This is a genomic window from Nostoc parmelioides FACHB-3921 (assembly GCF_014696625.1).
Lineage (GTDB): Bacteria > Cyanobacteriota > Cyanobacteriia > Cyanobacteriales > Nostocaceae > Trichormus > Trichormus parmelioides.
The window spans coordinates 1-57,671 of record NZ_JACJQL010000013.1 but is presented as its reverse complement, the minus strand read 5'-3'; the positions used below and the strand labels follow the sequence as shown (position 1 = coordinate 57,671).

The 57,671-nt window shown below is 42.0% G+C and carries 54 protein-coding genes and 2 pseudogenes (1 of these 56 running past the window's edge); 26 read left to right on the top strand and 30 right to left on the bottom strand.

Features of this window, described 5'->3' with window-relative positions:
* Positions 1 to 111: the start of an HD domain-containing phosphohydrolase gene (locus H6G14_RS11475; RefSeq protein ID WP_190567542.1), read on the bottom strand. Its footprint begins 1,134 nt before the window's first position; 111 of the gene's 1,245 nt are visible here — the first part of the coding sequence; the start codon lies at positions 109 to 111; its stop codon lies beyond the left edge, outside the window.
* A 631-nt stretch (positions 112 to 742) separates the two neighbouring features.
* Positions 743 to 1,639 (bottom strand): tRNA (5-methylaminomethyl-2-thiouridine)(34)-methyltransferase MnmD, encoded by an 897-nt coding sequence (locus tag H6G14_RS11470; protein WP_190567541.1) that lies wholly within the window; start codon positions 1,637 to 1,639, stop codon positions 743 to 745.
* A gap of 98 nt (positions 1,640 to 1,737) precedes the next feature.
* Between H6G14_RS11470 and H6G14_RS11465 the strand changes: the two genes are divergently transcribed.
* Positions 1,738 to 2,556, top strand: a complete 819-nt coding sequence (locus H6G14_RS11465; protein ID WP_190567540.1) for a sulfurtransferase — start codon at positions 1,738 to 1,740, stop codon at positions 2,554 to 2,556.
* Positions 2,557 to 2,605: 49 nt separating this feature from the next.
* Here the strand turns inward: H6G14_RS11465 and H6G14_RS11460 are convergent, their stop codons facing one another.
* Complete coding sequence (locus tag H6G14_RS11460) at positions 2,606 to 3,961, bottom strand: hypothetical protein (RefSeq protein WP_190567539.1); 1,356 nt, start codon at positions 3,959 to 3,961, stop codon at positions 2,606 to 2,608.
* Between the two features lie 243 nt (positions 3,962 to 4,204).
* Here H6G14_RS11460 and H6G14_RS11455 point away from each other — a divergent pair, with 243 nt between their 5' ends.
* A complete protein-coding gene (locus tag H6G14_RS11455) occupies positions 4,205 to 5,206 on the top strand; it encodes a FecR domain-containing protein (RefSeq protein ID WP_242053408.1) in 1,002 nt (333 codons plus the stop codon).
* A gap of 33 nt (positions 5,207 to 5,239) precedes the next feature.
* Positions 5,240 to 5,362, top strand: a pseudogene (locus H6G14_RS11450) (zinc ribbon domain-containing protein); the annotation flags it as partial.
* Between the two features lie 19 nt (positions 5,363 to 5,381).
* Here the strand turns inward: H6G14_RS11450 and H6G14_RS11445 are convergent.
* Positions 5,382 to 7,253 carry a hypothetical protein gene (locus tag H6G14_RS11445; protein WP_190567537.1) on the bottom strand — a complete coding sequence of 624 codons (1,872 nt, stop codon included), beginning with the start codon at positions 7,251 to 7,253 and terminating at the stop codon, positions 5,382 to 5,384.
* Between the two features lie 699 nt (positions 7,254 to 7,952).
* Here H6G14_RS11445 and H6G14_RS11440 point away from each other — a divergent pair.
* Both H6G14_RS11440 and H6G14_RS11435 read left to right on the top strand, forming a co-directional pair.
* A complete protein-coding gene (locus tag H6G14_RS11440) occupies positions 7,953 to 9,179 on the top strand; it encodes a succinate--CoA ligase subunit beta (RefSeq protein WP_190567536.1) in 1,227 nt (408 codons plus the stop codon).
* 101 nt (positions 9,180 to 9,280) lie between these two features.
* A complete protein-coding gene (locus tag H6G14_RS11435) occupies positions 9,281 to 10,162 on the top strand; it encodes a succinate--CoA ligase subunit alpha (protein ID WP_190567535.1) in 882 nt (293 codons plus the stop codon).
* Here H6G14_RS11435 and H6G14_RS11430 read toward each other — a convergent pair.
* From H6G14_RS11430 to H6G14_RS11420, 3 genes are all read right to left on the bottom strand, one after another.
* Positions 10,159 to 11,040, bottom strand: coding sequence for an aspartoacylase (locus H6G14_RS11430; protein ID WP_190567534.1), 882 nt, complete (start codon positions 11,038 to 11,040; stop codon positions 10,159 to 10,161). The genes H6G14_RS11435 and H6G14_RS11430 overlap by 4 nt on opposite strands.
* A gap of 257 nt (positions 11,041 to 11,297) precedes the next feature.
* Positions 11,298 to 13,361: a S9 family peptidase gene (locus H6G14_RS11425; RefSeq protein ID WP_190567533.1), complete on the bottom strand. Its 2,064-nt coding sequence runs from the start codon at positions 13,359 to 13,361 to the stop codon at positions 11,298 to 11,300.
* Between the two features lie 40 nt (positions 13,362 to 13,401).
* Complete coding sequence (locus H6G14_RS11420) at positions 13,402 to 14,160, bottom strand: hypothetical protein (RefSeq protein WP_190567532.1); 759 nt, start codon at positions 14,158 to 14,160, stop codon at positions 13,402 to 13,404.
* Positions 14,161 to 14,432: 272 nt separating this feature from the next.
* Between H6G14_RS11420 and hemE the strand changes: the two genes are divergently transcribed.
* Together hemE and H6G14_RS11410 are read left to right on the top strand one after the other, a co-directional pair.
* Positions 14,433 to 15,485: a uroporphyrinogen decarboxylase gene (gene hemE / locus H6G14_RS11415; protein ID WP_190567531.1), complete on the top strand. Its 1,053-nt coding sequence runs from the start codon at positions 14,433 to 14,435 to the stop codon at positions 15,483 to 15,485.
* A gap of 264 nt (positions 15,486 to 15,749) precedes the next feature.
* Positions 15,750 to 16,709 carry an NAD-dependent epimerase/dehydratase family protein gene (locus H6G14_RS11410; protein WP_190567530.1) on the top strand — a complete coding sequence of 320 codons (960 nt, stop codon included), beginning with the start codon at positions 15,750 to 15,752 and terminating at the stop codon, positions 16,707 to 16,709.
* An 8-nt stretch (positions 16,710 to 16,717) separates the two neighbouring features.
* Here the strand turns inward: H6G14_RS11410 and H6G14_RS11405 are convergent, their stop codons facing one another.
* The 4 genes from H6G14_RS11405 to H6G14_RS11390 form a co-directional block, all read right to left on the bottom strand.
* Entirely contained in the window at positions 16,718 to 17,296 is a 579-nt protein-coding gene (locus tag H6G14_RS11405; RefSeq protein WP_190567529.1) for a Uma2 family endonuclease, read from the bottom strand.
* Between the two features lie 82 nt (positions 17,297 to 17,378).
* A complete protein-coding gene (locus tag H6G14_RS11400; protein WP_190567528.1) occupies positions 17,379 to 18,227 on the bottom strand; it encodes a sulfite exporter TauE/SafE family protein in 849 nt (282 codons plus the stop codon).
* 2 nt (positions 18,228 to 18,229) lie between these two features.
* Positions 18,230 to 18,763, bottom strand: coding sequence for a rhodanese-like domain-containing protein (locus H6G14_RS11395; RefSeq protein ID WP_190567527.1), 534 nt, complete (start codon positions 18,761 to 18,763; stop codon positions 18,230 to 18,232).
* A gap of 46 nt (positions 18,764 to 18,809) precedes the next feature.
* Positions 18,810 to 19,511 (bottom strand): MBL fold metallo-hydrolase, encoded by a 702-nt coding sequence (locus H6G14_RS11390; RefSeq protein ID WP_190567526.1) that lies wholly within the window; start codon positions 19,509 to 19,511, stop codon positions 18,810 to 18,812.
* 120 nt (positions 19,512 to 19,631) lie between these two features.
* Between H6G14_RS11390 and H6G14_RS11385 the strand changes: the two genes are divergently transcribed.
* Both H6G14_RS11385 and H6G14_RS11380 read left to right on the top strand, forming a co-directional pair.
* Positions 19,632 to 20,006, top strand: coding sequence for an ArsR/SmtB family transcription factor (locus tag H6G14_RS11385; RefSeq protein WP_190567525.1), 375 nt, complete (start codon positions 19,632 to 19,634; stop codon positions 20,004 to 20,006).
* Between the two features lie 225 nt (positions 20,007 to 20,231).
* Positions 20,232 to 21,833 carry a B12-binding domain-containing radical SAM protein gene (locus H6G14_RS11380; RefSeq protein ID WP_190567524.1) on the top strand — a complete coding sequence of 534 codons (1,602 nt, stop codon included), beginning with the start codon at positions 20,232 to 20,234 and terminating at the stop codon, positions 21,831 to 21,833.
* A 103-nt stretch (positions 21,834 to 21,936) separates the two neighbouring features.
* On the opposite strand, the gene msrB is transcribed toward H6G14_RS11380, so the two are convergent.
* Entirely contained in the window at positions 21,937 to 22,431 is a 495-nt protein-coding gene (msrB, locus tag H6G14_RS11375) for a peptide-methionine (R)-S-oxide reductase MsrB (protein ID WP_190567523.1), read from the bottom strand.
* A gap of 259 nt (positions 22,432 to 22,690) precedes the next feature.
* The gene (locus H6G14_RS11370) at positions 22,691 to 23,884 is read right to left on the bottom strand and encodes a site-2 protease family protein (RefSeq protein WP_190567522.1); all 1,194 of its coding nucleotides are present in this window, start codon (positions 23,882 to 23,884) and stop codon (positions 22,691 to 22,693) included.
* Positions 23,885 to 24,392: 508 nt separating this feature from the next.
* Between H6G14_RS11370 and H6G14_RS11365 the strand changes: the two genes are divergently transcribed.
* The gene (locus H6G14_RS11365) at positions 24,393 to 24,887 is read left to right on the top strand and encodes an NUDIX hydrolase (RefSeq protein ID WP_190567521.1); all 495 of its coding nucleotides are present in this window, start codon (positions 24,393 to 24,395) and stop codon (positions 24,885 to 24,887) included.
* A 102-nt stretch (positions 24,888 to 24,989) separates the two neighbouring features.
* A complete protein-coding gene (locus H6G14_RS11360) occupies positions 24,990 to 25,805 on the top strand; it encodes an alpha/beta fold hydrolase (RefSeq protein WP_190567520.1) in 816 nt (271 codons plus the stop codon).
* Here H6G14_RS11360 and H6G14_RS11355 read toward each other — a convergent pair.
* Positions 25,786 to 26,673 (bottom strand): pantothenate kinase, encoded by an 888-nt coding sequence (locus tag H6G14_RS11355; RefSeq protein ID WP_190567519.1) that lies wholly within the window; start codon positions 26,671 to 26,673, stop codon positions 25,786 to 25,788. The two genes, H6G14_RS11360 and H6G14_RS11355, sit on opposite strands and share 20 nt — an antisense overlap.
* 109 nt (positions 26,674 to 26,782) lie before the next feature.
* Between H6G14_RS11355 and H6G14_RS11350 the strand changes: the two genes are divergently transcribed.
* From H6G14_RS11350 to H6G14_RS11335, 4 genes are all read left to right on the top strand, one after another.
* A complete protein-coding gene (locus tag H6G14_RS11350) occupies positions 26,783 to 28,507 on the top strand; it encodes a diflavin flavoprotein (RefSeq protein ID WP_190567518.1) in 1,725 nt (574 codons plus the stop codon).
* Complete coding sequence (locus tag H6G14_RS11345; RefSeq protein WP_190567517.1) at positions 28,507 to 29,292, top strand: Rpn family recombination-promoting nuclease/putative transposase; 786 nt, start codon at positions 28,507 to 28,509, stop codon at positions 29,290 to 29,292. Before H6G14_RS11350 ends, H6G14_RS11345 begins: the two co-directional genes overlap by 1 nt.
* Before the next feature lie 163 nt (positions 29,293 to 29,455).
* Positions 29,456 to 29,887, top strand: coding sequence for a hypothetical protein (locus H6G14_RS11340; RefSeq protein ID WP_190567516.1), 432 nt, complete (start codon positions 29,456 to 29,458; stop codon positions 29,885 to 29,887).
* Positions 29,888 to 29,992: 105 nt separating this feature from the next.
* Positions 29,993 to 32,578 carry an NACHT domain-containing protein gene (locus tag H6G14_RS11335; RefSeq protein ID WP_190567515.1) on the top strand — a complete coding sequence of 862 codons (2,586 nt, stop codon included), beginning with the start codon at positions 29,993 to 29,995 and terminating at the stop codon, positions 32,576 to 32,578.
* 268 nt (positions 32,579 to 32,846) lie between these two features.
* On the opposite strand, the pseudogene H6G14_RS11330 reads toward H6G14_RS11335, so the two are convergent.
* Both H6G14_RS11330 and H6G14_RS11325 read right to left on the bottom strand, forming a co-directional pair.
* A pseudogene (locus tag H6G14_RS11330) lies at positions 32,847 to 33,077 on the bottom strand (DUF433 domain-containing protein).
* 18 nt (positions 33,078 to 33,095) lie between these two features.
* On the bottom strand, positions 33,096 to 33,764 hold the full coding sequence (locus H6G14_RS11325) for a Uma2 family endonuclease (RefSeq protein ID WP_190567513.1): 669 nt from the start codon (positions 33,762 to 33,764) through the stop codon (positions 33,096 to 33,098).
* Between the two features lie 331 nt (positions 33,765 to 34,095).
* Here H6G14_RS11325 and H6G14_RS11320 point away from each other — a divergent pair, with 331 nt between their 5' ends.
* Complete coding sequence (locus H6G14_RS11320; RefSeq protein ID WP_190567512.1) at positions 34,096 to 35,808, top strand: diflavin flavoprotein; 1,713 nt, start codon at positions 34,096 to 34,098, stop codon at positions 35,806 to 35,808.
* A 139-nt stretch (positions 35,809 to 35,947) separates the two neighbouring features.
* Here the strand turns inward: H6G14_RS11320 and H6G14_RS11315 are convergent, their stop codons facing one another.
* Positions 35,948 to 36,688, bottom strand: a complete 741-nt coding sequence (locus H6G14_RS11315; RefSeq protein WP_190567511.1) for a hypothetical protein — start codon at positions 36,686 to 36,688, stop codon at positions 35,948 to 35,950.
* Positions 36,689 to 37,219: 531 nt separating this feature from the next.
* Between H6G14_RS11315 and H6G14_RS11310 the strand changes: the two genes are divergently transcribed.
* Positions 37,220 to 37,384 (top strand): hypothetical protein, encoded by a 165-nt coding sequence (locus tag H6G14_RS11310; RefSeq protein ID WP_010998029.1) that lies wholly within the window; start codon positions 37,220 to 37,222, stop codon positions 37,382 to 37,384.
* A gap of 141 nt (positions 37,385 to 37,525) precedes the next feature.
* On the opposite strand, the gene argH is transcribed toward H6G14_RS11310, so the two are convergent.
* The 6 genes from argH to trmD form a co-directional block, all read right to left on the bottom strand.
* Complete coding sequence (argH, locus tag H6G14_RS11305) at positions 37,526 to 38,911, bottom strand: argininosuccinate lyase (RefSeq protein WP_190567510.1); 1,386 nt, start codon at positions 38,909 to 38,911, stop codon at positions 37,526 to 37,528.
* A gap of 162 nt (positions 38,912 to 39,073) precedes the next feature.
* Positions 39,074 to 39,280 carry a hypothetical protein gene (locus tag H6G14_RS11300; RefSeq protein WP_190567509.1) on the bottom strand — a complete coding sequence of 69 codons (207 nt, stop codon included), beginning with the start codon at positions 39,278 to 39,280 and terminating at the stop codon, positions 39,074 to 39,076.
* A 98-nt stretch (positions 39,281 to 39,378) separates the two neighbouring features.
* The gene (gene larB, locus H6G14_RS11295) at positions 39,379 to 40,167 is read right to left on the bottom strand and encodes a nickel pincer cofactor biosynthesis protein LarB (protein ID WP_190567508.1); all 789 of its coding nucleotides are present in this window, start codon (positions 40,165 to 40,167) and stop codon (positions 39,379 to 39,381) included.
* A 46-nt stretch (positions 40,168 to 40,213) separates the two neighbouring features.
* On the bottom strand, positions 40,214 to 42,001 hold the full coding sequence (locus H6G14_RS11290; protein WP_190567507.1) for an ABC transporter substrate-binding protein: 1,788 nt from the start codon (positions 41,999 to 42,001) through the stop codon (positions 40,214 to 40,216).
* A gap of 81 nt (positions 42,002 to 42,082) precedes the next feature.
* A complete protein-coding gene (gene ispF / locus H6G14_RS11285) occupies positions 42,083 to 42,580 on the bottom strand; it encodes a 2-C-methyl-D-erythritol 2,4-cyclodiphosphate synthase (protein WP_190567506.1) in 498 nt (165 codons plus the stop codon).
* Positions 42,581 to 42,597: 17 nt separating this feature from the next.
* On the bottom strand, positions 42,598 to 43,338 hold the full coding sequence (gene trmD, locus H6G14_RS11280) for a tRNA (guanosine(37)-N1)-methyltransferase TrmD (RefSeq protein WP_190567505.1): 741 nt from the start codon (positions 43,336 to 43,338) through the stop codon (positions 42,598 to 42,600).
* A 257-nt stretch (positions 43,339 to 43,595) separates the two neighbouring features.
* Between trmD and H6G14_RS11275 the strand changes: the two genes are divergently transcribed.
* The 3 genes from H6G14_RS11275 (at position 43,596) to cphA (ending at position 47,688) form a co-directional block, all read left to right on the top strand.
* Positions 43,596 to 43,814, top strand: coding sequence for a hypothetical protein (locus H6G14_RS11275; protein ID WP_190567504.1), 219 nt, complete (start codon positions 43,596 to 43,598; stop codon positions 43,812 to 43,814).
* Between the two features lie 132 nt (positions 43,815 to 43,946).
* Positions 43,947 to 44,810, top strand: a complete 864-nt coding sequence (locus H6G14_RS11270) for a cyanophycinase (RefSeq protein ID WP_044521962.1) — start codon at positions 43,947 to 43,949, stop codon at positions 44,808 to 44,810.
* Positions 44,811 to 44,982: 172 nt separating this feature from the next.
* Entirely contained in the window at positions 44,983 to 47,688 is a 2,706-nt protein-coding gene (gene cphA / locus H6G14_RS11265) for a cyanophycin synthetase (protein ID WP_190567597.1), read from the top strand.
* Between the two features lie 70 nt (positions 47,689 to 47,758).
* Here the strand turns inward: cphA and tatA are convergent, their stop codons facing one another.
* Together tatA and H6G14_RS11255 are read right to left on the bottom strand one after the other, a co-directional pair.
* Entirely contained in the window at positions 47,759 to 47,932 is a 174-nt protein-coding gene (tatA, locus tag H6G14_RS11260) for a twin-arginine translocase TatA/TatE family subunit (RefSeq protein ID WP_190567503.1), read from the bottom strand.
* Between the two features lie 235 nt (positions 47,933 to 48,167).
* Positions 48,168 to 49,559: a serine/threonine protein kinase gene (locus H6G14_RS11255; protein WP_190567502.1), complete on the bottom strand. Its 1,392-nt coding sequence runs from the start codon at positions 49,557 to 49,559 to the stop codon at positions 48,168 to 48,170.
* A gap of 76 nt (positions 49,560 to 49,635) precedes the next feature.
* Here H6G14_RS11255 and cbiT point away from each other — a divergent pair, with 76 nt between their 5' ends.
* Together cbiT and H6G14_RS11245 are read left to right on the top strand one after the other, a co-directional pair.
* The gene (gene cbiT, locus H6G14_RS11250; protein WP_190567501.1) at positions 49,636 to 50,238 is read left to right on the top strand and encodes a precorrin-6Y C5,15-methyltransferase subunit CbiT; all 603 of its coding nucleotides are present in this window, start codon (positions 49,636 to 49,638) and stop codon (positions 50,236 to 50,238) included.
* Between the two features lie 267 nt (positions 50,239 to 50,505).
* On the top strand, positions 50,506 to 51,390 hold the full coding sequence (locus tag H6G14_RS11245) for a phosphatidate cytidylyltransferase (RefSeq protein ID WP_190567500.1): 885 nt from the start codon (positions 50,506 to 50,508) through the stop codon (positions 51,388 to 51,390).
* A gap of 74 nt (positions 51,391 to 51,464) precedes the next feature.
* Here the strand turns inward: H6G14_RS11245 and H6G14_RS11240 are convergent, their stop codons facing one another.
* Complete coding sequence (locus H6G14_RS11240; RefSeq protein WP_190567499.1) at positions 51,465 to 52,178, bottom strand: LmeA family phospholipid-binding protein; 714 nt, start codon at positions 52,176 to 52,178, stop codon at positions 51,465 to 51,467.
* Between the two features lie 275 nt (positions 52,179 to 52,453).
* On the opposite strand from H6G14_RS11240, the gene H6G14_RS11235 reads away from it, so the two are divergent.
* Together H6G14_RS11235 and H6G14_RS11230 are read left to right on the top strand one after the other, a co-directional pair.
* Positions 52,454 to 53,242, top strand: coding sequence for a pseudouridine synthase (locus H6G14_RS11235; RefSeq protein WP_190567498.1), 789 nt, complete (start codon positions 52,454 to 52,456; stop codon positions 53,240 to 53,242).
* A gap of 85 nt (positions 53,243 to 53,327) precedes the next feature.
* Entirely contained in the window at positions 53,328 to 54,128 is an 801-nt protein-coding gene (locus H6G14_RS11230; protein WP_190567497.1) for a helix-turn-helix domain-containing protein, read from the top strand.
* A 150-nt stretch (positions 54,129 to 54,278) separates the two neighbouring features.
* Here H6G14_RS11230 and H6G14_RS11225 read toward each other — a convergent pair whose 3' ends face one another.
* From H6G14_RS11225 to H6G14_RS11210, 4 genes are all read right to left on the bottom strand, one after another.
* On the bottom strand, positions 54,279 to 54,503 hold the full coding sequence (locus H6G14_RS11225; protein ID WP_190567496.1) for a type II toxin-antitoxin system HicA family toxin: 225 nt from the start codon (positions 54,501 to 54,503) through the stop codon (positions 54,279 to 54,281).
* Positions 54,504 to 54,506: 3 nt separating this feature from the next.
* Positions 54,507 to 54,716: a type II toxin-antitoxin system HicB family antitoxin gene (locus tag H6G14_RS11220; RefSeq protein ID WP_190567495.1), complete on the bottom strand. Its 210-nt coding sequence runs from the start codon at positions 54,714 to 54,716 to the stop codon at positions 54,507 to 54,509.
* 165 nt (positions 54,717 to 54,881) lie between these two features.
* Entirely contained in the window at positions 54,882 to 56,390 is a 1,509-nt protein-coding gene (malQ, locus tag H6G14_RS11215; RefSeq protein WP_190567494.1) for a 4-alpha-glucanotransferase, read from the bottom strand.
* Positions 56,391 to 56,398: 8 nt separating this feature from the next.
* Complete coding sequence (locus H6G14_RS11210; protein ID WP_190567493.1) at positions 56,399 to 56,566, bottom strand: hypothetical protein; 168 nt, start codon at positions 56,564 to 56,566, stop codon at positions 56,399 to 56,401.
* Between the two features lie 13 nt (positions 56,567 to 56,579).
* Between H6G14_RS11210 and H6G14_RS11205 the strand changes: the two genes are divergently transcribed.
* Both H6G14_RS11205 and H6G14_RS11200 read left to right on the top strand, forming a co-directional pair.
* Positions 56,580 to 57,011 carry an NUDIX domain-containing protein gene (locus tag H6G14_RS11205; protein ID WP_190567492.1) on the top strand — a complete coding sequence of 144 codons (432 nt, stop codon included), beginning with the start codon at positions 56,580 to 56,582 and terminating at the stop codon, positions 57,009 to 57,011.
* An 88-nt stretch (positions 57,012 to 57,099) separates the two neighbouring features.
* Complete coding sequence (locus tag H6G14_RS11200) at positions 57,100 to 57,498, top strand: RidA family protein (protein WP_190567491.1); 399 nt, start codon at positions 57,100 to 57,102, stop codon at positions 57,496 to 57,498.
* Positions 57,499 to 57,671: the final 173 nt, after the last annotated feature.

Below are 57,671 nucleotides of genomic sequence, written 5' to 3'. Positions count from 1 at the left end.
TTTTAATCCGGAAAAGCGATTTGAATTAATACCATTTAATTTGTTTGGGGGGTCTGACCCACTAACATTATGTTCAGTAGAGGTTGTATTATCACCACTCCTTTTAATCACAGAAGTACCCCAATCGTTTAAAAAATTAATAGCGTCCTACTTCAAACCAAACTGCGTAGCTGAATATATCCAGCCGACTTTTCAAAAGTTTTATGTTCTATGTAAAGCTGACTGTTTAAGTTAACACACCTGAATTTCTTGCGATGTCAAACAGCAAAAATTGTACTGAAAATAATTCTTCTACTAACTTCCCTATTTCTGACTCTAGTATGATGAATTCTCGCAAATGTTAAATCAGGTTTTTTACTGATATTTATTAACATAATAGCGCCAGAAAAAATCATAATTGTTCAATCCATATACAGGTTGGGAGGTTTGAGTTTCTTTGCTTCTATTTAGCTGGCACAAAGTCGGTATTTATTTTCTTTCAGAGCATTAAGTAAATCATTACATAATTTCAATTTACAGGTAATATTGTATATTACAATACATAAATTATACAAACTTAATATGCACACTTCAATTTATTTAGGAAAATTTAGAAATCTTGTTTGAATTTTTACATTTGTTTTCAGTAAATATTTTTAAACTACAATTAATTCAGTATTAATACTGAATCACCCCTCCTGAATATATTAGAGGCAACTGGGCATAATTTCCGGGAATTTACTCAGAATTTATAGCTGAGGACTCATACCGATCGTGGTAAACACCGTTTCCGCCAACGTGATGTAGGTTCTAGGGAACTTGCTTGTTGTTCTTGTTGTCGGCGCGTCACTATTACATGAGCAGGATCATTAAGTTTTGGATCACGGTAAGGAATTGCTGCACGAGTTAAAAGGTGTTCCTCCTCTGCTTGAGAAAGGGGAGGAAGTACTGAGTGGATATTGCGTTCAAAGCTTTTAAGATGTGCTGCAACAGTACCAGGCGATCGCCTACCGACTGGTGGAGTTGAACCTATATGCAATCCTGCCATTAACAGTGCTGTACGTACCGCCGCCGCACAAGAATAAGTTGCTAACAAGCCACTCTCGTGTAAACACAGTGCTACTTGTTGAATAAATTCCACACTCCATAATTGCGGACACTGCGGAGGTGAAAAGGGGTCTAAAAAAATAGCATCAGCTTGAAAATTTACATGATTTACTTCACGAATAGCGTTTCTAGCATCACCAATGATCAGTTTTGCCTGGAGACGATCTGTTTGCACCTGTTGTTCAAAAGCTAACCTAGTCAAAATATCGGTGTATGGGTAGTTCCAGTTATCGAATAACTGATGCTCAATAGCTGCTTGGGGTACGGAGAGATTTAGTTCTAAACCAATTAATTCAACAGAACAACTGGGATTCACTTCCCAAATCGTCTCCAAGGCTGCGGCTGTGTTGTATCCTAGTCCATAACAAATATCTAATAAGCGTAAAACTGGTTGGTGAGCAGCCATAGCCAACCGAGTGGGACTGACAAACTTGAAAAAACTTTCCTGTTTGGCTCCGAAATGGCTGTGAAAAGCCTCATTAAATTCTTGGGAGAAAAAGGTAAAAGAACCGTCTCCTGTGGACTGGGGTATAAATTTTTGCAATTCCGACATGAGCAAATAAACATCAATATTTATAGTTTAGATAAAGCAGGAGACCATACTTCAGCACTACTGAGTAAACAGGATATTTTTTAGTGGAAAAGTCTCTTATGACGGATACTCAATTGGTTGCTTCATCGAATTGGCTTTTACAAAACCTTCACAATATCGACGTTGTGATTGTTGACTGTCGCTTTTCTCTAGCCGACCCACAGCTAGGAAAACAGCAGTACCAAACAAGTCATATAGAAGGAGCCTATTACCTCGACTTAAATTTGGATCTTTCAAGTCCTGTGGGTGAGCATGGTGGTAGACATCCTTTACCTAACCCGGATGAGTTAGCGCAGAAGTTAGCAAGTATGGGGATAGAGTTTCAAAAAACTTTGGTTGTTGCTTATGATGACTCCCGCTTTGCTTTTGCTTCTCGTCTGTGGTGGTTATTGCGCTATTTAGGACACGAGCAAGTTGCAGTGCTAAATGGGGGTTTTAGCCAATGGGAACAAGCTGGCTATCCTATTACTGATGTTATTCCTCAAGTTAAAACAGCTAACTTTGTGCCACAAATACAAACACAACTGTTAGTAGATATTAATACTGTCAAAACTCGTAAAGATTTACCAACGGTCGTTTTGGTCGATTCAAGAGAGAGCGATCGCTATCGAGGTGAACGAGAGCCAATTGATAAGGTTGCAGGTCATATTCCCGGCGCAGTCAATTATCCTTGGATGGAAGTTACAGATACTAGTGGCTACTCAATTCCCCTAACAGAACATCAACAAAGATGGCAAAATCTGGCGACAGCCGAAGAAATTTTAGTTTACTGTGGTTCGGGTGTAACAGCTTGTGTGAACCTTCTCTCGTTAGAACTGGCTGGTATCCATACAGGTAAGCTGTACGCAGGTAGTTGGAGTGATTGGATTAGTTATTAGTCATTGGTGTATAACCTTTGAATTGTTGACTATTGACTATTGACCAAATCTAAAATTCCCCAATTTTCAAATGATAATTAATATTCAAAAACCAGCTTTCAAAATCAATGTTACCTGCTGTAGAATCGCCAAAACTAAAGCCAGTCTGAAGATTCAAGCTACTAGAATCGGATACACGGTAAATGATGCTGCCATATAAGCGATGATATTGATCGGTGCGATGGGCTACACCCTGGCGATCGCGTTCTGTAAAATCTGATAAGTTTAACTGATAGTTCAACCCAACTTGTAAAGGCTTTTGCAGGGAATAACTTAAAGATAACCAGAAGGAATTCATGATCCGACTACGATCATCTGGGTCAGCTAACTTCCAACTCAGTTCGTAAAAGCTATCTAGCGTGAGTTTGTCGGTGATAGGATCTCTTCTTCCTAAAGATAAATACAAAGAGTTTTCATTGAGAAAGCGATTCCCGGCTCGGAAGACATCGCTATTTTTAGCGTAAAAAAACTGTTGATTACTCCAACCAATTTCACCATACATCCGTTTGGACAACTGTTGATAAATCCCCAGGTTAAATACTAATTGGTTGTAATTGTATTTTGGTTGATCCACATAACGAATCAAATTACCATCAATCGATCCACTTAAATAAGTACTCTTTCCCAAGGGAAAATATGCTGAAGCGAGTCTCAATCCATAAAAAAACAACCCATCTTCTATGGGTGAAGTATCAGACGAAAAAGTATTATCTGTATGAAAATAGCCTACATAAGCTTGTAACGAACCTATGGGTTTAAACTTATCTCTAGGTTGTTCTATCGGAGGTAGTGGCGGTTGTTCAATCGGTGCTGGTAATGCTCTCTCTCTCACCCTTAATCCTAATTCCCGGTAACTTTCCCCTTCCGAACTTGGCTGTTTTACCTCCCGTAACCTTTGTCTCAGTCTCTCTAACCTTTCGCGGTAATTTACTGGGGGTGAATTGAATAAAGGTTCCATTGGTTTTTGGTTAGGTTGAGGAACAAACCCAGGTTGTCCTTCTAATTGTGGAGATTCATTATTTCGCTGACTAATACTATGATTAAGAGGTAAGAAATCAGGTTTATCAGTGGGAATAACTTCAGGAGTTAGTGATTTTGCGGCTATGATATCTAATAGGCTCTGTCGTCTGGATACCCTATCAAACCCATCTAACTGAGACAACTGCGAGTTAGTGCTAGTTTGGCATATCGTTGAATTTCCGTTTTCAATATAAAAATCTTTTTCTTCGTTGTTTATCTGATTCTGACAATATAATCTATCAGACTGTTTAACCTTTGCTGCATCTGCTTTGATGCAAAAGCCGCTTCCGCTAATAGAAGCAACCAAAATCGTTAGTAAAAAATGTTGCCAGCCTTGAAGATACATCTTAATGAATCGATGTAAAGATGAATCTTAATATTATACTTAAATGTACACAACCTCATATTACATTTTAGTAGACAAAAATGAGATATTTTATAGTCAAAACGAACTAGAATATAAAATTAACAAAATAATAATTAAAAAATTTAAATTGGTTTTGCCGGGTTAGTTTCAGTTAAATTTTTTAAATTCAAAATTATGCGCTTGAACCTTATCCCATTATTTTCCCTTGGATTGTGCGGGGTGATGGTATTGATTTCACCGCCTCAAGTGAATGCCAATACGCCCTTAACTCGTGCTGAGGTTCAGAGCATTCGTAATTTTGTCCAATTAATTCAAAGAGCATCTAGAAATAAACGTCCAGCACAGAAATTGGATGCAATTATTCCAGGGGATGGGCTATCAACTGGTCGAGCTTCTTTAGCAGACTTGCGTTTCAACGACGGTTCTCTGGCAAGGGTGGGAGAACAAGCCGTATTTCAATTTATGCCCAGGACACGGAATTTTCGATTGTCTAATGGAACAGTATTACTGCTAATTCCACCAGGAAGAGGACAAACACGTATTCAAACACCAAGCGCAACAGCCGCCATTCGTGGTTCGGCGCTATTCATTCGTTATGACCAAAAAACGGATACGACGATTATTGGCGCGCTAACAAATAGTGGGATAGCAGTGTCTAATAAAGACACATCTCAAACTCAACCGCTAAAAGCAGGACAACTGTTAGTTCTTGTCAAAGGTGAAATTCAGAGTTTATATGATTTTGATCTACAAAATTTTTATGAAACAAGTGATCTGGCTGAAGGTTTAGATTTAACTGGCAAAAACTCTTCAGCAACACCAGACCCAGCTATTGCGGGTGTCAGAGCAGAAATTATGGCCGCGTTGGCAACACAGTCACCTCTTATTGGTAAAGGGGTGATGGAAAACCCAGCTTTTTTAGAACTAAGTACTACTTCCTCTGAGGTAATAGATGAAGATACTGACGAAGATGATTTCATAACACATGATTTTCCGGTCAATTCGTTAGTAGATATAGGAGAAGTTTTGTTTCAGAATGGTCAGCAATTAGGTAACAATGGCGATATAAACATACAACCAGACCCGCCACAGCCAGATCCACCACCACCAGACCCACCACCACCACCACCACCACCAGACCCACCACCACCACCGCCAGACCCACCACCGCCACCACCACCAGACCCACCACCGCCAGACACACCACCGCCACCGCCACCCTAAAAAGTTGGGGAAGATATAGAACTTATGTACTATGATGCCGGGTGGTGACAGTTTGTAACAATACTTTCAAACAAAGCCGAAAATGCTGGTTTGAAAGTAATAACTGTCAATCCAAAAGGTACTAGCCAAGAATGTTTTAACTGCGGTTCCAAGGTATAGCTGTTGCCACCAGTTACTATTCCCCTGGTGTCCGCATATAAATTACTTGATCTTGGACATTGTAAATAAACAGAGGCAGGTTGGCATTTTCGCTGATTACTGTTAAAGCTTCTTGTAAGGTTTGCCAATGATTAGCAACCCCAACCGCAGCCTCAGAATCTTGAGTGTTGTTTTCGGAAATAGTACTTTGTAGTACTTGTTCATATTCAGGGGTAATTTTGACGATGATTCCTTTATCGTCTACGGTAAAGTTACAAATTCTAATTTCACTAGAGCAAGTTTTATTTAAGTCAGCACGGGTTTGCTGCCAACTATTATTTAAAATTAGTTTTTCTTGCGCCTGTTGCAGGGAAGTTGAGTATGGTGTAATTAAACTCTGAGCTTGAGTGTAATACAAGCTATTGTTAGAAATTTGTTTAGCTGCCTGTAAAGCTTGTTGCCAATAAATAACAGCTGCTTGCCATTCTTGTTTTTGCTCATAAGCTTTAGCTTGGCTGGCTATACTAAGGAGTTGTTGGTAGCTTTTAGCTGCTAGTTGTTCGATAGTAACGCGATCGCGCGCTCTTGCCAGTTTAGGTTTATATTCTAGTAATAGTTGCTGCGCCTCTTGAGATGCTGGACTCGACTGAGGGATAACATTCAAAGCATTAATTACTACTTGCCAAGTGGACTGCACCTTTTGCCAATCTTTCAAAGATTTGGCTGTTGTTTCCCACTTATTAGCCACACTGGCCACGCCCTTAGCGTCTGCTAACTTTTTCACCCACTTTTCTTGAGCGAGTAATTGCTGATTGATAGTTTGCAAATGAATCCGATATTTCAGCAATTTTGGCTGTACCAGTCTATATAGTTCATGATTAGGGTTAATTACTTCCAGGGGCGTTATTGCTTGTCGCCACAGTTGTTGTCTAGCTTGTAGTTCACCTTGACTCGTAGCAGGAGTTTGCATTTTTTGCTCTGCAACTGAAGCTGTCTGCAAAGCTTTGTTGACTTGGCTAATTTTTTCGGAACGTCCAGACAGATTAGTTTTGAGTTCTGCTGCTTGCTGGTAATAAGATGACCAAGCAGGGATTACGCCTAAGGCTGTGCTAGTTGTTTCTAGCTGTTGTTGTAATGCTGTCAAGTCCTTTTCTGACCTGGCACGACTGATTAATTGTCGAAATTGAGTGTTGAGTTGCTGGGCAGCTTGGAATTCTTGACACACAGACATTACACAAGGACGAGTTATTAGGTAAGCACCACCACTACCTAAAAGAGAAATTCCCACCACAGCCCCTAACAAAATCTTTTTTAACGGGCGCTGAGATGAGTTTGTTAATAAATCTGGTGTACCAGCTAGGGGGTCAAATACTGCTTCTTCGTCTTCAACGGTATCTGTTGTAGTGGAATAACTCAAAGGTAATGCTAACGATGAAAACGATGCTGCATCCTCGTCTTCTTGATCTTCATCATCTTGTGAAATGATGGGGCTTTCTACCTGTCGGTATCCCTTCATAGTCAGGGAACGTTTAGCGTAAGGGAGTTTTTCCCCGACAATTCGCAGAAAACATTGGACTGGCTGATCCTGATAAGGTGGTAATGATTGCAGAGCTTCTTCAAGTACTGCAAAAATTTCGTGCGTATCAACTTTTACACCAACTGGATGTTGAGCTAGGATCATTAGCTGATCTTTGTTGACCGCACACCTAATCTGGAAAAATTCACCAGAGGGGACTTCGGCAAGAAATTGTTCTTGCAAAGTTTTGCTTAATAGCTGTAAATCTTCCTGCTGGACTGCTACTCTCATAGAGCCTTCCTGCTGGTCTTCTATACTATTTTCTGTATCGGTGAGAACCGAAAAAGAAGGGTGTTCGTTTGTTGAATACAGATGCACAGTGTAACCAACCATAACCGTAATATCTGATAGACCAACTTTTTAACACAACTTCTGAGTTTTCACCAAAAGAAAAATAATCCTCCAGGACTGAACGCTATTAGTGTTTCAGAATGTTGATTATTAAATTTTACAATCTGAGTTGTAGTAGAAATTACAATTCAAAAATGGGAATAATAAATTTTCTGGGAATTAAAACCGCGTATCAGGAGGAGGAATCTTATTGATAATTCTCTACTCCCTATTTTCAAGCTGATTTGATTGTGCAACTGTATATTTACTGATAGGATTAATTACTCCAGCTAGACACAAGCTTATAGTATGTTGAGCAAGTTTTGTTCGCGTTAGCGTCTTTGTAGGAGAAAGTCATAGCTTGTTTGCCTGTAGGAGTATGGAGGCATAAGCCTTTCTATAGAGTACCTCTGACGTGAAAGTAGGCACTAAGCAATAGGGAGGGGTTCAAGTTTATTACCTTCCAGAAAACAGGTCTAGAGCCTTTTGAGCGTTTGATGTTAGTAAAAATAATTTTAAAATAACGTTTTAGGAGTTAATGCCAAAAATTAATTTGCTCCATAAAGGGAATTCGATAAAATTGATACGTAAAAAATCAGTTTTAATAGTAAGACAAGACTTGATTATGTGATGAAGGTGCGGTAAAAAATGGAAAATAGCACCAGAGAAATTTTCTAAACGTATAAATTAAGGTGCATGGCAATGGATTTATTGGAGTACCAAGTTAAAGAATGGTTTGGGGAAATAGGCATTCCTGTATTGCCATCCCAAAGAATTGACCATCCTACAGATTTAAAACGCTTAAAAATTCGCTACCCAATTGTACTGAAATCACAGGTTCATGCGGGGGAGAGGGAAAAAGTCGGTGGTGTAAGAATGGTAGAAACCACAATCGACGCGATCGCCGCAGCTCAAACTATCTTTAATCTATCAATATGGGGCGAATTACCAGAAGTTTTATTAGCAGAGTCTAAGTACAATTCTCACCAAGAATTTTATTTGGCTGTAGTTTTAGATACTGCTGTTTGTCGTCCAGTACTTTTAGGTTCCACAGAAGCGGATATTGATTTAGAATTAGCTGATCAAAAAATGCAGTATGTGGTGGTCGAGCAAGAATTTTCGCCTTTTTATGCTCGTCGGTTGGCTTTAAAAATGGGTCTGCAAGGTACGCTGATGCAGTCAGTCAGCACAGTGTTAGAAAAAATGTATCAGCTATTCGTGCAGAAAGACCTGGATTTAGTAGAAATAAATCCTCTGGGTGTCAATCTTGCTGGTGAGGTAATGGCTCTCAATGGTAAAGTCAGAGTCAACGAACGGGCTATCGGGCGACATCCAGAAATTGCCGCAATGGCAGCCAAAATAGTGCCTCGTCATTATGATAAAAGTCTTAGTAATGGGCGTGACTGGAATAATTTAGAAAAACAACGCAGAATCGGTATTTTAGGTAATGGTACTGGTTCTATCTTGGCGACCTATGATTTAGTGGTTAGCGGCGGCGGTAAACCAGGAATTTGTCTAAATCTACGCCATGCGGCAATTACTGATCTGTCACCAACTAAATTTGGCGATCGCCTCACCAAAGGTCTGAATACTTTGGCTGCTGACAAAAATACTCAGGTGATCTTGATTAACCTACTAGGAAGTATTCCGCAACCAGAAGAGGCAGCACAAGCGATCGCTCAATTTATACAACAAAACAAAGGTGAATATCCGCCATCGATTGCCAAGTCTAATGGTAAAAACCTTAGTCAACATCAATCACCACAATTAGTCATCCGGTTAGCCGGTTCGGAGTTGAATGCAGCTAAGGAGGTTTTAGCGGCTTTACAAACCCATGAAGAGGGACTGATATTAGTAGAAGATTTAGACGAAGCAGTAGCAACCGCAGTCCGTTTGACTAAATCACACGCTTACAAAAAAGTTTCGTGAGTAGTGGAGTGCTGAGTTCCTAATCAACAGTTTATGAATAATTAATTCTTTCCTCTGTTCTCTTATCCTCTGCCTTTTCCCAATCCCTAATCTCCGATTTTATGAACTTAACGCCAGATAGCAAAGTTATTATTCAAGGCTTCCATGAATTCATTTCCGAGAGTAATATTGCCCAGATGAAAGCCTATGGTACAAATTTGGTAGCTGGTGTTCAGCCTGGATGTGGTGGACAGGAACTTTATCATCTGCCAGTTTTTGATTTGGTTGAGGAGGTAGTAGGGCAATTTGGCAGCATTGACACCACAATTATCTGTGTACACCCTTATCAAGTACTAGATGCGGCCTTAGAAGCGATCGCCTCCCATATTAGACAAATTATTATTATTTCTGCTGGTGTGCCACCTTTGGATATGGTGGAATTACTCCGCAAAGCTGAAGCTGGTGAAACCCTGGTAGTCGGCCCCAACAGTCCCGGAATCATTGTCCCAGGAAAAATCCTCTTGGGTACTCAACCAAGTGAATTTTACACACCTGGAGTAGTAGGTATTGTTAGCCGTAGCAGCACTTTGACTTATGAAGTGGCGCGAGAATTAACTCAAGCCGGCTGGGGACAATCAATTAGTGTGAGTATTGGTAGTGATGCGATTGTCGGTTCATCGTTTCTGCAATGGTTACAAATTCTCGATGAGGATGACACGACTGAGGCGATCGTTTTAGTCGGACAACCAGGTGGGGGTAGTGAAGAAGCAGCCGCACGATACATTACCGAAGCAATCGATAAACCAGTAATTGCTTATATTGCCGGCAGACAAGCACCACCGGGAAAAACTTGGCGACAAACGGGGACTTTAGCTACTGTTGTCGGTCGTCCACCTAATTTTGGCACTGCTCAAAGTAAAATTACAGCTTTTGAAGCAGCCGAAGTTCCTGTTGCAGAACGTCCTTCTTTGATTCCTCAATTATTAAAAAAGGCAATTCATTAATCACAATTTATGAGTTGCTTTTCGGTGAACAGCATGGCGATTCCTTTCTCATAATAGGCGGCTTCATTGATAAATATGGGGTAAACTGTCGATGTACCTTCGTAGGCGATCTCTTTACCATCTAAGGTTAAGAACAAAGGATCACCAGGATTTAGAGGTTCATAATCTCGAAATTGAATATCTGGATGAATCATCCCTTGAATGTCACCGTTTTCATTTCTGGGGTAATCAACAGTACCCGTAAATTTATACAGAGCTAATATGTTATTTATATTAGGAATATTGCCCTGATTATATTTTTCTAAATAATCCAAAATCGTATATATTAATTGTTCAGTTTTTTGGAATAATTCAGCATTCAATACACCTTGAGCTACAGCCCCTACCTCAATCACAAAACCTAGTTTATTAAGAGAGCGTAGAAAATTACTACCCTTTTCGGGGATAGTATAGCAAACCTTTACTAAAGGATTAATTTCACTTAAATAAGCACATAGTTTTAATAAAAATGGATCTTGATTACCTAAAATAATACTCAAGCCCATATTTGCAGTTGTACTGTGTAAATCAATAACTACATCTACTTTGGGTTTATTCTCTGCTCCTAAAACTCCGGCTATTTGTTTCGCCCTGATGTCTTCATAACTAGCAAGAGTTGGATTTTGCAAGCTTTCAGTTAAAAAGCAACGATTTAAATCTTTTTCGATGTAGCGCTTACCAGCCTCGAAAGCTTTGGGATTACCTAGTATTGTTAAAGTTTCAAAGCTAGGTTTTTGGATTACCTCAGGAAATTGCTGAAACTTTTTAACCAGGAATGCGCCTGTAAATTCATTCCCGTGAGTACCACCAATAATAGCAACACGATTGATTTTATTCATATATGGGTTATATCAATTCAAAATTCAAAATTCAAAATTAAGAAAACAAAAATTGCTAGAAAATTCTAGTACCGCTAGCCATAATTCAGAATAAATACAGCATAAGCATTTTGTTAATTTGGAATATATGCTTCTCTCAAATAGAAGTTGCAGCCATACAGACAAAACCCGCGCAGGCGGGTTTAAAAAGCTTGATTTTTTTGTTAGTCCACCTGCGTAGACTGAGTTTGTGTCATAGCCCTTGTTCTCAGCCCCATCTACAACCCCAAACGATCCAAAATAAAAGCATACTCAAAAGCAAGTTCCCGTAGGCTTTCATAACGTCCAGATGCGCCACTATGACCCGCATCCATATTAGTTTTCAACAACAGAACATGATCATCTGTTTTGAGTTCTCGCAGTTTGGCTGTCCATTTGGCTGGTTCCCAATATTTAACGCGAGAATCATTTAAGCCAGCAGTAATTAATAAATGGGGATAATTTTTGGCTGCGACATTATCATAGGGTGAATAAGATTTCATATACTCATAGTAGACTTGATCGTTAGGATTACCCCATTCTTCCCACTCCATTGCTGATAGGGGCAAAGATGTATCTAAAATTGTTGTCACTACATCTACAAAAGGTACATCGGCAACTACAACTTTAAACAATTCGGGACGCAAATTAATCACCGCTCCCATCAATAAACCACCTGCACTACCGCCTGTGATGGCTAGGCGATCGCTTGTTGTCCAACCTTCGTTGATTAAATACTCAGCACAGGTGATAAAATCTGTAAAGGTGTTCTTTTTCTGCAAAAATTTGCCATCTTCATACCACTTGCGCCCCATTTCTTCACCACCACGAATGTGGGCAATAGCAAACACTACTCCCCGGTCTAGCAATGCTAGTCTAGCTGATGAGAAAGATGCCGGGTAAGATACACCATAGGCTCCATAACCAGTAAGCAGTAAAGGATTTTTGCCATCTTTTTCCATACCTTTTTTGTAAACAATTGATATGGGAATTTGTGTACCATCTTCAGCAGTAGCAAGTAACCACTCACTCTGATATTGATTTTTGTCATAGTCCCCCAGAACTTCTGTCTGTTTTTTTAACTCCTGTTCGTGGGTTTCCATATCATAATCAAACACAGATGGCGGTGTAATTAAAGAAGTGTAATTAAACCGCAAAATATTAGTATTAAATTCGGGGTTGTTCCCTTCATAAAACTGGTAAGTTGGTTCTGGGAAAATAATATTACTTTCACTACCTGTAGATATATTTTGTACCCTAGCAGTTTGTAAGCCATCTTTTCTTTCATAGATGACTAAGTGATTAATAAACAGGCTCACTCCAGATAACAGCACATCTTCACGGTGGGGAATAACAGTTTGCCAATTCTCCTTGGATGGCATAGTTAGGGGAGTTTTCACTAACTTAAAGTTTGTAGCAGCTTCGTTTGTGACTATATAAAAGTAATCACTATGATGCTCAACGTCATATTCTACTCCAGGTTCCCGTGGATAAATTATCTGAAAGTTACTCTCAGGATTATTGGCATCTAAATAGTGAACTTCTGTAGTGATGCTGCTTTGCAAAGTCATCAATATATATGCTTGACTGCGGGTCTTACCTACATATAAAGCATAAGCATGATCTGGTTCGTGGTAGATTAATTGATCTTGTGTGGGTTGTGTTCCTAAAGTGTGCTTAAAAAGCTGATAAGGACGATTTGCGGCATCGATTTTTGTATAAAATGATGTTTGATTATCGTTACACCAACAAAAAGAAAAATAAGTGTCAGCAATAGTTTCTGGATATAACTGATGTGTTGTTAAGTCAAGAAATAAAAGCGTATATTGCTCGGAACCACTGGTGTCATAGGAATAAGCGAGCATTTGATGATTGGGGCTAATCGCAAATATTCCTAATTCAAAAAAATCATGTCCGGCGGCTAATTCATTTTCGTCTAAAAGTACTTCTTCTGGAGCATCTAAATTTCCTTTTTTTCGACAATGAATTCTATAATCTTTCCCGGCTTCAGTTCGAGAATAATAATAATAATTATCCTTGCGATATGGTACAGATAAATCAGTTTCTTTGATCCGCGAGAGCATTTCATTATAAAGAGTTTTTTGCAGCGTTTCTGTGTGCTGCATCATGACTTTTGTATATGAATTTTCTGCTTCTAGATATGCCACTACCTTTGGGTTATCTATATCACGCATCCAAAAGTAATTGTCTACTCGGCGATCGCTATGCAATTCTAAAACTTGGGGCTGTTTATCCGCAATGGGTGGCGTGATTTGATTTTGCGAAATCTTATCCTGATTCATAATATATGCAACCTGTACTCTAGATCCAGCAAATAGCCACTTAGGATGAGCTAGTAATTCCGATTTTCCGATGTGAGTTTTTTCTTAAACTACATAAGCCAATTGCCGGGATAATTCCTAGAATAATAGCGGTAAATCCTTGTTGACTCCAATACAATATAGGAGTTCGGTAATTTTCGGGAAATAAATTTTGCCCCAAAGAAAGCAACCAAACCAACAAACTGATACACAAAAAAGAAATGGAAGGGAAAAAAGTCCACCACCAGGATTTAGCTGTATAGCGTCGTAGAACTAACCATTGAAACAATCCCAGCCAAATTCCGGAAAAAATGTATAAAAATGTTGACAAAAAAGCCAAGATAACGGTTATTTCTAAGGTTAAACTTTCCTGGAGGGAAGTTGCAATAGATGAAATATAATGAGCCCAACCACTCGCCACACTATGGGCAATCAACCAACCTATGCTGGTAGCCATTAGCCACAAGCGCCCAGAAATATAACGGCGAATAACTAAAGCTTGATCGGCAGCAAAAACTACAGCAAACACAACATTACTTAGTAATTTTACCCAAAAACTCCAGGTTTCTGGTGCAGAAGCAAAAGCATTCGGTAAGCTTTCCCAGAGAATTTTTTCTAAAGCGATACTGGCAATACCACCTACAACCCAGCCCATAATAGTCATCAAGGTAAATTGCAGAAAGAATATCCGACGTTGGGAACGTGGTATCAATAACTTACTTACGTAAGCATTAGTGTTAGCTGATGCAACACGAGGTGAGCTATGGAAATTGGTTGGCATATTAAGTTTAGTAAAGCTATGAAAAAAGGCAGAAGCTAAAAGACAGAGGACAGAATTTGACTAAAGATGTTTATAACTCAACTACTGAATTTCCCTTTTATTCAGCGTTTTCAAGTTATTTTGACTTGAGCAAACAAGCAATACTAAACCGCAAATTTATTTCCCACCTCCTGCTTCCTGCCTCCTGCGCCCTACCTCCCTTTGATAAAGCGTAATCCCAGAATGATAAGCTAAACAGTGACATAAAAAAGTGACTTAGGATGAAGTGTTAAATGGGTGTTACTTCAACGGCTCCTCACCTTTTGCGGGCTGCTCGTGGTGAAATTGTAGATCGTCCCCCTGTATGGATGATGCGCCAAGCAGGACGATACATGAAAGCATATCGGGATTTAAGGGAAAAGTATCCTTCATTTCGCGATCGCTCTGAAATTCCAGAGGTAGCGATTGAAGTTTCCCTGCAACCTTGGAAAGCTTTCCAGCCAGACGGAGTAATTTTATTTTCCGATATTGTCACCCCCTTGCCAGGCTTAGGGATTGAAATGGACATTGCGGAAGGTAAAGGCCCCATCATTCATGCGCCCATTCGCACTCAAGCACAAATTGAACAACTGCGTCCCTTAGAACCAGAAGCAGCTTTACCGTTCATTAAAACCATATTGCAGGCTTTACGCCAAGAAGTAGGCAATCAATCAACGGTATTGGGCTTTGTCGGCGCGCCTTGGACGCTAGCCGCCTATGCGGTGGAGGGTAAAGGTTCCAAAACCTACTCCATCATCAAAAATCTGGCATTCTCCGAGCCAGCGATTCTGCATCAACTGTTAACTAAATTAGCAGATGCGATCGCCATTTATGCTCGTTACCAAATCGACTCCGGCGCACAAGTAGTACAGATGTTCGACTCTTGGGCAGGACAACTCAGCCCCCAAGATTATGACACCTTTGCCCTACCCTATCAGCAACGAGTATTCCAGCAAATCAAGCAAACCCATCCTGATACACCCTTGATTTTGCTAGTGAGTGGTAGCGCCGGCGTACTAGAACGCATGGGACAATCTGGTGCTGATATTGTCACCGTCGATTGGACAGTAGATATGGCTGATGCTAGAGCCAGATTAGGCAAACAGATGAAAGTACAGGGCAATCTTGACCCTGGCGTACTTTATGCCTCTAAACAGTTTATCCGCGATCGCATCATCGATACCGTTCGCAAAGCTGGTAACTGGGGTCATATTCTCAACCTCGGACACGGTGTACTACCAGACACACCAGAAGAAAACGTCGCCTTCTTCTTTGAAACAGCCAAGCAATTAAATGTTTTGGTGTAGTCAGTTGTCAGTTGTGAGCCAGTGCGGTCTTGGGGGTTTCCCCCATGAGCAACTGGCGAACCCGAAGGGTCAGTTGTCAGTTGTCGGTTGACAGTTGACAAACTCTCTTATTTCCCCTCTGCGCCACCCTTCTCTACGAGAGGCTACGCCAACGGGAACGCTTTCAATGAACTGCGTCTCTGCGTGAACAAATCACACTTAGGAACTTACCATATTTATTAGTTGTCAATTTATCACTACAACTAATAACCAAACTTTTAACACATGACCAAAAAAAGAATTTTTGTGACAGGTGCTAGTGGATGTATAGGTCACTATATTAGCGAAACCTTAATTCAAGAAACAGATTACGAACTATATTTACTAGTCAGAAACCCCAGTAAATTACAAGTAGATACTCATGTTCGTCCGGGTGTCACCATCTTACAGGGTGATATGCAAAATATTAGTCAATTTGCTGATTTATTGTCCACAATTGATATAGCTGTCCTCACTGCAACAGCTTGGGGTGGTGAGCAAACCTTTGATATTAATGTATCTAAAACTATAGAGTTACTTAACTTATTAGATCCAGACCTTTGTCAACAAGTTATTTATTTTTCTACAGCAAGCGTCTTAGATAGTCATAATCAACCACTCAAAGAAGCAGGGGAAATCGGCACAGATTATATCCGGTCTAAATATGAATGCTTACATAAAATATCAGAATTAGGTATTGCCTCCAAAATCACCACAGTTTTCCCCACATTAGTCTTAGGTGGTGATGCTAAAAAACCTTATTCTCATCTCACATCAGGTATCCCCGAAGTTACAAAATACGTTAATTTAATTCGCTTCTTGCAAGCCGATGGTAGTTTCCACTTCATCCACGGCAAAGATATTGCCAGCGTAGTTAAATATTTAATAGTCAATCCTCCTCAAGAAAATACATCACGTAGATTAGTATTAGGTCAAAAGCGTTTAACAGCTAACCAAGCAATAGAACAACTTTGCACCTATCTAGGCAAAAAAATTTCCTTCCGTATTCCCCTATCTTTATCATTGGCAAATCTCATCATAGCCGTCTTTCGCATTCAGATGGCAGATTGGGATAGATTCTGTATGAACTATCGTCATTTCACCTATGAAACCGTGATTAACCCCGATAGCTTTGGCTTGCCAAATTACTGTGCAACGATGAGTGATGTTTTAAAAATTAGCGGTGTTGATAGTTCTAGCCAGTAGTTCTCAATCTATGCAAAAATTGGCTGTAAATTTAAAATAAAACCAGGTAGAACATTTTCCCCAGATAAACTTGTAGGAGATTGTAATACCTGTGGTGCTTGATGAGGACGATAAATTATCACTAGCTTTTCTTTGGGGTTAATTAACCAACCAAGCTGTAAACCATTTGCTAAATATTCCAACATTTTGGCTTGAGTATCTTCTACATCGTCAGTTTCTGAAACCAACTCCACGGCAAAATCTGGACACAAAGGAAGATATTTTTTTCTTTGTTGTGATGTGAGAATATCCCATCTTTCCATCTTGACCCAAGAAGCATCAGGAGAACGAGTTGCACCATTGGGAAGTTTAAAACCTGTAGAAGAATCAAAAGCTTTGCCTAGATTATTCTGACTGTTCCACAGCCATAGTTGACCCAACAAATCAAAATTACGGTTTCCTGTTTCCCCCCCAGTGGGTGACATGATGACTAATTCCCCTTCCGCAGTTAATTCCAAACGCAACTCTTGATTTACAGCCACAATCTGTTCAAATTCTTCATCCGTAAATTTGAGATGAGACGGTAACTGTAATGTTAAAGCAGTCATAATTCATTCCACCCTACTAAAATTCGGCGTTGCGGCAAACCCAGATGCAGTCAAAAAGGAAAGTTTAGCCTCTACCTCTACTTTAAAAAGTATCGTTAATAAATGCCTGCTTTTGTAAGCTAACTTTTGCCGATGCAGCCGACTTTGGTGAACATACGCCACGGTTTTGAAATAATACAAATGCTGCTACTGCTAGGAGAAAATAGCCAAAACTCTTTTGCAATTTAGCCGCAGGAACAAACCTAGTCAAATACGCACCAAGCAAAGTCCCAGCACTAGCAGCGAGTATAAAACTAAATATGAGGTTCCAGTCTAGGGTGATGTGTCCCAGATAACCAAGAAATCCAGCGATCGCATTCATAGCGATAATGAATAAAGATGTGCCAATTGCTGTCTTCATCGGTAATTTAGCGAGTAACACCAAAGCTGGAATAATCGCAAACCCACCACCAACACCAACTAACCCTGTCAAACCACCAACAATAATTCCCTCACTCATCAACCACAACCAGCAACGTTTACAGACTGGCGGCGGATAAGGTAAATCATCATGAGTTGTTTTACTCCCCATACTGTGCTGAATCATGATGATACTAGCCACCAGCATCAACAGCGCAAACAGCAACATCTGTATAGCATCGGTAATAAATGGCAATGTCGCCAACCTAGCACCAAAGAAAGCCCCTAACATTGTCGCCGCACCAAAAATATAGGCGGTTTTCCACCGGATATTTCCTGCACGCCAGTGAGAGATACTTCCTAATAAACTAACTGTACCAACAATTACTAAAGTCATAGCGATCGCATTTTTTGGGGCAATTCCCATGACATATACCAACACAGGTAAAGCCAGCACCGAACCACCCCCACCTAGTAACCCCAAACTAATGCCAATACCAACGGCGAGAAGATGACCAATTATCCAAGTCATATTTACGCCATCCGACGGTTATAAGGTAGTTTCGCCAGTAAATTTCCCATTGCACAGGTATTTGTCACCCCAGCAAACACCAACCCAGCACCAACAAACCCACTCAAAATTAAGAACCAAGGTGAGACAAACGCACCTAATACTGTTCCTAGAAAGACTAAGGAACCTGCAACAATTTGTACTTGTCGCATCAAGCTAATGGGTGCGCTGAGGTTAATTTTTGTGGGTAAACCTGCTGCTTTCCAGGTGGGTAGCCCGCCTTGGAGTTGATAAACGTTGCTAACACCCGCATCTATCAATTTCTGCACAGCTTGATTGGAACGATTTCCTGAACGACAATATAAAACGATGTTTTCACTTTGTGGTGTTACTTGGTCAGCCGTGAAATTAGATAAAGGAAGTAGCTTTGCACCAGGAATATGTTCGGCTGCATACTCCGCCGCTTCGCGCACATCAATTAATAGAACTGTATTTTCTTCCATCCATTGCTGAAGTGTGATTGCATCGATTGCCGTCAAGTTTTTAGTGTTTGTCATCTTTTTTAATTCCTGGTCAACAATACTAATCTCTAAACCCTGATACTCAAGAAGAAGTAATCGCTACATCTCCGCAGCGTTGGTTTGCTGGCACAGCTTCCATAATTTTTTGTGGGTTTGGCAGATTTAAATTACCCATCAACTCGATAAATTCTGAACGACTGCGCCCAACCAATCGCAGATTAAACCTTTTTTCTTCGCCAATTGTGGACACTGTTTGTCCGTGATAATCGTGACCTGGATAAACGAGTGTCGTCTCAGGAAGCGTCCAGAGGTTTTTGGTAATACTGTCGTAAAGTGCAGCAGCACTACCACTTTGAAAATCTGTGCGTCCACAGCCACGAATCAGCAGGGAATCTCCCGTAAGTAAGTGGGTTTTATTGACCAAATAAGCCAAGTGACTATCCGTGTGTCCAGGTGTGGCAATAGCTTCAATGACAACTGACCCGAATTGCAGCACGTCACCAGGCTGCATTTTTTTGTTAGCACAGGTGGCATTTGCACCAAAAGGCACAATGTTCTCACATCCTATTTTTTCACGCAGTTTCCCCGCACCCGTGATGTGGTCAGCGTGGATATGTGTCTCTAAACAGTAGCCAAGTGTCAAATCCAGTTCTGTCAATAACTTCTGGTCACGTTCGACTTGTTCAAGCACTGGGTCAACCAATGCCGCAGTTTTAGTTTCCAAGTCTGCAATCAAATAGGTGTAAGTGCTGGTCTCTGGGTCAAAAAGTTGCCGGAATAACATAGCTTTTGATGAGTAACGTCTCGCTTTTCTACTATACTACTATATAGTAATATAATATTTATGTTTTATAATGCTTTAAGATAAATTGTCAAGAAAAACTATACTGAATCGCTCTTAAGTATGCTCGAATCGTCACCAACTACACTTGCACCAGTAGCTGAGTATTTCAAGGTATTGTCTGAAGTAAGTCGCTTACAAGTATTGTGTGCGCTTAAATCTGGTGCAAAAAATGTGACTGAAATTATAGAAATTACGCAACTCAAACAAGCTAATGTTTCCAAACACCTACAAATTTTGGCGCAGACTGGTATTATCAAACGCCAACCCCAAGGGGTGAGTGTCTTTTATGAAATTGCTGACCCCATAATTTTTGAATTGTGTGAGTTGGTTTGTCAGCGATTGGCACTGCAATTATCAGAAAAATCGCAGCAACTCAAACAACTAGAAAATAGTGCATTAGGGATAAAAGATGGAGTGACCGCACAGCGTGGCTGATACTTAATACATATCATGCTTTTTTAGTCAAGTATGCCTAACTAGAATTTTGCCATCTTCATGGAACACCACCCTGTGAGATCAAGTCCAATACGTAGTGTATTGTTTGAATAATTGCCAAGCAAAAGCATTAACGGTAAACTGAAGCCAATTTAGAAAACAAGTTAATAAGTAATTATTTTTGTTAGCGTGGGATCACAATCACAGCGTGAGGATTGATACAAGATGCGAATTCTACTAGTTTATCCAGTATTTCCAAAAACTTTTTGGTCATACGAAAAAATTCTAGCCTTAGTCGATCGCAAGGTGTTGTTACCACCCTTAGGTTTAGTAACAGTGGCAGCGATTCTGCCCCAGGAATGGGAATTTAAGCTGGTAGACCGCAATATCCGTCCAGTCACCGAAGAAGAATGGGCTTGGGCTGATATCGTCATATTCTCAGCGATGATTGTCCAGAAACAAGATTTACTTGAGCAAATTCAAGAAGCAAAACGGCGGGGTAAGTTAGTCGCCGTAGGTGGCCCCTATCCCACCTCTACACCTTATGATGTGCAGAACGTCGGGGCTGATTTTCTCATTCTTGATGAAGGGGAAATCACCCTACCCATGTTTGTGGAAGCAGTGCAACGGGGAGAAACTTCTGGGACTTTCCGCACCGCAGAAAAGCCAGATGTCACAAGCACACCCGTACCCCGCTTTGATTTACTAGAATTGGATGCCTATGACATGATGTCGGTGCAGTTTTCGCGCGGGTGTCCGTTCCAGTGCGAATTTTGTGACATCATTGTTCTCTACGGGCGTAAACCACGCACCAAAACCCCAGCACAGTTATTGGCAGAGTTAGATTACCTCTACGAATTAGGTTGGCGGCGTGGTGTGTTCATGGTAGATGACAACTTTATCGGTAACAAGCGCAATGTGAAATTGTTGCTGAAAGAGTTGAAAGTCTGGATGGCTGAACATCAATATCCCTTCAAATTTGATACAGAGGCTTCCGTTGACCTAGCGCAAGACCAAGAAATGCTAGATTTAATGGTCGAGTCTGGCTTCTCTGCTGTCTTCTTGGGAATTGAAACACCGGATGAAGATAGCTTACAATTAACCAAAAAATTCCAAAATACCCGCAGTTCCCTAACAGATGCAGTGCAAACCATCATTAAAGCTGGATTGCGCCCAATGGCTGGGTTTATCATCGGTTTTGATGGTGAAAAAGCAGGTGCAGGCGATCGCATTGTTCGTTTTGCTGAACAAGCCGGTATCCCCTCCACCACATTTGCTATGTTGCAAGCCTTACCCAACACAGCATTATGGCATCGCCTGAAGAAGGAAGGACGACTACGGGAAAATAAAGAAAGTAACATCAACCAAACAACGTTGATGAACTTTATCCCCACCCGTCCCCTAGAAGATATTGCCAGGGAATATATTGAAGCCTTTTGTACTTTATACGACCCAGTAAAATACTTAGATCGCACCTATCGTTGTTTCCTCATGTTGGGTGCGCCACGTTACAAAACACCATTCAAAATGCCAGAGTTGGTAGTCATTAAAGCCTTGTTAATTGTCATTTGGCGACAAGGTGTCAAACGAGAAACCCGTTGGAAATTCTGGCATCACTTGTTTAGCATCCTCAAGCATAATCCTGGAGTGGTTGAACATTACATTTCCGCCTGCGCCCACAATGAGCATTTTCTAGAGTATCGCCAAATTGTGCGCGACGAAATTGAAAAACAACTAGCTGAATATCTAGCCCAAGGTGCGGAGAAACCTTATGTTGTCCCTCCTGTAGAGACACAAGAGACAAAAGCTGAGGCTGTTGTTAGTTAAATAGATAGAAAATAGTTAGCGATCGCTTTCTAATTATCACAGATTAGAAGGCGATCGCTTTCATCTTGAATTGGGACTAAGACTAATCTTGCTTGTGCGTCCTTTAGGCAGGCTCAAACTTTAACGATACACCATTCATACAGTAGCGCTTACCTGTGGGTGCAGGGCCATCATCAAACACATGACCTAGATGTCCACCACAACGACTGCAATGTACTTCCACCCTAGTCATAAAAAACGATCTATCGGTAGTAGTAGCAATTGCACCTTCAATAGGTGTAAAGAAACTAGGCCAGCCAGTACCACTGTTAAATTTAGTATCAGATGTAAACAAGGGCTGTCCGCAACCAGCGCAAACATAAGTTCCCTCGCTATATTCCTTATCAAGTGGACTAGTAAAAGCGCGTTCAGTTCCATGTTTTCGCAACACACGAAACTGTTCTGGGGTTAATATTGTTTGCCATTCTTGTTCAGATTTGGCGATTTCAAACTTGGTATTAGAAGCTGCCATAATGCTTGACCTTTGGAAAATATAAGGTGGTAACAAAGCTGTGCCAACTAATGCAGCACCAGTTTGTAAAAAATAGCGTTTTTTCATATGCGCCGGATAGTTTCAATCAATATTAGAAACCGTAGGTGATAGAAAGCAGAGAAGAGGATTAAAAATTGCTTGGTGTCAGTGTTTTATGATGGGCAACTTCTATGATTGTGAGTTTTTAGGGAGTTAGGGCAGTTTCCTGAACGAGAAAACTGCACGTATACAATAATTTTACATTACTTAACATAGCTTTCCCAGCTTGAAAGAGGGTGTATGGGAAAGATATCTTTCATTGACACTGTCTTCTCCATGACACTACTTAATTAATAGACTTGGCAATTACCCCCAATTGCAGCCCCGGCGGATAACTACCCTCTTCTTTGATGCGCTTAATTTCTGCGTCAGTCATCCGCAAACCTAATTTTTGTGCCAATGCTTTGACAATATCTCCCCGGTCAATTACTCCTGCAACAGCGCCAGCCGGAGTAAGTACAGTGACACGCGGTAACTGTTCATTTTCTAGCTTGTTGATGACTTCAGCTATGACAGTTGATTCTGCAACTGTAGGTATTTCTGTGAGGGGATGGGTGATGCTGTGGAGAGTTTGAGTTTCCCATAAGCTTCTTTCCACCAGGCGTAAATCCTCAATGGCGACCATACCGCGATAACGACCATCGGAAGCAGCAAAATAAACTTCTGGGTTGGTAGTTGCCAATAGGTAGGAATCAGCAAAGGAACGTAAGGTCTGGTCGGCATCGATGACGCGAAAATCACGAGTCATAGTATCAGCAGCTGTTACCTTTAGCAAGGTTTCTTGTAATGTGGTTACGCGGTCGTAGCTGTTGGCATTGCGAACTCCAAACCAACCCAACAGCGCAATCCACAAGCCTGTAACTAACTCCCTAGTAAAGAAATCTACCGCAAAACCCAAGGCGATCGCACCATAACCTAAAATTTGTCCGGCTTTGGCTGCCCAATGTACTGCTTGAAAACGATCTCCGGTAATTTGCCAGAGTGCAGCCTTCAACACTTGACCCCCATCTAAAGGTAAACCGGGAATTAGGTTAAATAAGGCAACAATTAGGTTAATTCGTGCCAAATCACCCACCATCAGACTGACCGGACTACTATCAGATACAACAGTACTCCCCAAACGTAAGAGTAAGAATAAGCCAATACTCACCAAAGGCCCAGCAATGGCTACTTGAAACGCTTTACCCGGAGTTTTGGATTCTTCCTCAATGGCGGCAATCCCACCAAACAAAAATAAGGTAATAGAGTTTACTTTAATCCCTTGCGATCGCGCTGCCAAACTATGACCCAACTCATGCAATAACACCGAACCAAATAGCAACAACGCCATAATCAGTCCAGCCGTCCATGCTGTTACCGTTCCCCATTCTTGGTAAGCCACACCAAAGTTCAGTGTTGCTAAACCCAAAATTACAAACCACAAAGGATCTAAAAATAGGGGAATACCAAATAAAGACCCGATTCTCCAATTTGTCTGCATCACATTTTCCTGAAACTAAATATTTTTATTGAATACATCACATATACCATGTGTGTTTTTTTGTATAGGATTTTTCTATTTACTTCATACTAATAGACGGCGTAAACTCACAACTATCTACCAGTAGGGGTAACAAAATCAGCATTTACTATATTGATCTGCCCCAGACTCTAGAATAGACAATGCCACCTAATTGATCATGCACAAAATAGAAAAATACAAATTCTCAGCTATGAGTTACATCAGTTTTAATCTATGGCGATCACCTCATACTATTGCTCTTGAATCCGCCTGATGTATAGCCAAATACAGTAAATTTATTTGTAACTAAAAAGAAAGCTGAATATCCTCAAAAGTTGATATCTTATTATGAGTGTAGTTAAAATATATTTGCCACGCACTAACATATATTCGCATTATAATATATAATACGAAACTCAACTCCTGATGAGTTGAGTTTGTGTGAGTGGTAGACGGTTAAAAAAACTCAACCATACATATTCTTAGATTGAACGTTATTGCTTTTTTTAAATCACCAATCCAATCCACACGTAGTTTGTGGCGTATTGGACAAACGGTATTGGGTATTATATTTCGTCATCCCATTACGGGAACCAGTATCATCCCCATACTATCCGATGGTCGGATTGTATTAATTCGTAGACGAGATGATGGTTTATGGGCATTGCCTGGGGGTATGGTGGACTGGGGAGAAGACATTCCGACGACAGTCCGCCGCGAACTGTTGGAGGAAACTGGCCTAGAATTGACAAAAATTAGGCGTTTGGTAGGTGTTTACTCTTCACCAGACCGCGACCCCAGAATCCATTCGATTTGTGTTGTGGTTGAAGCTGAAGTAGAAGGGAAAATGGACATTCAGGATACCTTAGAAGTTATGGAAATCAAGGCTTTTACCCCTAATTCCCTACCCCAAGGGCCAATGTCTCATGACCATACTCGACAACTACAAGATTACTTAAACGGATTGACAACGCTAGCATAAAAACTTATGTGAAATTTTAGGTGAAAATTAGCGATTGTGGATAAAGTCTGAATATTCTAAGGAAGAATCGAAAGTCCACAGAAAGATAAATACTACGTTAAGATGGATACGCTATTACGTAACGCCCGGAGAAAACTAGCTCAAGGGCTACTATTCTGGCGTGAAGCTGGTGAGGGGATTCCTGTAGTCTTGTTACATGGTGCTTGGCATGAAAGTAGCCAATGGGTGGAAGTTATGGAATCACTTTCACAGAGTTCTCATTGCTTTGCACCAGATTTATTAGGTTTTGGAGAATCAGAAAAACCCAATATTCATTACTCGATTGATTTACAAGTAGAGTGCATAGCTGAGTTTTTCCAAGCTTTAAAGCTAGAAAAAGTCTATCTATTGGGAGATTCCCTTGGTGCTTGGATTGCAGCTAGTTACGCCTTGAAATATCCAGAACAAGTGTATGGGTTAGTTTTGTTAGCACCAGAGGGTGTGCAGATAGAAGGACAATCACAAAATTGTCAGAAAATGCGGCGGTTGGTCAAGCGATCGCCATTATTATTTAAGATAATGCGATCGCTCAGTTTTTTAACTAAAATTTTTGGGCTAGATAAGAAAATAGAGCAAGATTGGCAAACACGCCAAATACTGCTGCAAAACCCTACAGCCACCCAATTATTATTTCAGCGCCAGCAACCAGAAATTGAAGCAGAACTACTGCAAAGTTATCTACCTAAATTAGAAATCCCCGTGTTAGTTTTGCAAGGTGGTAAAGATACGCCAGATGCCCTAGCTAGAAGTCAGGTTTATACTAAACTGATTCCTCAAGCAGAGTTAAAAATTATTGCTCATGCTGAAAGCAATTTACCAGAATCCTGTGTTGGGCTTGTAGTTGGGGAGATTCGAGAGTTTATCCAGGGTCATGGGTGAATATTCTTTGCATACCCCAAAAAATCAGGTTCGGTTCCACTATTAAACGCGCTGCTAGCTCAGGATAGAGAGCTTGGAGGTAATTTAATAGTAAGATGCGATCGCCTCCTTTTATCGCCACCTTCCCATCAGGAAATAGAGACAACCACTCTTCCGTAAAATCCCTCATTCCCGCTATTAAGGTATAAATCACACCGCTTTGGATTGCTTCTGCTGTATTCAGCGCAAAACGTGGAGGTAGAGACTTGATGGCTTCCATCTCTACTTGCGGTAATTGTTCAGTTTTTTGACCTAAACTTGCAAATTGTAAACCCACCCCCGGCAAAATTGCCCCACCAACCAAATTACGTTCACCATCCGCAGCCGTAAAAGTCAGCGCCGTCCCCGCATCAATTACCAACATCGGAAAACCCCAACTCATCCCCGCCCCCCACACAGCCAAAGCCCGGTCAATTCCCAAGGTAGGATATATATTGTTAAGTGGTATCTGGTCTAGAGTAATTACGCGAACATTAGGGTAACTTTGCCAAAGTGCAGTTTGCTTAGGGACGACAGAGGCGATGAAAAGTGGCAGGGGGTGAGACAGCGCGGTCTTGGGGGTTTCCCCCATTAGCGACTGCGAACCCGAAGGGCAGGGGGCAGGGGGCAGGGGGAAAAACGTAAAGAAAATTTCCTTTTCCTCGCTCCCCACTCCTAATTTTGTCTCACCGTTACCTAACTGCTGTATAACTGACTCAGGTAGATATTCTGTATCCCAGGTAAACTCAAGGGATTCGCCCATGAATAAAGCCCAATGTAGCCGGGAATTTCCGATTTCCAAGGCTAACCACTGATTTTCTATGTGTTTTGGAGACTGCTGTGATATCACTTTTTTATATTTTTTAAGTTATCTATAGGTTTTTTAATAAAAATTTACAAATATTCCGTGTCACAATAAGACTAGAGGAATAAATACTCATTGTGTAAAGGAGAGAGTTATGGTAGCACTCACCGAGAAAACTGAAAAACGGCTCACCATACAGACTGCGGAAATTGCTCAAGATACGACAGCAATTCGCTCTCTAGATTGGGAACGCGATCGCTTTGATATTGAGTTTGGTCTGCAAAATGGTACTACTTATAACTCATTTCTCATACGCGGTGAGCAGATAGCCTTAGTCGATACTTCCCATGAAAAGTTTCGTAAACTTTATTTTGATACCCTGACAGGGCTAATTAATCCCACAGATATCAATTATTTGATTGTCAGCCATACCGAGCCAGACCACAGTGGCTTAGTCAAAGATTTGTTACAGATGGCTCCAGATATTACAATTGTCGCCTCAAAAGTTGCCATCCAGTTTCTAGAAGATTTAGTACATCAGCCATTTAAGCGGAAAATTGTTAAAAATGGCGATCGCTTAGATTTAGGTAACGGTCACGAATTTGAGTTTGTCATCGCCCCTAATTTACACTGGCCAGACACCATCTTTAGCTTTGACCACAACACCCAAACCCTATACACCTGCGACGCTTTCGGAATGCACTACTGTTCCGATATTGTCTTTGACGAAGATTTAAAAACCATTGAACCAGACTTTCATTATTATTATGAATGCCTGATGGGGCCGAATGCGCGCTCGGTACTATCTGCCCTCAAGCGCATGGGAGAACTACCAGGCGTGAAAATGATTGCCACTGGTCACGGGCCACTACTCTACCATAACGTTGAGGAACTCACCGGACGTTATCGCACTTGGAGTCAAAATCAAACCAAAGCAGAAACCAGCATAGGTGTATTTTACGTTTCTGAATATGGGTATAGCGATCGCCTAGCCCAAGCAATTATTAACGGTATTACGAAAACTGGTGTGGGTGTAGACGTTGTAGATTTGGGTGCAGCCGTAGATTTACAAGAACTACGCGAACTAGTTGGGCGGTGTACTGGACTGGTAATTGGGATGTCTCCGGCTGCTAGTGCCGCTAGTATTCAAGGCGCACTCAGCACCATTTTAGGGTCTGTTAACGAAAAACAAGCCGTAGGTATATTTGAAACTGGTGGCGGCGATGATGAACCCATAGACCCGTTATTAAGCAAATTCCGCAACTTGGGCTTAACAACCGCTTTCCCCGCCATTCGCATTAAACAAACACCCACGGAAAACACCTACAAACTGTGTGAAGAAGCAGGCACAGATTTGGGACAATGGGTAACACGCGATCGCAGCATCAAAGCGATGAAATCCTTGGGTGCTGATTTAGACAAAGCACTAGGGAGACTGAGTGGTGGCTTGTATATCATCACAGCCAAAAAAGGCGACGTTTCCAGCGCCATGTTAGCCTCCTGGGTAAACCAAGCCAGCTTCAAACCCTTAGGATTTTCCATTGCCGTAGCTAAAGATAGAGCAATTGAATCACTAATGCAAGTAGGCGATCGCTTCGTCCTCAATGTATTAGAAGAAGGCAATTATCAACCACTCATGCGCCACTTCTTAAAACGATTCGCCCCTGGCGCAGACCGTTTTGAAGGAGTCAAAACCCAGCCCGCCGAAAACGGCGCACCCATCCTCGGCGACGCTTTAGCATACATGGAATGCGAAGTCGTTAGCCGTATGGATTGCGGCGACCACTGGGCAGTATACAGCACAGTCTACGCCGGACGCGTTTCCAAACCCGAAGCATTGACAGCCGTTCACCACCGCAAGGTAGGTAATCATTATTAGTGAAACGCGACTCCATTTATTACCAAATTTTCAAGCGATTTCCGGCGTTAATATTTGAACTCGTTGATAATTGCCCCCCACAGGCGCAAAATTATCGATTTGAGTCAGTCGAAGTCAAAGAAACTGCCTTTCGCATTGATGGTGTTTTCCTACCACCAGAAGAAGCGACACCCAAAGTTATCTTTTTTGCAGAAGTTCAATTCCAGAAAGACGAAGCTTTATATCATCGCTTTTTTACCGAGTCGCTAACCTATTTGTACCGGAATCAGTCTCAGTATGATGACTGGTATTGTGTGGTAATTTTTCCAACTCGCAGTCTGGAACCAAGGGACACAATAACTCATCGCATATTTTTAAACAGCGACCAAGTGCAGCGCATTTATTTAGATGAGTTAGGTACTTCTGATACTCTGCCAATCAGCATCAACTTAATGCAGTTAACAATTGCATCCTCTGAAACAATGGCAGAGCAAGCCAAGCAACTAATTCAACGGGTAAAATTAGAAGAAACAGGTAGGCTACCGAAAAACGAAATCATCGAAATTATTACGACAATTGCTGTTTACAAGTTTTCGTCTTTGAGTCGAGAGGAAGTAGAAGCTATGCTAGGAATAACTTTAGAGCAGACAAGAGTATATCAAGAAGCTAAAGCTGAGGGTCGAGAAGAAGGTCGAGAAGAACTGTTGAAAGTTGCTGTCCCACTGTTATTAAAAACTGGGATGAGTGTAGAACAGATTGCTCAACAATTTAATATTGCTGTGGAATCTGTTGAGAAATACAGATAAGATATATCCTGGATGAGTCATGGCGATCGCACTTCACTTAACGCAATAATTAACTAAACAGCCGCCAAGAGCGATCATCATCACATTTGGCGTATAAGTAATATCACCACTAGAATATATACAGACAAATTTTGACGCTATTTAGTCTATTTATAGTGGATGTATGACCCCTGAGAGCTTCTTGATTGCTGTAGCTACCGTATTTTGGACTAAAGCACAGGAGAAAATTGGCGAAAACATTGGTGATGCTTTATGGAATGCTCCTGACAAGTTGATAGAATTACTGCGTCGAAAAAATCAAGCACCATCTCTTACCAGTAATGAACCGCAGCCTTTAGATTACGGTCAAGCAGTGCTGGAACTGAAACAAGCCGCACAAGATCCCGAAATTGCTCAAGCTGTTGTGGATGTGGAAGCAGCAGTTAATAATGACACATCTGAGGCCGCTAAGGAAATTAAAAATAAAGCAGCAGAAATCCAGTCTCAGCCATCAGTAATCAACAACTTTGCGAAGTTAGCAGAGAATCTCACTGTAAAGAAAGGTGGAATTGCTGGTGAGTCAATCACTATTGGGACAGTAATTAATAACAACTGACTACAGTCGTCTCTTGGGGAGGATGGGACAAAGTTAACTCCCAATGATTGGCGTGAAATCTGTCGTGAAATAATTGCAGAACGGCGCAAGCTGACTACAAATCCTTTGACATCAGATGAAGGAGTTGCACTGCAAGTTGATGATGTTTATGTACCACTGGGATTAGTTGAGCGTAAAAAACAGTCGAAGCGTCAAGATAATATTTCTCCAGAACAGGGTTCAGAACTGTATAAAGAGACAGAAATCACCAAAACATTTGAGCATGATGCTTTTCTGGAAGAAGTTCTCAAACAGCAGAACACGCCGAAAAGTAAGGGTAGGCGAATCGCAATTATTGGTGAACCAGGAGCAGGAAAAACAACGCTGTTACAGCAGATTGCTAATTGGGTATTTTGTGAGATTCCCCAGTCAGTTGTGATTTGGGTATCTTTAGCAGATTTACAAGAACAAAAATTAGAGGAATATTTGTTAGGGACTTGGCTAACTGCTGCTGTGAGGAAAAAAGGGAAATCTGAACCTACTCAGCAACAGAAAGATGATTTGATTGCTTTATTTAATCAACAAAATGTCTGGTTACTGCTAGATGGATTAGATGAAATGTCCGCAGCTTCAGGTAATCCGCTAACAGAAATTTCACGCCAATTTCGGGAATCAGGGTTTATTTCTCAAGCGCGAATTGTTTTAACTTGCCGGGTTAATCTGTGGGATGGCAGCATTAATGCACTTGATAATTTTGAGATTTATCGCACTTTAGATTTTTCTTATCCACAACAGGTAGAAGAATTTATTTCTAAATGGTTCACTAAAATTGAAATTCCCGAAACAGCGAAGCAGTTATACAATGCGTTAAAACAACCAGGTAAAGAAAGAATTAGGGATTTAGTAAAAAATCCTCTGCGGTTGACACTGTTGTGTTTGAATTGGCAATCAGGAGAAGGTACACTACCGGATACACAGGCGGGACTTTATCAGCAATTTGTTGATGATTTTTACAAGTGGAAAAAAGAAGAATTTCCTATAAAATCTGACCAACGTCAGCAACTCAATATTAAATTAGGTGAATTAGCTAAAGAAGCAATAGATAAAGAAGCAACTCGTTTTCGCTTGCAGGAGAATTTTGTTACTCAGTTTTTGGGAGATGCTGATGATGAAAATTCGTTGTTCAAATTGGCACTAAAGCGTGGTTGGTTAAATCAGGTAGGGATAGATACAAATAGAAAACCTGTTTACACTTTCTTTCATGCCTCATTCCAAGAGTATTTTGCTGCTAAAGCAATTGATGACTGGCATTTTTTTCTTAACCATGTTCCTAACAATCCCAGTCAAGGGACTTACCGAATCTTTGAACCAAAGTGGAAGCAAACAATATTACTTTGGTTAGGGCGAGAAGAAGAAAACCTCAAACAGCAAAAGCAAAAGTTTATTGATGCTTTAGTTAACTTTAAAGATGGATGCGGTAAGTGGGATAGAGAAGGTGTAGATAAAGGTTTTTATGAATATCAAGCCTACTTTTTAGCAGCCGCAGGAATTTCTGAGTTTAGAGATTATTCTAGAGCCGATGAAATAGGAGCGAAAATTGCCAAATGGGGTTTTGGTTATTTCAACACCAAAAAACAGGAGTGGATAATATTTGCCAATGCAATTGAAAACGAAGCTAAATCAGCACTGCAACAGACAGATCGTACAAAAGCGATCAAACCCTTGGAGAAACTGCTGCAATTAAAAAATTTGCCTAACAAATCCCGTCGTAACTATGCGGCGGCAGAAAGCTTATGGCAAATCGACCCTAAGAATGAACAAGCCATTAACGCGTTAGCGCCATTTCTGCTATCCAAAGAAGCGTTTGGTATTGGTAATGAACAAGTCATATCAGATTTGATGCAACTGGGGCAGTTGAAAAAAGAGTTTGACAACACTGCTAGGCAGAAAGTGGCATCTACTTTAGAGCAATTCGACGCTAATAATCGACAAGCAATTGATGAAGAAATTGACTTGTTAGTGCAATACCTGCAATCTAAAGATTTATCTCACCTCAACCGTATACGGACAGTGTTTAGTTTAAGGGGAATCGGTACTGGCAATAAAAAAGCAATTTCTGCCTTGGAACAACTGTTACAATCTCAGAATGCAGACGACTACACCCATAGCCTGGCAGCAGATAGCTTAGGGAAAATCGACCCAGGCAATGAAAAAGCGATCGCTGCCTTGGTGCAACTGCTGCAATCACCTGATGTGGATGACTATATGCGTAAGCTGGTAGCAGAAAGCTTAGGGACAATCGATCCAGGTAATGAAAAAGCGATCGCCACCTTGGTAAAACTGCTGGAATCCACCAATGTGGATGACTTAACCCGTTGGCAGGCAGCATCAAGTTTAGGGAAAATCGCTATAGGAAATCAGGAAGCGATCGCCGCTTTGGTAAAACTGCTGCATTCCACAACTGTGAATGACTACACCCGTAGGTATGCAGCAGATTGCTTAGGAAAAATTCTACAGAATAATCAGGATCGCTCTATAGTGGTCAAAGTGTTAAGTAATTATTGGAAATTGGATGGTAAATACTATGATTTAGCCTGGCAATGCGCCCAGAATATGCCTTACCCCAATTTCTACCAAGCTTGGCATCAGCATAGTTTTTTTACTCGTACAATGCGAAGCTCAAAGCAAATCCTCTTCACCAGAATCATTTAAGTCATTTTGCAGTAGCGACGTTACAAATAGCTATTTAACGCGATGAGCAACTTATTCTTAAAACCCTTCTCAATAGCTTGCTTCTCGTAGAGTATCTCTCCCCTGCAAAGCTACTCAAGTCTTTTAGAGTTAGTCGATACATTCACAACGTCGGGCGATACATTCACAATGTCAAGCGATACATTCACACTGTCAAGCGATACATTCACAACGTCGGGCGATACATTCACAATGTCAAGCGATACATTCACAACGTCGGGCGATACATTCACAATGTTCTGGCAGGTACTTCAATTTCTTCAACTCGCCATGCAGCATAAGCAAGTGCCTCATAAATATCAGCTTATTCCAGATAGGGATACGCTTTGAGGATATCACTATTGCTGTGTCCAGATGCCATTAAACCGACTATAGTACCAACAGTAACGCGCATCCCCCGAATGCAGGGTTTACCGCCCATCACCTCTGTATTACGGGTAATTCTGGTGAGAGTTTGCATAGTTTCTACCTCAAATACTCAAATTGTATTTGGATCAATATTTAACTCCCGCAGTTTAGCTCCAAGACGTTCTGCCTGTTGTGCCATTTCTTCCAGCGTGGGTACTAGTTGATGATCTGGTGTAAAATAACGCAATAATCCCTCATGCACACCCAGGTACAGTCCTAATTGTTGACTCCACAAATGCCCATGTTCATTTGGTTGCAGAGGTTGATATTCACCATCTAATAAATGAAACCCTGCAAATTCTAAAGTGTTAGGATCAAACCAAAAATAATCCAGTGTGCGGAAGGTGTCTTGATAAATTGTTTTCTTTAAGTTTTTGTCTGTGTCAGATGTAGAGTCAGATAAAATTTCAACGATGACATTGGGATATTTGCCGTGTTCTTCCCAAACAACCCAACTTTTTCTGGTTTTACGATCGCATCCTAGCACTACGAAAAAGTCTGGCCCTCGAAAAAATTCTGATTTACGTTGATAGGGACTGTAATAAATCGTCAAATTCCCCGCCGCGTAGAAATCATTTCTATCTCGCCACAGCCATTCTAAGCAAGTTAACAGTAGGATGATTTGTCTGAGATGTAAATCGCTTTCCAAAGGTGGTTCATCACTATATATATCACCAGGAGGAAATATAACATCCTGGCAGATGCCTGTTTGCGGATTTTTTTCTGGCGCAATAGTCATAGGATGGATACGGCATCGAGTATGGCTTTATTGTAACAGCGTTGTCTGAGGCGATCGCTCTCTCAAATCAAAACTTCGGCACTTGAATAGTTATAAAATGTCAGAAGAGAGCCTAGCAAACTGGGAATAAGCGATTAATCAGCAGATATCGGGAATTATTGCCATAGCACAAGGCTACTCTTTTACCAGAAGTGGATATTATCTTATCCATAATAAATACCGGAAATTTAATCAAACAAATTAGGCTTTAATTGTAAATGTGTAGTTATTTGTAGCAATTGCTGTTTAATTGCTAAAAAATGTTTAAGAAAAAAGAAATTATTTAAAAACTATGGCAGAAACCAAACCAAGAGACGTTCAAGTCCTACCTATTGGTACAGATACAACAGTACTGCGATCGCGCAGTTGGACAAGATTAAGATTTGAAATTGAGTATGCTTTAGCCAAGGGAACCACCGCTAACTCATATCTCATCCAAGGTGATAAGCTGGCGCTGATTGACCCGCCAGGGGAAACTTTCACACAGATTTATCTGGATGCGTTGCAGAAACGACTAGATGTCACAGAAATCGATTATGTTATTCTCGGTCACGTTAACCCCAACCGTGCGGCTACCTTAAAAGCTTTACTAGAAATAGCACCACAAATTACCTTTGTCTGTTCTAATCCAGGGGCGATTAATTTGCGGGGGGTGCTAGAAAACCCGGATTTACCAATACTGATTATGCGGGGTGAGGAAACCCTCGATTTAGGGAAAGGGCATAATTTACAATTCATCCCCACACCTAACCCCCGCTACGCCGATGAATTGTGTACCTACGACCCCCAAACCGAAATTCTCTATACAGATAAGCTATTTGGGGCGCATATTTGCGGCGACCAAGTATTTGATGAAGGTTGGGAAGCAATCAACGAAGACCGCCGTTACTATTATGATTGCTTGATGGCTCCCCATGCCCGACAAGTGGAAACAGCTTTAGATAAACTTGCAGATTTCCCGGCGCGAGTGTACGCCACTGGTCACGGCCCCTTGGTGCGTTACGGCTTAATTGAACTCACCCACGCCTACCGTGAATGGAGTCAACAACAAACTTCTGCTGACTTGACAGTAGCCTTAATTTATGCTTCTGCTTACGGGAACACAGCTACTTTAGCACAGGCGATCGCTCGTGGTATTACTAAAGCTGGTGTCGCGGTAGAATCAATTAACTGTGAATTTGCCGACCCAGAAGAAATCCGCACCGCAGTCGAAAAATCTGCTGGTTTTGTTATGGGTTCTCCTACCCTTGGCGGTCATGCACCCACACCAGTGCAAACAGCTTTAGGTATTGTTTTATCTACCGCCACCAATAACAAATTAGCTGGCGTGTTTGGTTCCTTTGGCTGGAGTGGTGAAGCCGTTGATTTAATTGAAAGTAAACTCAAAGATGCCGGTTATCGCTTTGGTTTTGACTCCATCCGCGTCAAATTCAAACCCAACGAAGTCACCTTACAAATGTGCGAAGAAGCCGGCACTGACTTTGCCCAAGCCTTGAAGAAAGCCAGAAAAGTCCGGACTCAAAGTGTACCAGCCACAAATGTAGAACAAGCCGTGGGGCGGATAGTCGGTTCACTTTGCGTTGTTACCGCCAAACAAGGGGAAATATCCAGCGCCATGTTAGCCTCTTGGGTAGCTCAAGCCAGCTTTAATCCTCCCGGCTTAACCATCGCCGTTGCCAAAGACCGTGCAGTAGAAACACTGACTCACACCGGGAATAAATTTGTTCTCAATGTTCTAAAAGAGGGTAATCACCTGGGATTGATGAAACACTTCCTCAAACCCTTCGGCCCCGCACAAGATAGATTTGCTGATGTGGCGACAGCAGAAGCTGAAAACGGTAGTCCTGTACTGCAAGATGCCCTAGCATATTTGGAATGTTCAGTCCAAAACCGCATGGAATCAGGTGACCACTGGCTAGTTTATGCAACTGTAGAGAATGGCAAAGTCCTCAATCAGGACGGCGTTACAGCAGTGCATCATCGCAAATCAGGCAACCATTATTAAAGACTGTTTTGATTACTTTTTGGGTTGAATTAGGCAGTGTTAATGAAGAGAGAAACACTGTAATTTATCTTGCGAAAAAAAGGTGATACAACCCTGACAACGAAATTAAACCTACAGTTCGTAATTATGAATTATCAACTCAGCTACAGTTAACGGCTGAAGCTGAACTTACGCTTCTTAAATCGGGTGCGAACACAACTGTGTATTTAAAAGGTGATGTACCCGAACAATTCATGCGAGTTTTATCACGACGGCGAGGAGACCACCAGGAATCAGCTTTCACTGTCAAGTTTCTGCCATTCCATGCCAGACTAGTAACCGCCAAAGAGTTACTTTTACCATCCATCTTGATGGCAGATAAATAACTGGCCGAGGTAACACTACCATTGCTGGGATTAATCCGAGCGATTACAGCCACTTTTGCACCGCCACCTCGACCATAGCTAGTCAACCAACCTTGAGTAGCAAAACGACGAAAATCATTGCCTGTTTGAGTACCTGTGGAAGTGAAAACACCATACAGATTACTTCCTCCATCCCAATACAATCCGTAGCCTGTACCGTCGTCTCCTGTGGTTTCATAGTCACTACGACACCACGTTCTAAAACCATTATCAAAACGGATAATACGTGGGTCTTTATTATTAGATGATACTTGCTGATAACCGATGTAAATATTGGTCAAGCCAATCGTCACCTTAGGGCCATTTTTAGCCTTGATAGTTGCTTCACTATCATTGCAGGTAAAGGTTACAGCCTTACCGACAGATGATTTGATAGTAGTTTGGGCAATGGCTGAAGGAATCGCTAAATCAGCTGCTAAGAATGCGGCTGAAGATAAAACAGCCAGATACTTTGACCATTGGCGATATTTAATCATTGAACCTGTCCTAATTATTTTCAAAAAAGAATTTAAGAGTCAGGAGCCATAAGTAAACAGATAGTCTGTCGCCGCCAGCTATCCTAACTCTTATGGATTTGGAGTGTAAAATAAGACCTTAACATAATTTTCACAAAACGCAAACTTTTTTATAGATTGCTCTCTTACATTGACAGGCAAGCTTTTCAAAACGCTTATATATAGTTTTACACAGTATTTACACTTAAATAGTTTGCAGGCTGTACTTGAGTGTTGATAGTTTTATCTCAGTAATTAATTCCTCTCACACCCCGCTTTTTTAGCTTAAATTCAAGGGTTTCAATCCCCGACTCCAACTGTCTTTAATTTTGAATTTTGAATTGTTAAGGCTAGTTGCCATTGACACAATCAAATTAAATGGGGTAGGATTGTATGCTGTTCAAAGATTTATGACAGCTAAACTAGGCCAGAGCTTTATCAATAACGTTTGTGGCTGATATTCTCTAAAAAACGCCTAGCAGCCATTTTTTGTTGTTTATTAACGAGGTGAATATGGCAAAGCGCCGTAACCCGAAAAAAGAAAAGGCGCTACGGAACCAGGCATACGCCAGAAAGTTTCGTAAACGGACTACAACCGGAAGAATGCAAAGAAGGTTCCAGCAAAGAACACCTAAGAGTGAGGAAGAAGAAGGCGCAGCAGCAGTTGATGCTGAATAATTCGTCTATTCAGAGTTTGATTCTTTAAGTGTTTTATTTTTTAGGGTGTACGTCTTGTACACCCTTGTTTTTTATTCCGCTTTGCGTGTCAGTTGTCAGTTGTCAGTTGTGTTTGGAGCTACGCTAATAACCCCTACACCCCTATTCTCCAATTTCCTCACGCGCCGCACTGATGGCTTTACTCACTTGGGCAAAACCAGTACCACCGTAACTGTTACGTGCAGCTACAACTTGACGAGGGGAGATGGCTTCATAAATATCGGTGGCAAATGTTGGGTGTATTTCTTGCCATTCTTCTAAGGTTAAATCTTTTAAAAGTTTGCCAGCAGCAATACTAGTTTTAACGACTTTACCCACAATATTATATGCTTCGCGGAAGGGAACGCCCCTGGCTGCTAGATAATCTGCGACATCGGTAGCGTTAGAGAAATCTTGTGTGACAGCTTCAGATAGGCGTTGAGTCCGGAATTCCAAACCTTCTTGTAGCAAGATTGTCATGGCTTCCAGACAAGCTTTAACTGTGTTAACGCTATCAAATAAACCTTCTTTGTCTTCTTGTAGGTCTTTGTTATAAGCCAAGGGTAATCCTTTCATGATTACCAACATCGCCTGGAGATGACCAAATACACGCCCAGTTTTTCCCCTGACTAATTCTGGTACATCGGGGTTTTTCTTTTGGGGCATAATGCTGGAACCTGTTGCACAGCTATCTTTGAGAGTGACGAAGCGAAATTCTTCCGATGCCCAAAGAATAATTTCCTCAGAAAGACGGCTGAGGTGAACCATAATCAAACTAGCCGCACACAAAAATTCAATGGCAAAATCGCGATCGCTCACTCCATCCAAGCTATTTTCATAAATGCGCTCAAACTGCAACAGTTCGGCTGTGTAGTGGCGGTCAATGGGAAAAGTAGTCCCAGCTAAAGCACCACACCCCAAAGGCGAAATATTCACCCGGCGATAAACATCACCCAAGCGTTCCCAGTCCCGTTGTGCCATTTGGAAGTAAGCCAACAAGTGATGAGCTAAACTCACAGGCTGGGCGCGTTGTAGGTGAGTGTAACCAGGAATGAGAGTTTCTACGTTTTGTTCAGCTATATCTAATAAGACCCGTTGGAATTCCCGTAATTGGGTTTTGATTTGTAAAATTTGGTCACGTAAGTAAAGTCTTGTATCCGTACCGACTTGATCATTACGCGATCGCGCAGTATGTAATTTCTTACCTACATCTCCAACAATCTCTGTTAACCGTCGCTCCACCGCAAAGTGGACATCTTCCGCATCGATACCAGGTTGAAATTTGCCCTGGCGATATTCTTCACGAATCTGTTCTAAACCTGCAACTAGTTGTTCTCCTTCTGCCGGCGAAATAATCCCCGTATGCGCCAACATCTGGGCATGAGCTTGAGAGCCTGTAAGGTCGTATTCTATTAATTCTATGTCAAAACTTATACTAGCATTAAAAAGAGCGATCGCTGGATGTAGAGCAGATTCAAATCGCTGACTCCAAGTTTGTTTTTCAGTCATAAATACAAGGGGATTGGGCATTGGGGACTAGGAACTGGGGATAAGGGGTAATGGGGATTTGAGGTTCAGGTAAATTTCTTCTCCCCTGCTCCCTTGCTCCCTGCTCCCCTGCCTCTTCCTAGCCCCTAGTCCCTACTCCTTACCCCCTACTCCCCACACTTGTCAACCGTACTTAGTCAGATTACGAAAAATATAGCCAATCACTAAACCAATCAACAGCGCCCAGACTTGACCTGTCTGGATAAAATGATTCCAGGTTTTTTGGATCTGACCAACAACGTTAGGGTCGGTCACATTCTGCGCCAGCATAGGGAAATTTACAGGAAAATCTCCAAGAGTCTCAAATATTAAATCGTTAAAGTAGTTCATCTGAGGTAACTAAGGTAGAGCCTAGAGATTAGAGGTTAAGAGCTAGGGAAATTACCCAGTCCCCAATCCCTAATCCCCAATTACCTTGATGTCATAACTCAAGATTCTAGCGATGCCAACCGCAATTTCTCGGCTGTCCGCAAAATTTGCCCAGCCAACACGGCTGCACCAAAACCATTATCTATATTAACTACTCCTACACCCGCAGCACATGAATTGAGCATTGTCAATAAAGGTGCTAAACCCCCAAAACTAGCACCGTAACCCACACTAGTAGGTACAGCAATTACAGGACAATTAGCTAAACCAGCCACCACGCTGGGTAACGCGCCTTCCATCCCCGCGACGACAATCAACACTGATGCTGATTCAATCAGATGGCGATTACTCAGCAAGCGATGAATCCCTGCAACACCCACATCCCAAAGACGCTGTACACGAAAACCAGACAGTTCGGCTGTCACGGCTGCTTCCTCAGCCACGGGTAAGTCAGCAGTACCCGCAGAAAGAATACTGATAGTTCCTGCAAACCGTGGTTCGATAGTCGGGGGAGTGATAGCGCAAATTCTTGCCAACTCGTAGTAACGTAAATCTCTAATTTTTGGTTGCAATAGAGTATAAACGCTTGGTTCAATGCGGGTAGCCATCACTACCGGATTGCGCTGACGCATCACCTCCATAATCTGCACAATTTGTTCTGGTGTTTTACCTGGCCCCCAAATTACTTCTGGGAAACCAGTTCTCAGATGACGGTGATTATCAATTTTGGCAAACTCACCCACAGGTTCATAGGCTAAGTCTTTGAGGGAGTCTAAGGCCTTGTCTGGGGTAACTTTACCATTGGCGACCGCCTCTAGGAGCGATCGCAAAGCTTCAGGTTGAGTCACGGTAATTTTAGGGAGTAGGGACGGTTGACGGTTGACTGACAACTGACTACTTAACTATTTTGATTTCGTACAAGTTCCAGAATGCACCGCCTAGTGCTGAGAAGCGAATACCTGCAAAGCGATCGCGTACTGCGGATAATGAATATGGATTTACCAAGTAAATGAATGGTAAATTCTCTTGAGTGATTCTTTGGGTTTCGGCATAGATTGCTTTACGCTTGGTTTCGTCCAACTCTCTAGCACCTTGGATGTATAGTTGACCAATTTTCGCTTCCCACGGTGCTACTTCCCAACCTGTAATGGGCTTTTGTCCCGCTTGGGGCTTTTGGTTAAACATATGTAATCCCCCTTCAGGATTCCAGACGTTAGCACCATCATTCGGTTCTAAACCGCCAGTCAAGCCCAGCATGGAAGCTTCCCAATCTAAAGTATTCGCCAGCTTGTCTGTATAAGTATTCCATGCCAAGGGTGTAAAATCTACCTGTATGCCGATTTTGCTCAAGTCTTGTTTAATCTGTGACCCCATTGCCTCACGAATCTTGTTACCAGCATTCGTCAGCAATGTAAAGCGGACTCGATTACCTTCGGAGTCTAACAACTGATTTTGAGCATTATATTTAAAGCCCACTTTCAATAATAATTGCTTGGCTTTTTCTAAGTTGTAATCGTAAACCTTTAACCCTTCTTTGGGCGACAGATAATAAGGACTTTGTACAGAAATTGGAGAATCTTGCGTTTGACCCAAACCCCGATAGATATTATTAATCATCGTTTGGCGGTCAACTGCATAAGCCACCGCTTGACGAAATTCTACTGTATTAAACCAACGGGATTTTACCGGATCAACTAATGGTTTACCGTCTCTTTTACCCTTATTCAAATTAAACAATATAAAAGTTGTCCCAGCCGCCGGGCCACCATTATATATCTTGAAATTACCTTGCTTTTCTTGCACCTTCAGCAGAGAAAAGTAGTCTGGGGAAACACCAATACTATCCAAACCACCAGAACGAAATTGTAGTAACGAGGTATCTGTTGATTCGACAATTTGCCAAACTAATCGTTCAATATAAGGTTGAGATTCACCTTTTGGCCCTTTACGCCAATAGTAAGGATTGCGTCGGAAAACTACACGTTCACTGGTGTCATAACGCTCCAATTTGTACAAACCATTCACGACAATTTGGTCTGGTGGTGTATCTACCCCCCATTTTTGTAAAAACTTGGGCTTACCTTCACTATCTTTGGTTTGTATAGATTCTCGTAGTGCATGGGCTGGTAAGATTGCCGCACCTGTCGCACTACGTAAAAAAGGCGCAAACGGTTCCGGAACAGCAAACTCAACTCGACGACTATCTACTTTTCTGACGGTTGGCAATTTCCGACTTTCACCAATCCTCATAATATCTCTGATATCCGTAGGAATGGCTTCGTTAAAGTAAATGTCATTGTAAGTAAATACAACATCATCTACAGTTAGTGGTTGCCCATCAGACCACTTTAAACCCTCACGGAGAGTGAAAACAATTTTTAATTTATCTTCAGAAATTGTCCAAGATTCTGCTAAAGCTGGCTCGACTTCACCAGTATCATAATTTTCGCTAATTAAACCCTCATAAATCAACCCAAAAACATTAGGTGATTCCGAACTTAAAGGATAGTTAAATGTTTTAGGATCGCTGAGAATACTAGTTACTAATTGTGGGATTTGAGCAGCAGAACTTCTAAAATTTGATGGGTTACAGGCTGCAAGTGTAACTGCTGTAAATGCAGCCATAATTATGAGTATCCAAAAACGCTTAATTAAGGAAATGAGATTATTTGTATATGGCATAAATTTAGATGCACTAATAGTTGATTTAATATTTTAGCTATGTTGCATTTTTGCCTGCATTCTCCATCCTCCAATTTTGAGTTAACTGATCTCATTAGAACTTACCAGCAAGACAACAGCATAAGCACAAATACCTTCTTCTCGTCCCACAGGGCCAAGTTTCTCATTAGTTGTAGCTTTGATACCAATTTGATTTGGTTGTAATGACAAAACATCTGCTAGTTTGTCACGCATGGTTTTAATGTGTGGCTTCAACTTTGGACGTTCTGCAACTACTACCGAGTCAATGTTACCTATACGCCAACCTTGAGTGAGAATTAACTCATTTACCTGACTTAACAAAACTAAACTATCTGCCCCAGCCCATTGGGGATCAGTGGGGGGGAAATAATGACCAATATCCCCCAAAGATAATGCCCCCAACATGGCATCCATAATGGCGTGAGTGAGGACATCCGCATCACTATGTCCCAATAAACCTAGTTCATGGGGAATGTGAACACCGCCTAAAATTAAAGCGCGATCGCTCACTAATCTGTGAATATCGTAGCCGTTACCAATTCTTATACTCATAGTCATTAGTCAGTTGTCAGTTGTCAGTTGTCAGTTGTTATTTCTCCCCCTGCTCCCTGCTCCCTGCTCCCCTGCTTCTTCTCCTGTTGCCATTTTTCTAGCAAATCAGGGCGGCGATCGCTGGTTCTTTCAATTTGTTGTTCGTAGCGCCATTGGGCAATGGCGGCGTGATTTCCAGATAACAAGACATCAGGGACTTTCCAGCCGCGAAAGTTTGCCGGACGGGTGTACTGGGGATAATCTAATAAACCTTCCTCAAAACTTTCCGCAGTTAGGGATTCTGTTTTGGCGACAGTTCCCGGTAACAATCGCACCACTCCGTTAATTAATGCCATTGCCGGAATTTCTCCCCCTGTGAGGATGAAATCCCCCAAAGATACCTCGCGGGTCACTAAATGTAATACCCTATCATCTACCCCTTCGTAATGCCCACAAATTACTACTAATTGCTCATAATTGCTGACCAATTCTCGTAATAGCGGCTGATTAATTGTTTGCCCTTGGGGACTCATCAAAATAACTTCTCGGCGCTCTAAAATCGGCAGTGACTCTACAGCACTAAAAATCGGTTCTGGTTTCATCAACATCCCTACACCGCCACCATAAGGTTCGTCATCTACCTTGCGGTGCTTATCTGTAGTGAAATCTCTGGGATTTATCAAATTCACTTGGGCAATTTGTTTGGCAAGAGCTTTACCCAGCAGGCCGGAGCTAAGAACTGAGGTAAAACAGTCAGGAAAAAGTGTAACTATATCAAAACGCACAGTAATTCGTATTCGAGAACACTAATCTTAGATTTGAATGACTATCAAACACAAGATGCTTACACAGGGTAAAAGTACAGATAGGCTTTCACAATAGTATCTAAAAGTACTAGAACTGTTGCTTTTTCTTGGGATCAAAAGTTTTTCTAATTACTTAATTTATGTTTAAATATTGTCACAACTACCATTTAAATAAATAATCTAACCAAGTTAACAACTTACAGGATGCGTCGAGCCAGCCTCAGAAAATGTGTGTAATGACCTGCTCACTCCTAGCCCAGATGGGAAAACTAATTCCTAGCGCCAGAGGGGAACCTGAACCCCAAGCACTAATGAGCCAGTCTGGAAAAAGTGGACAGGTGAAGAACAAGGCGCTGGCTTTGGGGACACGGGACATACAAATCATGAGGCTTTGTGTGCATATGTTGCAGTGTCCTCAGGAAAAAAGCAAAGTGCGAACATCATCAGGCTCCTAAACCTTGTTAAATTCACACGCCATTCGCCACAAGTCGGGAAACCCTTCCACAGCGATGGCTCACGCCATTCGCCACAAGCCGGGAAACCCGTCCACAGCGATGGCTCCTAAAGTTGTTGACAGGAGAAACACAATGCCGCAATTACAAGCTAAATCGCTGGAAATGAGGACACCCCAAGCAACTAAGACCGCCGTTCTCGTAATCGGAGGCGCAGAAGATAAAGTTCATGGACGCGAAATCCTCAGAACTTTTTTTGGACGAGCTGGTGCAAGCAAAGCCTATATTACAATTATTCCATCTGCCTCCCGCGAACCTGCGATTATCGGTGGACGTTATATTCGCATTTTTGAAGAAATGGGTGCTGAAAAGGTCGAAATTTTAGACATCCGTGAACGGGAACAATGCGAATCTTCTCAGGTCAAGGCATCCCTCGAAGCCTGTAGTGGTGTTTTCTTAACCGGAGGAGACCAACTGCGCCTGTGTGGTGTATTGTCTGATACACCAGTAATGGAAATAATCCGGCAGCGAGTGAGAGGCGGGCAACTAACTCTGGCAGGCACAAGTGCTGGGGCAGCAGTGATGGGGCATCACATGATTGCTGGCGGCGGTAGTGGTGAAACACCTAATCGTTCCCTAGTGGATATGGCAACAGGTTTGGGGTTAATTCCCGAAGTGATTGTTGATCAACATTTCCACAACCGTAATCGGATGGGTCGCCTCATTAGTGCGGTCGCTGCTCACCCCGATAGACTAGGTATTGGCATTGATGAAGATACTTGTGCTGTATTTGAGCGTGATGGTTGGCTCCAAGTCTTGGGTAAAGGCAGTGTCACCATCGTCGATCCCACTGAACTCACCCACACCAACGAACCCCACGTTGGCGCTAACGAACCTTTAACCGTGCATAACTTACGTCTGCATATCCTCAGCTATGGCGATCGCTTCCATCTGTACCAAAGGACTGTATTGCCTGCGGTACACCGGATCTCCAGCTGACGGAATAGAGTACCTGAGGTTAGACTGAATTGATCTTTAATTTATTTCCTGCTGTAAAAAAATCAGAGGAATACCATGTAAAAAGATAAAAACTGTTTTTCATGAACAGTTTAGCGATCAATTCCAGTAAGAAACTAGAATTTTGGTTCCGAATCTCCATCTACCTATTCCCATGAGAATCCTCAAGATCCAGACCTTACGCGGCCCAAACTACTGGAGCATTCGACGCCACAAACTGATCGTCATGCGCCTCGATTTGGAAACCCTTGCCGAGACGCCATCAAATGAAATCCCCGGATTTTATGAAGGATTAGTAGAGGCGCTGCCAAGTCTGGAAGGTCATTATTGCTCGCCTGGCTGTCATGGTGGTTTTTTGATGAGAGTGCGAGAAGGCACCATGATGGGTCATATCGTGGAACACGTAGCCCTAGAACTCCAAGAATTAGCTGGAATGCACGTGGGCTTTGGTCGTACCCGTGAAACTGCCACACCCGGAATTTATCAGGTAGTAATCGAGTATTTAAACGAGGAAGCGGGACGCTATGCTGGACGAGCAGCTGTCAGGTTGTGCCAAAGCATTGTAGATCGCGGTCGATACCCCAAGGCAGAACTAGAGCAAGACATACAAGACCTGAAAGATTTATGGCGTGATGCTTCCCTGGGTCCCTCCACCGAAGCAATTGTCAAAGAAGCAGAGAAACGTGGTATCCCTTGGATGCAGCTGAGCGCACGCTTTTTGATTCAACTAGGCTATGGCGTGAATCATAAGCGGATGCAAGCCACCATGACCGATAAAACGGGTATTTTAGGCGTAGAACTAGCTTGCGATAAAGAAGCAACCAAACGCATCTTAGCCGCATCTGGCGTGCCAGTACCCAGGGGTACAGTCATTAATTTCTTGGATGATTTGGAAGAAGCCATTGAATATGTTGGCGGTTATCCGATTGTAATCAAGCCCCTAGATGGCAATCATGGACGCGGTATTACAATCGATATTAGAAGTTGGGAAGAAGCTGAAGCCGCTTACGAAGCAGCTAGACAAGTTTCCCGGTCAATCATTGTTGAGCGATATTACGTTGGGCGCGACCACAGAGTACTAGTGGTAGATGGTAAAGTCGTGGCCGTTGCCGAACGTGTACCAGCTCATGTGATTGGTAACGGTCGCTCCACCATCGCCGAACTAATAGAAGAAATAAACCAAGACCCCAACCGTGGCGACGGTCATGATAAAGTCCTCACCAAGATAGAACTAGACCGGACTAGTTACCAACTACTCGAAAGGGCAGGTTTTACACTCAACAGCGTGCCACCAAAAGGCACGATTTGTTATTTAAGGGCAACTGCCAACCTTAGTACAGGTGGTACTGCTGTAGATAAGACAGACGAAATTCACCCAGAAAACGTCTGGTTAGCCCAAAGAGTAGTCAAGATTATCGGTTTGGATATCGCCGGACTAGATATCGTCACTACCGACATTAGCCGCCCCTTAAGGGAGTTAGATGGTGTAATTGTCGAAGTCAACGCTGCACCAGGCTTTAGAATGCACGTAGCCCCCAGCCAAGGCATTCCCCGCAACGTTGCCGGTGCAGTTATGGATATGCTCTTCCCCAACGAACAATCCGGCCGCATTCCCATCCTCAGCGTCACCGGCACTAACGGTAAAACCACCACTACCCGCCTGCTGGCACACATTTACAAGCAAACAGGTAAAGTAGTAGGCTATACAACTACCGATGGAACATATATCGGTGATTACTTGGTTGAATCTGGTGATAACACTGGGCCTCAAAGCGCTCACGTCATCTTACAAGACCCAACCGTCGAGGTTGCAGTTTTGGAAACAGCCCGTGGCGGTATTTTGCGCTCTGGCTTAGGCTTTGAGTCTGCTAATGTAGGTGTAGTGTTAAATGTGGCAGCCGATCACTTAGGAATTGGTGACATTGACACTATTGATCAGTTGGCTAACCTGAAAAGCGTGGTAGCGGAATCGGTGTATCCTGATGGTTATGCAGTACTCAACGCCGACGATCGCCGCGTCGCTGCAATGGCAGAAAAAACTAAAGCCAATATTGCCTACTTCACCATGAATCCCGACTCGGAATTGGTGCGGAAGCATATCCAGAAGGGCGGAGTAGCAGCCGTTTATGAAAATGGCTATCTGTCAATCGTCAAAGGCGATTGGACACACCGCATCGAAAGGGCAGAACAAATCCCCTTGACAATGGGTGGGCGCGCACCATTTATGATTGCTAACGCCTTAGCCGCTAGTTTGGCAGCCTTTGTACAGAACGTCTCCATTGAGCAAATTCGCGCTGGCTTAAGAACCTTCCGGGCTTCCGTGAGTCAAACCCCAGGACGGATGAACTTATTCAATTTGGGCAACTACCACGCCTTAGTTGACTATGCTCACAACCCAGCTAGTTACGAAGCTGTAGGCGCTTTTGTACGTAACTGGACAAGTGGACAACGCATTGGTGTAGTCGGTGGGCCTGGCGATCGCCGTGACGAAGATTTTGTCACCTTAGGCAAACTAGCCGCCGAAATTTTTGATTATATCATCGTCAAAGAAGACGACGATACCAGAGGCAGACCAAGGGGTTCAGCTTCCGAGTTGATTACCAAAGGCATCACCCAAGTTAAGCCAGATGCTCGTTATGAGTCCATTCTGGATGAAACTCAAGCAATTAACAAGGGCTTGGATATGGCTCCCGCGAACGGTTTGGTGGTCATCCTACCAGAAAGCGTTAGCCGTGCTATTAAGTTAATTAAACTGCGTGGATTAGTCAAAGAGGAGATACAGCAACAAAATCCCTCGACAAGTGTTATAGATAACCAAAATGGCGTAGCATCTTCTTCAGTAATTAATACTTTGCTGTAGTCGATAGTAGAGATGTGGTCATTCCCATCTCCACTATTGACCGTTGCTGAATCTTCTTAATTGGAATTTCTTATTTTTCTTCTTCCGGGTTGGTATCCTCACTAGGAGTTTTCAACTCCTCCTTAAAACCTCTCAAGGTTTTACCTAGTGCGCTTCCCAGTTCGGGAATTTTTTTTGGGCCGAATATGACTACGGCCACAACGACAATGATTGCGACTTCCGGCCATCCTAGTCCAAATAACATATCAATTTCCTCTTAAACTTTTTAATTAACAGCAAGATGCAATTATCGGTTGGCTTTTTAAGTGTACGATGTCTGACAATCTCTTGTTGCTAGTATGCTTGAGATATATATTTTAGAAGTTTTTTCCTCAACTATTAAAGATATTAAGACTTATCTCGCATTTCTAGGAAGTTAAGTTTGATTTTTTAACGCAAGGGCAGAGGGGTTCAGAAATTTTAAACATTTGCTAATCTAATTATTCTCTCTGGATGGGGATATTTAACCAATCGCTTAATTCTTGGGCTAGCCATTCTAGTTCTGTTTCTGATTGAATGGCTGTGTTAGTTCCCAGTTGATATTTCTGAACTCCAGCCCAAATCTCTAATTGTGCTGGTACTTGAGTTTTAGCACCTTCAGAATCTTTTGTTAAATGTCTGGATATGTAAACTAATTTGGTAATACTGTCTCTTGATACAGGGCGAGGACGATGAAATTTAAAACCAAATAATTCATGGGTGAAAGTAATTTGTTCTCTATTCAAGCGTAGCCGGTTGCGCCCAAATAAACTGAGGAGAAAAGTGTAAGCCATAAAATAGCCAGCACCCCAGAAAGGCAGGGAGAATAAAGCAAAAGGGATGTTAACGGGGAAAGGTGCTGAGAGTGCGCCTATTGTCCAAAATAAAATGAAAGAATTCCAGGCGATCGCAAATAATCCCATAAATACCATCGATGGCTGAAAACCAACGGGGGGAATCAGTATTTCTAGAGAATCTGCATCCTTAGTTAGTTGAATGTTGCTCCAATCTGGTTTACCAATAACTAACTGACTATGAGTGGGAAGATGTGAACTTTCTAAGGCTTTGAGTGCTTGCTGTGCTGAACTGAAGCGTCTTTCCACACTGGGTTCAGTCATCGTCTTTAACCAAGCCGTCAAACCCGGACTGAGGTTAGCTACTGACTCAAATTGAATCCGAAAATCTTTTTGGGGTAAATCTGCTGGGTGAGTACCTGTTACCAAATAAATTAATGTTGCTCCTAAGCTATAAAGGTCAGACGCTGCGACTGTACGTCCACCAAATTGTTCTGGGGGCATATATCCGTAGGTTCCTACTACCGTCCTTGTCCCACCTTCTGCACCCAAAGCCGTCTGTACAGAACCAAAATCTACTAGATATACCTGACCGACATGATTACCAGAACGCTCTCCCAACAAAATATTGCTAGGCTTAATATCACGGTGAATAACAGGCGGATACAACCCATGTAGATATATGAGAATCTCTAAAATTGCTGTGGCTATTTGTTTAATATCAGATTCACTAAAACTACGCCCAGATTGTAAGTATTGCTCTAAAGTTTGGGCTGAGATATAACTCTGTACAAGGGCAAACCCTTTGATAGTAGGGGAATTTACTTCAAAATAGTCCAAATATTGAGGAATATGGGGATGAGACAAAGACTTGAGAGTTTCAGCTTCACGCTCAAACAGCTTGAGATCATCCCACTCAAAGTCACTACTAAAAGCCAGCAGCTTGACAATTACTAATTCACCAGTGACAACATCTTTAGCAAGTAATGTCCGCCGTCCTGCTTTTTTTCCTAATAGCTGTTGAATCTCGTAGCGAGTGTTGAAAATTTCTCCAAGCATAATCATTGCTTATAACGCTACGTTTATAACTTGCCAAATTAAACAAACTAATACCCCTAATATATTGTATCTTTCTATGCCTTCCCAACTTTGGCCTTATGTTACCCCTGGTATCCCCGATGAATTCTTCGAGCATTTGCCGGGAATCCCCCTTACCCAGCGAGAAATTAGGCTGTTGTTAATTTCTCAACTACGTTTAGAACCTGACTCGGTTTTATGGGATATTGGTGCGGGGACAGGTACAATTCCTGTGGAAGTGGGGCTACTATGTCCAAAAGGACAGATTATTGCTGTGGAACGAGACGAAGAAGTCGCAAATTTAATTAAACGAAATTGCGATCGCTTTGATGTCAAAAATGTGGAAATAGTCGAAGGTAGCGCCCCCGAATGTCTACATAATATTAAAACTGCTCCTCATCGCGTCTGCATTGAGGGAGGAAGACCGATTCAAGAGATTTTGCAAGCAGTATGGCAATATTTACCATCATCAGGCAGAGTTATCGCCACAGCCGCTAACCTCGAAAGCTTGTATGCTATTTCCCAGAGCTTTTCCCAATTACAAGCGAGAAACATTGAAGTTGTTCAGTCCGCAGTCAATCGCTTAGAAACGCGAGGATTTTCTCAAACCTTTGCCGCAGTTGATCCCATTTTTATCCTCAGTGGTGAGAAACTAGACTAGGGATTGGGGAATAGGGACTGGGTACTAGGAAGAGTAGAAGAGGATGGAGAGTAGGGAGAAGAAGGCAGGGGAGGCAGGGGAGGCAGGGGAGGCAGGGGAGGCAGGAAGAGAAGTCGTGAGGAGGGTTTCCCTCCGGGCGAACTTACTCCAAGATTTTCGCCCAATACCCAGTCCCCAGTACCCAATCCCCAATCCCCACACCCAGTACCCAGCCCCCAGTACCCAATCCCCAATCCCCACACCCAGTACCCAACCCCGAATACTTCTATGCCTTGGTCTCGGATTATTAGTGGAATTGTTGCGATCGCCCTTGCTTTAGTTGCTGTCCTGTTGGGGGGTTGGTATTTCACCATCATGCTGGCGATCGTTGTTTTCTTAGGACAACAGGAATACTTTGATTTAGTTCGCACTAGAGGAATTTTGCCAGCCGCGAAAACTACTTTATTCCTTAGTCAAGTTTTACTAGTTACTTGTACTTTGGACAGCAATTTAGTTGATGCTGTCATGCCCATTGCAGGTACATTTATCTGCTTTTATTTACTATTTCAACCGAAAATGGCCACAATAGCCGATGTTTCGGCATCGATTATGGGACTATTTTATGTCGGGTACTTACCCAGTTATTGGGTGCGGTTACGGTCAATTGGTAGCACAGCCATCAGTAATTTACCTTTAGGGGGCTACTGGCCAGGAAGTTTGACAGATATTCTCGAAGAAAGAAATTTTGCCTCTCTCCCCCAAGGGTTCAAAATTACAGTGCTGACATTTTTGTGCATCTGGGCAGCAGACATCGGTGCATATACTATCGGTAAATTCTTCGGCAAAACTCGTCTGTCTGATATCAGCCCGAAAAAAACAGTGGAAGGTGCTGTTTTTGGTATCAGTGCTAGTCTAGCCGTAGCTTTGGCTGGTGCTTTTTATCTTCAGTTACCCCAATTTCTGTTGACTGGCACAATTTTAGGCTTACTAATTGGTTTGGCTAGTCTATTAGGCGACCTCACTGAGTCAATGCTGAAGCGCGATGCTGGTGTGAAGGACTCCGGACAATTGATCCCCGGTCATGGTGGCATCTTAGATCGCACAGATAGTTATATCTTCACCGCTCCTTTGGTTTACTATTTCGTCACGCTCATTTTGCCATTACTTAGCTAATAGTCAGTTGTCAGTCGTCAGTGGTCATTCTTCTTTACTTCCCCTGCTTCCCCTGCCTCCTGCCCACTCCATCATCACGGATTAACGTTCACTTGTCCGCGACAAACTAACTGTCCAGGGGTAAGCTTCAGTTCTTGTATATCAACATCTGAGCCAAGATCCACATTATGCGGATCGCTATCTTCTAATAGGGTGACTTGGTTTTGTTGAACTCGAATTTGCGATAATTGCAATTCCTGTCCACTGAGTAAGTCTAAGTGTAAGCAAATTTCCAGGGGTATAGGTTCACTTGCAGATGTTAGGATAGCATTCAGTTTGATTTGCTGATGATCCAGAATAATTTTTTGCCAAAGAATATGCTTGGATTTTGACCAATATTCTGGTAAAAGTTTATCCAGTACATCATTTAAAGCAGTCGATAATAGCCCAGATGAAAGGGAAGTATTTAAATCTGTCTCATCTATGATTAACTCACCACTTACGGGTACTACTTGCAATAATTGCAGGGGTTGACCCTTAAGTACTTGACCAATATTGATTTGAATATTCTCTGCCGCGAGTTTAATTTGTGTAATATGGAGGCCTTGATAGATGGCATGACTAGCAAATATAGAAACCCAGGGAATGCAACCGGAGAGAAGTTGGCGATCGCTGGCTTTTATTTCTACTTCCAGATCAGAGATTTGACTGACTTGCGATCGCAACCACAATTTTAAAGCTGTGGTCAACACATTCGTAATGATGCGGATTTTGTTTAAACCTCTTGTTTGGGAATTATTCTCTGGCATTTAACCACTCTATAAATGCGTATTTGCTGGGTAGTCAAGCGAACTTTAAATAAGCCTTAACTGTAACATCTATAGCTAATATCTACAAAACACCAAGATTATGATTGTTCTTTAGGCTCTAAAATTATCAACCGTAATTTATCGTAAATTCAAGGGTTTAAAAACCTAATCAAAAACAAGCAGTCTCGGTTGAGTAAAGGACTGTTGTCCGAACTCTAGCTGTTTTGAATTTTGTAGCGCTTGCGTTTCCTGTAGGGTATTTTGAATTGTTAAATATGGAGGCTAGGTTACAAAAAGTTCTTGCTCAATGGGGTATCGCCTCTCGTCGGGAGGCAGAAGAAATGATACGGCGATCGCGTGTGCAGATAAATGGCACATTGGCTGAATTAGGTCAAAAAGTTGACCCGGAACGGGATATAATTACAGTTGATGGTAAGTCAGTATCAGCTCAAAGGCATCCCCGTCTAACGTACTTATTACTAAACAAACCCACCGGAGTAGTTTCTACTTGCTACGATCCACAGGGTAGAAAAACTGTGTTAGATTTACTGCCAGAGGAATTACGTAAGGGTTTGGGTCTTCACCCAGTTGGTCGCCTAGACGCAGATTCTACAGGAGCATTAATACTTACCAATGATGGAGATTTGACATTTAAGCTGACTCATCCCAGTCATAGTATTCCCAAGACTTATCAAGTTTTAGTGAAAGGTCATCCCCCGGAAGCAGTGCTAGAAAAGTGGCGGGAGGGTGTGCTGTTAGATGGGAGAAAAACCCGCAAAGCCAAGGTAAGCTTGCTAGAAAGTCTAGTGGAAAAAAGTCGTTTAGAAATCGTTTTGCAGGAGGGACGCAATCGCCAAATTCGCCGTGTAGCAGAACAATTGGGATATCCAGTCATTAAGTTACATCGTACGGCGATCGGTTCAATTCAATTACAAACCTCAAAACAACCATTATTGCGTGCTGGAAATTATCGTATTCTTCGAGACGAAGAGATTCATAGTTTGCAAGAACAGTTAAAGCATATCCCTACGAAACCGAACAACATTCACAATCCCCTTGCGTAGAGATATTGAGTTATCACCTGTCAACTGTCAACTAACACTCAATCCTATTAAGAGATTCAGCTGAGGTAAGGAGTTTAGATAAGTCATGAAATGGCTAAAAAGAAAGCAAGATGAGCAACCGCAACTTTCGTTAGACCAACAAAGAGCCGAAAAACTAGCCGAATTGGGCGCTCAATTATGGGCTTCCCGACAAGAAAAGGGTTTATCTCTAGAAGAAATGGTCGCTATCACTAGAATTCCTCGGCGATTGTTGCAAGCAATTGAAGAAGGTAATCTCAACGATTTACCAGAACCAATATATATTCAAGGTTTGATTAGACAATTTGCTGATGCACTTGGCTTTAATGGTGTGGAATTGTCTAGCCATTTCCCTGTTGTTTCCGAGCAAAAGAAACTTCAGCCTGTAGGCGAATCCCCATCAATTAGCTTATTACGGCCTATTCATCTTTACTTACTTTACATACTGGTTATCGTCTGCTCTGTTAGTGGCTTGTCGCAATTATTAAATAACGCTGCACTGCGGGCAAACGACAATGAGAATACACCACAGATTAATCAAGAAACAGTAGCCGATTCCCAACCAAAGTTAATTAAAACTGAACCTGTAAGCGATCGCATCACCAAAGAGAAAAATCATCAATCCGTACAGATTGGTGTCACTCTCAAAGCATCATCGTGGATTCGCGTCATAGCTGATGGGAAAACAGAATTTGAAGGAACTTTACCAGAAGGTTCTCATCGAGTTTGGAAAGCCCAAGAACAACTAACTGTGAAAACCAATAATGCTGGTGGTGTGCTGATGAGTGTCAATCAGCAAGCAGCCAAAAAAATGGGAGAACTAGGTGAAGAGGAAGAAATTAAGATTGCAGCTCAACCTGGATTGTAGAAGGGGTATAGGGGTATGGGGGTATAGGGGTGTAGGTTGAATACCTACATCCCTACACCCTCAAACCCTAATTAAGAATTAGTTATCCTGCTTACCTTGTGGGGCGCGACCGTAGAGTTTAGTGAGAGTCTTGAAGCGATGGATCATATCTCACCTCGATTCTAGAAATTCTTCAAGAGTCAATTCAATGTCGTTGGCTATTTGTCGTAAAAGTCTGGGAGAAACATCACGCCCTTTATGAAATGGGACAGTTGTCCCTCGACCATCTTGATGGCGAAACTGCTTGTGAGAGCCATTTTGACGAACTTCTACAAAGCCTAAATTTTCTAGAATACGTACAACCTCTTGTGGCTTCAGAACGGGAACACTGCTCATAACTCACTGAACCACAATCTGCTGTGTGCCTACAAACTCCGTTTTGAATACTACTTTTTCATCTTCCAAAAGCATTTCAATTACTTCGCGGAGATTTTCGTGCAACTCGTCCAAAGTTTCTCCCTGGGAATGCGCTCCAGAAAAACCAGGAACATAACCAACATAAAGGTTGGTATCTGAATCTCGCTCGATAATCGCAGTGAAGATTTTCATAGCTGATTATTATTGCTTAACTATTCAACGACATAAGGCAACATCTTGCATCGCCCACTTATCACCTCATATTACAGTTTAAGTCAAGCTGTTTGTAGTCTGCTTAATTAAGAAAAAATGTGAGATGTAGGATTATAGGAATGAAAAACCCTACACCCCTACACCCTATTTTTCCTGCGGGGCGCGACCGTATAGTTTAGTGAGAGTCTTGAAGCGATCGCTTAATTCATCTGTTAACGTTGCAGAATCATAGCGCCACGCCCAATTTCCCTCAGCAATGCTAGGAAAATTCATTCGCGCCTCGTTACCCAAGCCCAAAATATCTTGTAAAGGAATAATGGCTTGATTCGCTACAGAACTCAAAGCCAAGCGAATTAAATCCCAGTGGATACCTTCAGGACTAATACAACCCAAATAAAGTAATAGATTGTTTTTTTCATAATCATTGGCTGTATTAAACCAACCTACAGTTGTGTCATTATCGTGAGTTCCTGTATAAACTACAAAATTACGGCTGTAGTTAAAAGGTAAAAAAGGATTTCCTGGGTCAGAACCAAAAGCAAACTGCAAAACCTTCATCCCTGGGAATTCGTACTTATCTCGTAGCGCTTCTACTTCTGGTGTAATTATCCCTAAATCTTCTGCCAAAACAGGTAATTTACCCAGTTTTTGCTTAATGACATCAAATAGTTCTTCCCCTGGTGCTGTCACCCACTCACCATTCATAGCTGTTTCCTCACCTTGGGGTACAGCCCAGAAAGCTTCAAATCCTCGGAAGTGGTCGATACGAATCACATCAACGTAATCCAGCATCGCCTCAAAACGCTGCACCCACCACTTAAAGTTTTGTTTTTGTAACTCCTCCCAGTTATAAACCGGGTTGCCCCACAACTGACCAGTAGCACTAAAATAATCTGGTGGGACACCCGCCATCAGCGCAACTTCCCCCGTTTCCTCGTCAAGACAAAATATATCAGGATTCGCCCAGACATCAGCACTATCATGGGCTACGTAAATCGGGATATCACCGATAATTTCGATCCCCCGCATATTGGCGTAACTCTTCAACTCTGACCACTGACGGAAAAATTCATACTGGATGAATTTGTAATAAAAAATCTCATCCGTCAGTTGACGCTGTACCTTTTCTAAAGCTGCTGCATCACGTTGCGCTAGTTCTGGTTCCCATGTGTGCCAACTGGTGCTATTCTTTGTATCCTTTAGCGCCATAAATAAGGCATAATCATCTAGCCAATAGCCTTTAGTTTCACAAAACCCAGCAAAACCTTTTTTTTGCAAGGGTGATGCTTTTGTTTTGAAATTCTCACAAGCTTTTTTGAGGAGTTGAATTTTGATAGGCGCAGCCTGCTCAAAATCTACTTTTTCGTTGGCAAAATTTGGGAGATTAGCAAAATCTTCCTCAGATAGCAAACCTTCATCTAGTAATTTGTCTGGGCTAATCAGCAGATGATTTCCTGCTAACGCCGAGTACGACATATAAGGAGAATTACCGTATCCAGTGGGGCCTAAGGGTAAGACTTGCCAATATTGTTGATAGCTCTTTTCCAGGAAATCAATAAATTTGTAGGCTTCTAAACCTAAATCCCCAATGCCAAATCGGCTAGGAAACGAGGTAGGATGCAGTAGAACACCGCTTGATCTAATAAAAGGCATATTTTACTTCAAATAATACGAGGAGCGATCGCGCGATCGCCTACCGTTGGTGAACGCATCGAATCTATCATGCTAACGCCACCTTGGAAAGCTATCTGAGAGGGTGAAAGTAATGAGTGATGAGTAATGAGTGATGAGTGATGACTGTTGACCGTTGACCAATGACCAATGACCAATGACTAATGACTAATGACTTATAGAAATCCTACACCTACGGTTGATATCATCATTGAATTGGTAGATAGATCACATAGACCGATAGTATTAATTGAGCGACATAATCAGCCTTTCGGTTGGGCGCTTCCTGGGGGTTTTGTGGATTATGGGGAAGCGGTGGAAGTAGCAGCGCGGCGGGAAGCGGAAGAAGAAACAGGTTTACAGGTGGAGTTAGTTGAACAGTTGTTAGTGTATTCTGATCCCAGTCGTGACCCGCGTCAGCACACGATTAGTATTGTATTTTTGGCGACAGCAACGGGAGAACCAAAAGCCGGAGATGATGCTAAAGGTGTAGGCGTTTTTGAGTCTTGGCTTGTACCTAGTAATTTATGTTTTGACCACGATCGCATTTTGCGGGATTATTGGCGTTATCGGCATTATGGGATTCGTCCGAGATTGGGCTAAACAATGCAAAATTTGTCCGTAACCAATCGTCAAAAGCTGAGGCTGAGACTTGCTCCCAAATTCCCAAACTTAAGGCGTAATCATATCTATGGCTCATCAAGTTATTCGTACAGATAAAGCACCTGCACCAGTGGGGCCTTATAATCAAGCGATCGCCGCTTCTGGTAAATTACTATTCTTAGCTGGACAAATTGCCCTTGATCCCAATACCGGTACAGTTGTGGGTGAGGGAGATGTAAAACAGCAAACAGAACAAGTATTCGCTAATATCCAAGCAATCTTACAAGCTGCTGGGATTAAATTTTCTAATGTCGTCAAAACAACTGTATTCCTCGCGGATATGAATGATTTTGCTGCTGTGAATGCAGTTTACGCCAAATATTTTGAGGAAGCCACAGCGCCGGCGCGTGCTTGTGTAGAGGTGTCGCGGTTGCCAAAAGATGTATTGGTGGAAATTGAGTGTATTGCTGTGATTCCTGAAAGATAATTCAAAAATCCCCGAATTTTTCCAAAAATCGGGGATTTAAATCTTTTTTTATTTTAAGTAAGTCTCCTAGAACACCGATTCAGTAATCGTAGAAAAAAAGAAAAATCAGCCTAGAGAGAAGTAAATAATGAAGCAGAAAGCAGAGAAAACGTTTGCCAGCTAAAGCTTATAGC

What these genes read in the sequence shown, in the direction of transcription:
- H6G14_RS11290 (WP_190567507.1), bottom strand. Translation starts at nt 42,001, where the DNA reads ATGCCATATACAAATAATCTCATTTCCTTAATTAAGCGTTTTTGGATA.
- H6G14_RS11455 (WP_242053408.1), top strand. Translation starts at nt 4,205, where the DNA reads ATGGTATTGATTTCACCGCCTCAAGTGAATGCCAATACGCCCTTAACT.
- H6G14_RS11205 (WP_190567492.1), top strand. Translation starts at nt 56,580, where the DNA reads ATGACTTATAGAAATCCTACACCTACGGTTGATATCATCATTGAATTG.
- H6G14_RS11420 (WP_190567532.1), bottom strand. Translation starts at nt 14,160, where the DNA reads ATGCCAACCAATTTCCATAGCTCACCTCGTGTTGCATCAGCTAACACT.
- cbiT (WP_190567501.1), top strand. Translation starts at nt 49,636, where the DNA reads ATGCCTTCCCAACTTTGGCCTTATGTTACCCCTGGTATCCCCGATGAA.
- H6G14_RS11220 (WP_190567495.1), bottom strand. Translation starts at nt 54,716, where the DNA reads ATGAAAATCTTCACTGCGATTATCGAGCGAGATTCAGATACCAACCTT.
- H6G14_RS11440 (WP_190567536.1), top strand. Translation starts at nt 7,953, where the DNA reads ATGGATTTATTGGAGTACCAAGTTAAAGAATGGTTTGGGGAAATAGGC.
- H6G14_RS11430 (WP_190567534.1), bottom strand. Translation starts at nt 11,040, where the DNA reads ATGAATAAAATCAATCGTGTTGCTATTATTGGTGGTACTCACGGGAAT.
- H6G14_RS11360 (WP_190567520.1), top strand. Translation starts at nt 24,990, where the DNA reads ATGGATACGCTATTACGTAACGCCCGGAGAAAACTAGCTCAAGGGCTA.
- H6G14_RS11315 (WP_190567511.1), bottom strand. Translation starts at nt 36,688, where the DNA reads ATGATTAAATATCGCCAATGGTCAAAGTATCTGGCTGTTTTATCTTCA.
- H6G14_RS11225 (WP_190567496.1), bottom strand. Translation starts at nt 54,503, where the DNA reads ATGAGCAGTGTTCCCGTTCTGAAGCCACAAGAGGTTGTACGTATTCTA.
- H6G14_RS11340 (WP_190567516.1), top strand. Translation starts at nt 29,456, where the DNA reads ATGACCCCTGAGAGCTTCTTGATTGCTGTAGCTACCGTATTTTGGACT.
- H6G14_RS11230 (WP_190567497.1), top strand. Translation starts at nt 53,328, where the DNA reads ATGAAATGGCTAAAAAGAAAGCAAGATGAGCAACCGCAACTTTCGTTA.
- H6G14_RS11370 (WP_190567522.1), bottom strand. Translation starts at nt 23,884, where the DNA reads ATGCAGACAAATTGGAGAATCGGGTCTTTATTTGGTATTCCCCTATTT.
- H6G14_RS11395 (WP_190567527.1), bottom strand. Translation starts at nt 18,763, where the DNA reads ATGACAAACACTAAAAACTTGACGGCAATCGATGCAATCACACTTCAG.
- H6G14_RS11405 (WP_190567529.1), bottom strand. Translation starts at nt 17,296, where the DNA reads ATGACTGCTTTAACATTACAGTTACCGTCTCATCTCAAATTTACGGAT.
- H6G14_RS11310 (WP_010998029.1), top strand. Translation starts at nt 37,220, where the DNA reads ATGGCAAAGCGCCGTAACCCGAAAAAAGAAAAGGCGCTACGGAACCAG.
- argH (WP_190567510.1), bottom strand. Translation starts at nt 38,911, where the DNA reads ATGACTGAAAAACAAACTTGGAGTCAGCGATTTGAATCTGCTCTACAT.
- H6G14_RS11275 (WP_190567504.1), top strand. Translation starts at nt 43,596, where the DNA reads ATGACCTGCTCACTCCTAGCCCAGATGGGAAAACTAATTCCTAGCGCC.
- H6G14_RS11235 (WP_190567498.1), top strand. Translation starts at nt 52,454, where the DNA reads ATGGAGGCTAGGTTACAAAAAGTTCTTGCTCAATGGGGTATCGCCTCT.
- tatA (WP_190567503.1), bottom strand. Translation starts at nt 47,932, where the DNA reads ATGTTATTTGGACTAGGATGGCCGGAAGTCGCAATCATTGTCGTTGTG.
- H6G14_RS11300 (WP_190567509.1), bottom strand. Translation starts at nt 39,280, where the DNA reads ATGAACTACTTTAACGATTTAATATTTGAGACTCTTGGAGATTTTCCT.
- H6G14_RS11445 (WP_190567537.1), bottom strand. Translation starts at nt 7,253, where the DNA reads ATGGTTGGTTACACTGTGCATCTGTATTCAACAAACGAACACCCTTCT.
- msrB (WP_190567523.1), bottom strand. Translation starts at nt 22,431, where the DNA reads ATGAAAAAACGCTATTTTTTACAAACTGGTGCTGCATTAGTTGGCACA.
- H6G14_RS11465 (WP_190567540.1), top strand. Translation starts at nt 1,738, where the DNA reads ATGACGGATACTCAATTGGTTGCTTCATCGAATTGGCTTTTACAAAAC.
- H6G14_RS11390 (WP_190567526.1), bottom strand. Translation starts at nt 19,511, where the DNA reads ATGTTATTCCGGCAACTTTTTGACCCAGAGACCAGCACTTACACCTAT.
- H6G14_RS11460 (WP_190567539.1), bottom strand. Translation starts at nt 3,961, where the DNA reads ATGTATCTTCAAGGCTGGCAACATTTTTTACTAACGATTTTGGTTGCT.
- H6G14_RS11400 (WP_190567528.1), bottom strand. Translation starts at nt 18,227, where the DNA reads ATGACTTGGATAATTGGTCATCTTCTCGCCGTTGGTATTGGCATTAGT.
- H6G14_RS11245 (WP_190567500.1), top strand. Translation starts at nt 50,506, where the DNA reads ATGCCTTGGTCTCGGATTATTAGTGGAATTGTTGCGATCGCCCTTGCT.
- H6G14_RS11435 (WP_190567535.1), top strand. Translation starts at nt 9,281, where the DNA reads ATGAACTTAACGCCAGATAGCAAAGTTATTATTCAAGGCTTCCATGAA.
- H6G14_RS11350 (WP_190567518.1), top strand. Translation starts at nt 26,783, where the DNA reads ATGGTAGCACTCACCGAGAAAACTGAAAAACGGCTCACCATACAGACT.
- H6G14_RS11425 (WP_190567533.1), bottom strand. Translation starts at nt 13,361, where the DNA reads ATGAATCAGGATAAGATTTCGCAAAATCAAATCACGCCACCCATTGCG.
- malQ (WP_190567494.1), bottom strand. Translation starts at nt 56,390, where the DNA reads ATGCCTTTTATTAGATCAAGCGGTGTTCTACTGCATCCTACCTCGTTT.
- H6G14_RS11270 (WP_044521962.1), top strand. Translation starts at nt 43,947, where the DNA reads ATGCCGCAATTACAAGCTAAATCGCTGGAAATGAGGACACCCCAAGCA.
- H6G14_RS11325 (WP_190567513.1), bottom strand. Translation starts at nt 33,764, where the DNA reads ATGACTATTGCGCCAGAAAAAAATCCGCAAACAGGCATCTGCCAGGAT.
- H6G14_RS11200 (WP_190567491.1), top strand. Translation starts at nt 57,100, where the DNA reads ATGGCTCATCAAGTTATTCGTACAGATAAAGCACCTGCACCAGTGGGG.
- H6G14_RS11385 (WP_190567525.1), top strand. Translation starts at nt 19,632, where the DNA reads ATGCTCGAATCGTCACCAACTACACTTGCACCAGTAGCTGAGTATTTC.
- ispF (WP_190567506.1), bottom strand. Translation starts at nt 42,580, where the DNA reads ATGACTATGAGTATAAGAATTGGTAACGGCTACGATATTCACAGATTA.
- cphA (WP_190567597.1), top strand. Translation starts at nt 44,983, where the DNA reads ATGAGAATCCTCAAGATCCAGACCTTACGCGGCCCAAACTACTGGAGC.
- H6G14_RS11320 (WP_190567512.1), top strand. Translation starts at nt 34,096, where the DNA reads ATGGCAGAAACCAAACCAAGAGACGTTCAAGTCCTACCTATTGGTACA.
- H6G14_RS11380 (WP_190567524.1), top strand. Translation starts at nt 20,232, where the DNA reads ATGCGAATTCTACTAGTTTATCCAGTATTTCCAAAAACTTTTTGGTCA.
- H6G14_RS11255 (WP_190567502.1), bottom strand. Translation starts at nt 49,559, where the DNA reads ATGCTTGGAGAAATTTTCAACACTCGCTACGAGATTCAACAGCTATTA.
- H6G14_RS11470 (WP_190567541.1), bottom strand. Translation starts at nt 1,639, where the DNA reads ATGTCGGAATTGCAAAAATTTATACCCCAGTCCACAGGAGACGGTTCT.
- H6G14_RS11240 (WP_190567499.1), bottom strand. Translation starts at nt 52,178, where the DNA reads ATGCCAGAGAATAATTCCCAAACAAGAGGTTTAAACAAAATCCGCATC.
- hemE (WP_190567531.1), top strand. Translation starts at nt 14,433, where the DNA reads ATGGGTGTTACTTCAACGGCTCCTCACCTTTTGCGGGCTGCTCGTGGT.
- H6G14_RS11410 (WP_190567530.1), top strand. Translation starts at nt 15,750, where the DNA reads ATGACCAAAAAAAGAATTTTTGTGACAGGTGCTAGTGGATGTATAGGT.